Here is a 56614-nt window from a genome sequence, read left to right as displayed (position 1 = left end):
GTCTCGGCCGTCTTGCGCTCGTCCTTGTAGTAACCGAGCGGGATGTTGCCTCCACGGGCGACCTTGCCGATCACGCCGGACCCCGGCTCGACCGGTTTGAGCTGCTCGTCGAGCACGACGGTGTCGAGGCCGGGACTGACCGTGGGGCCGCCACCCTTCATCGCCGTGTTGTCCTTGCCGACCGCCACCAAGCCGTTGAACCCCGACTCGGTGGCCCCGATGCTGTCGGTGATGACCAGGTCGGGGAAGCGGTCGAGGAACCGGTCCTTCACCGCGGGCGAGAACACCGCGGCGCTGGAGCTGAGCGCGAGGAAGCATGACAGGTCGAGCTCTTCGCCCTCGGCCTCCATCTCGTCGAGCGCCTCGATGAGTGGCCGGCCCATGGCGTCGCCGACGATCAGGATGGAGTTGACCCGGTGGCGGTCGATCGTGCGCCACACGTGCTTCGGGTCGAACTTGGGCACCAGGACGTTGACGTTGCCCTGGAAGAACTGCATGAGGGTGGCCACGAACGCCGCGCCGTGCATCAGCGGCGGGGTGTTGAGCATGACGAGCTGGCCCGGGCTGGCCTTGGCGTTGTTGGCGTGGTGCCACTCGTCGGGCACCTTCTCCCGGGTGAACGGGTCGGTGCCGCCGGCCAGGGCGAAGAAGATGTCCTCGCTGCGCCACATCACGCCCTTGGGCATGCCGGTGGTGCCACCGGTGTAGATGATGATCTGGTCGTCACCCGAGCGGGGCCCGAAGTCGCGCTCAGGGGAGCCCGCAGCGATCGCCTGCTCGAACGGCGTGGCCTCGAGGTCACCTTGGTCCGCGCCCGATCCGTCCTCGATCATGACCAGGGTCTTGAGCAGCGGGAGCTGGTCCTTCACCGCCGAGACCCGCGGGCCGAACTCCTCGCTGTAGATCAGACCTTTGAGGTCCGCGTTGTCGAAGAGGTAGCGGAGCTCCTCCTCGACGTAGCGATAGTTGATGTTGACGGGAACGGCTCGAGCCTTGAGCACCGCGAGCAGGCCCTCGACCCACTGGATGCTGTTGAGCCCGTAGATGCCTACGTGATCGCCGGGCGCGATGCCGTTCGCCTGGAGGTGATGGGCGAGGCGGTTCGCCCGCACTTCGAGCTCGGCGTACGTGCGGCGCTCGTCCTCGCAGACGAGCGCCGTGCGATCGGGGACCACGTCGACCGTGTGCTCGAACATGTCTGCGGCGTTGAAGGCCATGAACGCCTAGTAGAACATGTTCCAATCCGGGCTTTCAACCGGGCGGTCAGCGGGGTGCGGTCGCCTCGGCCGGAGTGGGTGCGCCCCGCTCCGAGGCCCGCTGGGCCGCCGCCAGGAGCTGGCCGAACGCATCGGGGACGGCGGCTGCGAGATCCCCGACGTCGGGCACCAGGGCCTTGGCGGCGAGGAAGCCGAAGTCGACCGAGTCCCGGTAGCTGAGGACCGTCACGTTCAACCCGGCGCCCTCGATGACCGGGCCCATGGGGTAGGCCCGTTCCATCTCCGCTCCGGCCAGGTAGACGGGGAACGGCGGGCCGGGGATGTTCGAGAGGATGAAGCTGAGCGGGGGGCGATGGTGTGCGGCCAACCCGGTCGCGCCGTAGATGCTGCTCACGAACCGGCTCGCCGTCGGGTCGATCACCTCCGCCCAGGCCGAGAGGGTGTCGTTGCCGAGAGCCTCGTGCTCCCGCTTGGCGGCCAGCGCCGTCTCGTGGGTGGTGCGGAGGCACTCGACGGGGTCGGCGATGTCGGTGGGCAACGGCGTGAACATGATCGACAGGCGGTTGTTGGCCTGGCCCCGTTCGTCATCGGCGCGCACCGACACGGGGCATGCGGTGACCATCGGTCGGTCGGGCAGCTCGCCGCGCTCGGCGAGGTACCGCCGCACCGCAAGCGCACAGGTCGCGAGCAGCACGTCGTTGACGGTGCCGCCGAGCACCTGCTTCACGTGCTTCACGTCGCCGAGGGGAAGGCGGGTGAAGGCGACGACCCGCTCCCCGGTGATCGGGCCGTTGAACGGGCTGCGGGGAGCGGTGAGCGGGGTCCCTCCGGAGAGACCGCCGGCTTCGCGTCGAGCCCGCCGGATGGTGCCGATCGCCTCGCCGGTCCGGCGGGCGAGCGACGGTAGGCCGGCGAGTCCCCGCAGGCGCTCCATGCCGGCCATGCCGAGCAGCTCCCAACGGTCCGGCGGCGGCTCGGGCTGGAAGGGGGGCGGAGCGGCGCCCGCCGGGGGATCGGGCTCGAGGTCGAAGAACAGTGGCATGAGCTCTGCCCCGCCTGCCCCGTCCATGGTCGAATGGTGGATCTTGGCCACTAGCGCGATGCGGCCGCCTTCGACCCCTTCGATCACCCACATCTCCCACAGGGGTCGGGACCGTTCCAGCGGGATCGACGCCAGGTGGCCCGTGAGCTCGGCCAGCTCGGGCATCCCGCCCGGTGCCGGGAGGGCCACCCGGTGGACATGGTCGTCGATCGAGAAGTCGGGGTCGTCGACCCAGACGGGGTGGTGCAGGCGCAGCGGCACGTCCACCACCCGGCGCCGGAACGGCGGTACCAGGTGCACCCGGGAGGCGATGTGGTCCCGGATCCGCTCGAAGGAGTAGCCGCCGGGCATGGTTCCAGGGTTCAGGACCGCGGTCAGGGCCACATGCGTGTGCATCGCCGGGGTCTCGATGTACAGGAAGAAGGCGTCGAGCCCCGACAGTCGCTGCACCGCCCCAGTGTGCCACCGGCCTCGCCGGTCCGGTCGCTCCCGGGCCGCCCGACCGGGCACACTGGTGGAGATGGTCCCGTGGATCTTCCTCGTGGTCTCCACCCTGGGGGCGATCTTCACCCTGAACGCGTTCCACCCGGTGCGCCGCAACCGGGTGTTCTTCCTGCCCAGCTTCTTCGCGTCATGGCTCACCATCGAGCTGGGCTGGGTGCACATCGTCTGGGAGGCGGTCGCGGTCGTGATCTTCGTCCGGCTGGGCGCCCTGGAGGAATGGCCCGGGTGGCTGGCCCTCGGCGTGACGGGGGTCAACTGGGTCGGGCTGGGGATCATCGTGACCAAGAGCCGCGCCACCGCTCAGCTCGCCGCGACCGCGCTCGCCGGGCTGGGCGAGGACGACCCGGCACCAGGGCACCATCACAAGATCCGCCGTACCCGCAACGTTCCCTACCGGCGGGTCGGGGGCCGCACCATCAAGCTCGACGTGTTCGAGCCGGCCGTGCCGCCCGGTCCGGACGAGCGGCGTCCCGCGATCCTGCAGATCCACGGCGGGGCCTGGGTGATCGGCGACAAGCGTGAGCAGGGTCTCCCCCTGCTCAAGTTCCTGGCGGCACGCGGTTGGGTGGGCTTCAACGCCAACTACCGGCTCAGCCCCGGCGCCACCTGGCCCGACCATCTCGTGGACCTCAAGCACGCGGTGGCCTGGATCCGTGAGCACGCGGACGACTACGGCGTGGATCCCCACTTCCTGGCCGTCACCGGGGGCTCCGCGGGAGGCCACCTGGCCGCCATGCTGGCGCTCACCGCCGGCGACCCTGAGTACCAGGAGGGAATCGAGGACGCGGACACCTCGATCCAGGCCGCCGTCCCCTTCTACGGGGTGTACGACTTCACCAACCGCAACGGCACGATGCCCCCGGAGTTCGTGAGCTGGTTCCTCGAGCCCATGGTGATGAAGCGCTTCCTGGCGGACGAGCCGGAGGCGTTCGCCAAGGCATCACCACTCGACCGGGTGCACCCCGGCGCGCCCCCGTTCTTCATCATCCACGGCGACAACGACACGTTGGCTCCCGTGGAGGACGCGCGGGCGTTCGCGAAGCTCCTGGGTGAGGTCTCGGAGGCCCCGACCTTCTACCTCGAGTTGCACGGCGCGCAGCACGCGTTCGACGTGTTCGGCTCCATCCGCACCCGCCGGGTGCTGCGGGCCGTGTACCGCTTCCTCACCGTCATCCACGAGCGCTACCGCGCCGGCGTGCCACCCGCCCGCATGCGGCCGGCGGAAGCCGAGGTCGCGGCCCCGGGCAGCGACACCGCGGTGGATGCCGTGCGGGTCGACGAGGCGGCCGATGTGGAACGGGCGGCGAGCTGAGGGGACCGGCTCGGTTCAGACCTGCCACTCGAAGAACTGCGTCTCGACCATCATCGGCAACAGGTAGCCCACGTAGAACGAGTGCAGCCGTAGACCGGGGTGCTCCTCGACCTGTGGGTCGATGAGGTCGACCCGCTCGTCCCGAGCGCGATAGGCCCGGGCCCGCTCGTGGATCCGGTGCAGCTCATCGAGCGTCGACACCGCCTGCCCCCAGTGGTCGAGGCGCGGGCAGCGCATCGGCTCGTCCTGCGCGATCAGGAAGACGAACTGGTCGTAGCGGTGTGCCATCAGGACCAACCGGACTCTGTGCTCGGTCATGGTCGGCAGCTCCTGCCACCCGAAGACCTCCCCGTAGAAGTCGCAGATCGCCGCGCAGCCGTCCGCGTCGAGCAGGGTGGGCGGCACGCTCATGGCCACATGGTTGAACCGTGGGGGGTGGGCGGGAACCTCAGCGACCATCGCCGCGCTCCGGCCCGACCTGGTCCTCCGCCGCTTCTCGCTGCCGGGGCAGGAAGAACGGGGCCAGCTCCTCGATGGGGATCACCGGGCCCTGGTAGGAGACCTCGCCGCGGGAGAGCACCACCACCCGGTCGGCGAGGGCCAGCGCGTGCTCCACGTGCTGCTCGACGACGAGCAGGGTGATGCCCTTGCCCTTCAGGCGAGCGAGCTGCTGGTACACCTCGTTCACGATGATCGGGGCGAGTCCCAGTGACAGCTCGTCGACGATGAGCAGCCTGGGCGGGTTCACGAGCACCCGGGCGAGGGCGAGCATCCGTTGCTCGCCCCCCGACAGCGACCCCGCGTGCTGTGCGGCCCGCTCCCCGAGCCGGGGGAACAGCTCGTACGCCTCTTCCACCGCGGCCCGTGCGCCCCGCCGGCCGAACGCTTGGTGGAAGGCCAGCTCCAGGTTCTCCTCGACGGTGAGGGACGCGAACACCGACCGGCCCTCCGGCGCGTGGCTGATGCCGCGCCGAGCGAGCTTGAAGGCCTTCGAGCTCGACACGTCCTCGCCCTCGAAGCGGATCGTGCCCGCCGACGGGTGCAGCAGGCCCGAGCAGACCCGGGCCACCGTGGTCTTGCCGGCCCCGTTGCTGCCGAGCAGCGCCACGGCCTCGCCGGGCTGGACGGTGAACGAGACCCCGAACAGGGCGCGGAACGGACCGTACGCGGCCTCGACCCGGTCGAGCTCGAGGAGGGGCCCGTTCACACCGGGGTCCCCAGGTACGCCTCTCGAACGACGGGGTCGTCGAGCACCTCCCGGGTCGGGCCGGAGGCGATGACGGTGCCGTAGTCAAGGACGTGGAGCCGCTCGGTCACGTCTCGCACCAGGTTGAGATCGTGCTCGACCAGCACGAAGGTCACGCCCCGCTCCCGCCGAGCCCGCACGAGCACGGCCGCCACCTCCGCGGTCTCCAGCCGGTCGAGCCCCGACGACGGTTCGTCCAGGAACAGCAGGCGGGGCTCGGTCATGAGCGCGCGCCCGAGCTCGACCAGCCGGCCCTGGCCGAGGGTGAGGGCCTCGATCGGTCGATCGGCCACGGTCTGCAAGCCGAGCATCGCCAGGATCTCCACCGCCCGGTCGTGCACCTCCGCCGGTGGGCGTCCCCGGGTCATGAGGTCGGTGAGGACGCTCAACCGGCTGGTGGCTGGCTGCGCGGCCACGATCAGGTGATCGAGCACGGACATCCCGGTGAACAGCTCCATCCGCTGGAAGGTGCGGGCGATGCCGAGCCGTGCCCGCCGGTGGGTGGGGAGGCCGGTGACGTCCTGCCCGGCGAAGTACACCCGCCCGGCGTCGGGCCGGAGCAGGCCGTACAGGCAGTTGAACAGAGTGGTCTTGCCGGCGCCGTTCGGCCCGATGAGCCCCACCATCTCGCCCGGCTCCACCACCAGGTCGATCCGGTCGAGGGCTTGGATGCCCGCGAAGCGTTTGGTGATGCCCCGGGCGTCGAGCAAGGGGGGCGCGGCCGCGGTCATCGCCCTGCTCCCACACCCACCGCCGGTACGGCGTCTTCCTGGTGGGGTGGGCGGCCAGCAGCGCTCTCGCCGCGGCGCGCCAGCTTCCGCATCGTCCACTCCAACGAGGCGCGGGTCCGGGCTTCGACGATGCCCTCAGGATGCTTCGCGTAGGTGACCGCACCAAGGCCGAAGAGGATGAAGGCGATGCCCTGGGAGAAGGACTGTGAGACGCCGGCCAGCTCCAGCAGGCGGGGGAAGACCATGAACGCCACCCCCGCGGTGATGGCCGCTTGGATGGATCGCGAACCGAGGGTCACCACCAGCACCACCCACACCAGACCGAAGAAGTACGTGAAGTTCGCGTCGTAGTTGACCCGGCCCTCGAACGAGGCCAGCAGGCCTCCACCGAAGCCCGCGATGCCGGCCGACAGCGAGAAGGCGAGCACCTTGCGGGCGAAGGGATTGATCCCCACGGAGGAGGCGGCGATCTCGCTGCCTCGTACCGCGTCGAGCATCCGGCCGGTCGCGCCGCGCTTCCACGCGAACACGAGGAGGGCGGCGAGGGCGAGCACCGCCAACGCCAGCACGAAGAAGGCCCTGTCGCTCGAGAAGTCCACGGCGCCGATCCGGGGCCGTGGCACCCGGGGTGGGCGGAACCCCCCGCTCACCCAGTCCAGCGGGCGCACCACGTACTCGAACATCAACGCGAAGGCGAGCGTGGCCAGCGCCAGGTAGATCCCACCGAGGCGGAGCGCGGGGAGCGCGATCAACGCCCCGACCAGCGCCGCCACGGCCGCCCCGGCGAACAGCGCGACCAGCACGCTCACCCCGGTCTCCGCCACCAACCGGGCCACGGTGAACGCCCCGACCGCGGCGAAGGTGGCTTGGCAGAGGGAGATCTGGCCGGTGATCCCGGTGAGGATCACGAAGGAGAGGAAGATCGCGCCGAGGATCACCCCCTTTGTGACCACCGAGAGCCAGAAGGCATCGAAGGCCGTCAGGGCGAGGACGCTGGACCCGACGACGAAGACCACCGCGACGCCCCTGGTCGCCAGGGTGAGGGTCCGGTCGCGGATCGCCGCCGGTGGCGCGGGCGGCGGAGGATCGACGCCACCCAGAGGGTCGGTGACCTCCCGGGGTTGGCGCAGGCCCGGCCAGAACAGCAGCAGAAGGAACAGCGCGAGGAACGGCAGCGATGGTCGCAGGCCCTGGGCCAGGACGCTGTCGGAGGGCAGGTAGCCCGCGAGCATCGCCTGCAGCACGCCGAGCAGCAGCCCGCCGAGCAGGGTCAGCGGGATGCTCGACAGCCGCCCGAAGGCGGCCGCGGCCAGCGCGGCGACGAGGAGGGTGAAGAAGTGGACCTCGCTGATCTGTGCGAAGAGGGGAGCGAGCAGCACCCCGGCCAGGCCGGCGAAGAAGCTGGAGAGCATCCACGAGACGCTGCTGACCCGCTCCGCGTTGACGCCGTTGAGCTCGGCCATGCGGGCGCTCTCGACGACGGCCCGCATGCGCAGGCCGAGGTTCGTGGCCCGGAACAGCAGCGTCAGCCCGCCGGCCGCCGCCGCGGTGATGGCGATGGTGGCGAGTTGGTTGGTGTCGAGGCTGTAGTCGCCGAAGCGCAGGACGTAGCTGGAGCGGATGGCACCGGGTGGGTTGAACGCCGATCCCGAGCCGAACCACAGCTTGACGATCTGCGGGATCGCCACCAGCAGGCCGAGCGAGACCACCAGCTTGGGCAGCGTGCCCGCGGAGCGGAGGTGGCGATAGAGGAGGCGATCGAGCAGCAGGCCCAGCCCCGGCCCGATCACCGCCACCGCGACGGCGAGCGCAGCGAGCGAGGGCCAGCCCCGGTTGATCACCAGGTCGTAGTAGACGGCGGCGGAGACGAAGGCCTGGGCGCCGAAGGCCAGGTTGAACACCCCGGAGGTCTTGTAGGTGAGCACGATGCCCGTCGCCATCAGGGCAAACACGCACCCGACCGGGATCCCTCGGATCACGTAGGCCAGGAGCTCGGACATCGGTGCTCCCCGGGCTCGGCGGCGAGGCCGCGCCTAGCCCTTCTCGCCGGCCTTGCGCTCGGGCTGGTCGGGCAGTTGGTCGGCCTCCACGTCGAAGCAGATGAAGGGCCGGCCTGGCTCGCCGTACTGGGGGACGAAGCCGCCGTTGCTGATCTTGGAGATCGCGCCACAGGACACGGGTGAGCGCTGGTCGTGCGCGATCGTCCAGTCCACTCCTGGGATGGCCCCGTCGGCGGTCCAGTGCTCGAAGGAGTTGATGGCGTCGACGACCTTCTTCTGGGTGAACTCGGGACCGGCCGCCACCAGGCCGCGGTAGAAGAGGTCGGCAGCGAGCCAGCCCGACATCGAGAGCTCGCTTCGCGCCCCCCCGGTCTTGTCGATCCACTCGAAGTAGTTCCGCATGCCCTCAGGCTGGTCCTGGACCTCGAAGGGGACGAACCAGGTCAGCACCAGCGAGCCGTCGAGGATGTCGGCGAACTGCCTCGCCAGGTCGGCGTTGTACGCGTTCGGCATGTACTGCACGGCGTCGAGCTGTTGCTTGTCGATCTCCCGGGCGAGGTTCGTCACCCCGTTGAGGTCCATACAGGTGGTGACGAACTGGACCCCGGCCTGCTTCATCTTGCTCACCTGCACGCTGAAGTCGGTGACCCCGTAGCTCAGCGCCAGGTCCTGGAAGGCCACCTCGGCGGTCGGCCACCTCCGGAACGACGCGATGATGCCTTCCGCACACTCCTTGGACTGAGGGACGTTGTAGGCGAGCACCCCGATCTTCGTCGCCCCCGTGTCCTTGGCCAGCCAGGGCACCATCGGTGCCGGGCAGTTGAAGCACAGCTCCCCACCGCGGTCACCGAAGAGGTTGGGAGGGCCGGCCCACTCGGGGTTGATGGTCCACCCGAAGGTCGGGGTGCCCGAAGTGGCGGCGACGTCGGCCCCGGTGAACAGCAGCGTGGCCACCGGGAGGATGGCGAAGACCTTGTCCTGCGAGATGAGAGCCTGCACCTGCTGCTGGTTGTTGGCCACCTGGTCGTCACGCTCGGCGACGAGCTTGAGCTGCCGCCCGTAGATGCCGCCCCGGGAGTTGACCATCTCGAAGTAGGCCCGGACGCCGTCGAACGCGTCCCCGTAGTTGCCACCGAGCGGGTTGCTGACCGACGCCACGCCCCCGACCCGGATCTCGGTGTCGGTGACCCCGGGCTGGTCGACCGGTACCTTCCTGGTCGGGTCGGACGGGCTGGCGGTGCCAGTGGGTGCGTCGCCGCCTCCGTTCCTGGACGAATCGGTCTCGGCGTTGCCGCACGCCGCCGCGACGAGCGCGAGAAGCGCAACCAGCGTGGCGATCCGCTTGGACATCGGCGACCTCCCCCAGCCGAGCGATGCTTCCCCGTGCCTGCCACAGCGTAGCCGGCGAATCTGACGCCCGTGTCAGCAATCCTCCCCGGTGCTGGCCTGCCCGGCTCGATCGTCGAGGAGGTCAGCGGGCGAAGAGTGCTCGATGGACGACGCCGGCGAGGGTAGTCACCATCTGGTCGCGGGTGGCCGCGACCTGCCCCGAGAGCACGAAGTAGTTCAACCGCTCGACCATGGCCACCAGGCCCATGGCGGCGATGGCGGGATCGACGTCGGTGGGTCCGCCGGAGGCATCGATCAGCGCGCTGGCCAGCTCCCCCACCACGTCGGTTCCCAGGCGGCCGACGTCGCTGCCACCGACCTCCGCCTCGGTCCAGGTCCGGATGATGGGGCCGTAGTGCTCGTAGAGCGAGGCGAAGCGATCGAGCCAGGCTTCCAGCTCCGCCAGCCCCTTCTCGTCGGGCGTCACTGGGCCGAGCGATCTCCGCAGGGTGGCGAGCTCGTCCGCCACGTCGGCCACCAACGCCTGGAACAGGTCCTCCTTGTTCGAGAAGTAGAGATAGAAGGTGCCGTGGCTGGTGTGGGCGGCTTTCACGATGTCGTCGACGCGTGCCGCGTGGTAGCCCCGCTTGGCGAAGACCTGGATGCCGGCGTCGAGGAGCTTTCGCATGGTGCGCTGGCCACGGGCGCGCAGCTCGCGTCGGCGGGCGGGCGCGCCGGCGCGCCCGGGTGCGGGCGGGCGCTCGCCGTTGCCGGCCGGGTCGGTGTCCGATGGACGGGTGGTGGCCTTCTTGCGGGTCGGCACGGTGCACGAGGCTAAAGGAACGTGACAAGGGTGTCAGGAACCGCCCCGGAGGACCTGACAACGGTGTCATACAATGGGTGTTCGTGCCGGCCTCCGCCTCCCGATCGGTCCCCGAGCCCGGCCAGGCCGTGCCACCCGCGGGCAACGCGGCCGCGTTGCTCCGCCGCAACCAGGATGATCCGGCGATCGCGTCCCGCCCCGCGGTCCTCTTCGGTGAGCAGGTCTGGACCCACCGGCAGTACGTGGAGGAGTCGCTGCGCTGGGCGGCCCTGTTCCGCCAGCGGTTGCCCGACGGGCGGCCACCCCACGTCGGGGTGCTGCTCGACAACACCCCTGACTACCTGTTCGCTTTCGGTGGCGCCGCCTTCACGGGCGCGGCGGTGGTCGGGCTCAACCACACCCGCCAGGGCGAGCACCTGCGGCGCGACATCGTCCACACCGACATCGGCCTGCTGATCACGGAGCCCACGCACCTGCACCGGCTGGAACCGATCGTGGAGGAGCTGCCGTTCGGGCCTGAGCAGATCCTCGTCTCGTCCCGCTGGCGCCGCCGGGACGACCCCCACCCGGCGCTGGGCAGCGACCTGGAGCGCGTGCTCGACGGTGCGGTGGGCGACGACGACGGGTTCGAACCGGATCCCTCCACGACCTGGGCGCTGATCTTCACCTCCGGCACCTCGGCCGCTCCCAAGGCGGTGATCTGCAGCCAGCGGCGGCTGCTGGTCACCGGGACCCGCCTCGGCCTGCTGCTCGGGCTGGGGCCGGATGACGTGGGCTACGTGAGCATGCCCCTGTTCCACTCCAACGCGGTCATGGTGGGCTGGATGCCTTCGCTCGTGTACGGGTGCGCGGTCGGGCTGGCCCGGAGGTTCACGGCCTCGGGGTGGCTCGCCGACGTGCGCCGCTACCGGGCCACCTACTTCAACTACACCGGCAAACCGCTCGCCTACCTCGTCGCCACTCCCGAGAAGCCCGACGATGCCGACAACCCCTTGCGCATCGCCTTCGGCAACGAAGGATCACCGGAGGTCGTCGAGGCGTTCCGCCGCCGGTTCGGGGTGGCCGAGGTCATCGACGCGTTCGGGGCCACCGAAGGGGGTATCTCCCTCGACCGGGACGGCCCCGTGAAGCCCGGCGCGATGGGGATCGCGCCACCGCACATCAAGATCGTCGACGAGGACGGCAACGAGCTGGCTCCTGCTCGCTTCGACCAGCACGGCCGGCTGGTCAACGCAAGCGACTGCGTGGGTGAGATCGTGAACACCGCGGGCGCAGGACCGTTCGAGGGCTACTACAACAACGACGAGGCCACCGCCGCCACCACCCGCCGGGGCTGGTACTGGAGCGGGGATCTCGGCTACATGGACGAGGACCGCAACGTCTACTTCGCCGGTCGCAACGCGGACTGGATCCGGGTCGACGGGGAGAACTTCCCGGCCGGGCCCATCGAGGCCGCGCTCGGCCGCCATCCCGATGTCGTGCTCGCCAGCGTCTACGGCGTGCCGGACGAGCAGGCGGGCGACCAGGTCATGGCTGCGGTGGTCCTGCGAGAAGGCCGGTCCTTCGACGGCGCGGCCTTCGCCCGGTGGCTGGACTCGCTCGACGACATCGGCCCCAAATGGCGCCCCCGCTACCTGCGCGTGGCGGCGGAGCTGCCCACCACCGGCACCAACAAGGTCGTCAAGCGCACCCTGGTGCACGAGAAGTTCCGACTCGATCGGGTCGGCACCGACCAGCTCTACCGGCGGGAGCGGGGCGAGGAGCGCTACCGGCCCTTCACCGAGAGCGACGAGCGCGACCTGCACCAGCGCTTCGTCCGTGCCGGCCGCGAGCGCTTCTGGGACCTGTAGATGGATCTGGCGTTCACCTCCCAGGAAGCCGCGTTCGCGGCCGAGGTGCGAGCGTGGCTGGCGGCGAACCTGGAGCTGCCCGCGCCGTTCGCCTCGCCGGAGAAGGAGCTCGACTGGGGGCGCGCCTGGCAGGCCAGGATGGCCGCCGACCGGTGGGTGGGCATCTGGTGGCCGGCCGAGTACGGCGGCCGGGACGCCACGCCCGTCGAGGTGGCGCTGTTCAACATGGAGTACGCCCGGGCCGGCGCGCCGCAGCCGGTCAACCGGGTCGGGATCAACCTGGCCGGCCCCACCTTGCTGGCCCACGGCACGGAGGCCCAGAAGCGCCGCTGGCTGCCGGCGATCCTCGACGCCAGCGAGATCTGGTGCCAGCTGTTCTCCGAGCCGGACGCCGGATCGGACCTGGCCGCGCTGTCCACCCGCGCCGAGCCGGTCGACGGAGGGTGGCTGCTCACTGGCCAGAAGGTGTGGACCTCCTACGCGCAGTTCGCCCGCTGGGGCATCTGCCTGGCCCGCACCGACCCCGGCGCTCCCAGGCACCGGGGCATCTCGTACCTGGTGGTGGACATGACCGCCGAGGGGATCGACATCCGCCCTCTGCGGCAGATCACCGGCGAGACCGAGTTCAACGAGGTGTTCCTCGACCGGGTGTTCGTCCCCCAGGAGCAGCTCGTGGGCACGCTGAACGCCGGCTGGGCGGTCGCCAACACCACGCTGGCCCACGAGCGGGGCACCAACTTCCCGTTCAAGGAGCAGGTCGTGCACGAGGTGTACCTCGACCGGCTCTACCGGCAGGCCGCGGCCGACGGCCGGCTCGACTCGGTGGAGGTCGCCGACGCGCTCGCCCAGGTCTTCGTCGAGCTGCGGGTGCTTCGCCTGCACAACTGGCGGACGCTGTCCCGGCTGGGTCGGGGGATCGAGCCCGGAGCCGAGTCGAGCTGGATCAAGCTGGCCTGGAGCGACATGACCCAGCACCTCTCGCAGACCGCGCTCGACGTGGTGGGCGACGCGTCGCCCCTCGAGGGGGAGTGGTCTCGCCAGTGGCTGTGGAGCAAGGCCGCGTCGATCGCGGGGGGAACCTCCGAGATCCAGCGCACGATCATCGCCGAGCGCCTGCTCGGGTTGCCGCGCTCGTAGCCGTGCGATCTTCGACCCTGTGTCGGTCGTCAGTCTGCGGTGAACCCGATGGTTCGGTGGGAGCGGTCGCAGAAGGGCTTGGTGCCTGACCCGCCGCACCGGCACAGGGCGACGTCGTCACCTTCGAGCGGTATCTCGGTGCCGTCACGATCGACCAGACGGATCGGCCCGGTGACCTTGTAGGGGCCGTTCTCGCGGACTTTGATGGTCACTTCGCGGGGGACATCGCTGGCCATGGCCGCCAGACTACGGGGGTGCTCACCGATGCTGCGGGGCCGGGCCCCGTCCGGGGCGAAGCGGCAGCGCCGTGACCTTCGATCCCGCGCCGATCGGGGTGCTCGCACCCATGCCACCCGAGCTGCGGCCACTGGTACGCCGGCTCCGCCTACGGCGCCGGCGCGGGTCGCCCGTCCACACCGGGCAGCTCGGTGGTCTCGATCAGCTCGTCAAGGGCGCGGCCGCGCTGGCGGGGCTGCGTCGGCGGGGGTCACCGCCTGGACATGGACACCACGGGCGTGGCCGAGGTGTGCTCGGCCCGCGGGGTGGGATGGTCGGCATGCCGGGGGATCAGCGACCAGGCACTCGACCCCAGCGTGGACGAGGCGATCCTGGGATTGCTCCGCCCCGACGGTTCCGCGGACCTCGGCCGGGTCGCCGGGCTGATCGGGCGCGAGCCGCGCCGCCTGGTAAGCCTCGTGCGCCTGGGCCGCCAGCTCGCCACGGCCACCGGCGCGGCTGCTCGCACCGCGGCCGCCGCGCTCGGCGCCGCGGCCGCAGCGTCGAGCTGAGGCTGCCGGGATCGAGCGGTGCCGTGCTCGCGGTGGCACTCGGCGTCCTGCGTCGACCCGAGCGCGACGCTCAACCCGCCGGGCGGTTCGTCCGCGGCAGCGGGTTGCCGGTCAGCAGGCACGCGGCCCGCAAGGCCAGCGCAGCCAGGGTGAGGGTGGGGCCGTAGCCTGTCGAGGTGACGAACACCGCCGAGTCGGCGCACAGCAAGTTCTCGATGTCGTGGAACCGGCTCTGCGCGTCCACCACGCTCGTCGTGGGGTCGTCCCCCATGCGGCAGGTGCCCATCACGTGCTTGGAGGCCGGGGCCAGCCCGAGCGGGTTCTGGCGGTCGAGTGCGGTGATCGGTCCGAGAGGCGGCGACGTGGTGCTGAACGACCATTCGGCGCCCGCCCCGAGCAGCACCCGCTCGAGGATCGGGGCGATGTGTGCCGAGGCCACCACCTCGTGGCGGTGGGGACGGTAGGTGGCCCGGCCGGCCGGGCGTCCCCACACGTCGCGGATCGCGGGATCGAGGTCCACCCGGTTGGTCGGTTGGGGGAGGTCCTCACCTTGCATCGTGAACACCCACAGACGGTCCCGCAGGTCGGAGTGGTACATCGACGGGTTGTGGCCCGGGCCGGGCTGGTAGGTCTTGGCCTCGAGCACGGGCCCGGCTGCGGCACCGTGCTCCACGATTCCGCCCCGGATCCACGGCAGGCCGGCTTCCCTCGCCGCCCGACGGGCCTCGCGATCGGGCACCAGATGGTCGTCGTGCAGGTGGGTCACCGAGCGCCCCCGATGCCCGTGAAGACGGAACGGGAAGCCGCCCACGCTGAGGGTCTGCACGTGGTACATCAGGTGACGCCCGACCAGCCCAGAGGAGTTGGCGAGCCCGTTGTGGAGCAGCAGGCGCGGGGTTTCGAACGCGCCGCCGGCCAGCACCACGAACTCGGCGGTGATCGTGTGGCTGTCGCCTGCCGCGTCGAGGTACCGCAGACCGGTGGCTCGCCGCCGCCGGCGATCCACGAGGATGTCGGTCACCACGCACTCCGGGCGGAGCTGACACCGTCCGGTCTGCAACGCCCGGCGAAGCATGGCGATCGGGTCACCCTTGGCGTGGATGGGACAGCCGTAGAGCCCGCAGAACCCGCAGTTGTTGCAGGCCGGCCGCCCGTCGTACGGGACGCTGTTGGCGCCGGTGGGGGCGGGGTAGGGGTGCAGGCCGAGGCGCTCGGCGGCGGCAGTCGAGAGAGTGGCGCCGTACATGTCGGGGCCCGGGGGCATCGGGTACGGGCCAGAGCGCCAGGAGGCGAAGGGGTTCGCGGTGTGGTCGCCCGCGACCCCGATCGAGCGCTCCACCTCGGCGTAGTAGGGCTCGAGGTCGTCGTAGCTGATGGGCCAGTCCTCCACCGCGGCCCCCTCCACGGGGCCGTAGGTGGTGCGCAGCCGAAAGTCCTCCTCCCGGAACCTCGGCAGCTTGCTGTCGGCGTGGACCCCACCTCCTCCGACCGTGCTCGGCAGGTTGTTGACGTCCCCGACCAGCAGGCGCTCACCGTCGTCCTCGTCTCGCCGGTAGGTACGTGGCTCGAGGAGTGGGTCCGGTCCCAGGACGTGGCGGTGGACGAACTTGATCTCGTCGTTGGAGAACACGGTCTTGGGCGCGTACGGCGGCTCCCGCTCGAGGAGGTGGTTGCGGCCCTTCTCGAGCATGATGCAGTCCCAGCCGAACCGGGTGATGGCCTCGGCGAAGGTGGCCCCACCGGGCCCGGAACCGACGATCACCACCCGCGCATCGACGGTCATCGGTCGCCAGCCCCTCCGCCCCGGCCCCCACCCCCGGAACTGTTCATCGTGGCGCGGTCCTGGTCGGCGGATCGGTGAACAGTTCGGGGGAGAGGGAGAGGTCGGGTCACGGTCGGTAGACCTCGGCGTCGGTGTAGCCGCGGGGCTGGGCGTCGCCGGGGAAGCCGATGAACCGCCATCCCACCTGGTCGCGGTTGCCGCCGTAGACCGGATCGCCGTACAGGCCCTCGCACGCGTGCTCGTACAGCAGCGCCTTGAACTCGGGCACCGCGTCGAGCCGGGCATCCTGCTCGGGCCCATCACAGGCGGCGAAGTCGGCGCCGAGTGCTCGCAGGCCGGCCCGGTAGCGCTCCTGCAGGCCGACGACCGGGCCGTTGATCTCCCGCTCGGGGAGGCCCCGGGAGCCTTCGATGCGGGTGCGCCAGGCCAGCTCCTCCAGGGGGGACAGCTCCAGGAACGCCCCGAACCGGGCCTCGCCACCCCAGCGCCCGGAGAACGGCCCGCCGGCCCAGATCCGGGGCGGGTCGAAGGCGAACGCACCCAGCAACTGGTCGATGTAGTCGGCCACACCGGCCCGGGTGGCCCCGGGCGCCCCCAGCTCGGGGTCGGCCGGGAGCAGCCGCTCGCAGGCGGCTGCGACGGCCGCGTACTCGGCGTCGGTGAAGAACACGGGCATGCCGGCCGAGCTCAGGTGACGGTCAGCTCGTAGCCGAGATGCGGCGCGAGCCGGCAGGTGGAGCCGGGTGGGACCACCACCACCGTGAAGGGCTCCTGCACCAGGGCCGGCCCGGCGATCTCCGCACCCACCCCGAGCGCGCCGCCGTCGAAGACCGGCGTGTCGACGAAGCCGTCGCCGAAGAAGGCGGCGCGGCTACCCAGCACCGCCCGGGAGGGGTCGGTCACGGTGCCCGCCTCACCCAGGTGGTCGGGCTTGGGGGTGTAGCCCCGGGCGGTCAACCGCACGCCGCGCACCAGCGGCTGCTGGTTCCGGAAGGCGAAGCCCCGGTCGGCCTCGTGCAGGTCGTGGAAGCGCTCCGCGAGATCGAGCAGGCCCGCCTCGCCGAGCTCGGTGCCCTCGGGCACCGGCACGCTCATGTCGAAGTTCTGGCCCGCATAGGCCATCTGCACGTAGAGGTCGGCGTGGATCGCCGCGGGCGCCAGGCCGGCAGGTTCGAGCTCCTTGGTGACCTCCTCGTCGACGTCACGCATGAGCGCCCGCAAGCGTTCGAGGTCGACCTGCGACAGGGGCACGACGTAGGAGCGCATCACGTCGACCACGTAGTCGGCGACCAGGACCCCCAGGGCCGAGAAGGCGGGCGCGGTCTTGGGCACGATCACTCGGCCGATGCCGAGCTCGGCGGCGATGGCCCAGGCGTGCACCGGACCGTTCCCACCGTAGGCGATCATCGCCAGCTGGCGCGGATCGGCCCCGTAGCCGGCGAGCACCTTGCGAGTGGCGTTGGCCATGTTGGCGTTGACGATCCGCTCGATGCCCCATGCCGCGGCGGTGACGTCGAGCCGCAGCGGCTCACCGACGTCCCGGGCGATGGCCGAGCGGGCCGCGTCCACGTCGAGCGTCATGCGCCCGGCAGCGAATCCCTCGACGGGGAGGTAGCCGAGCACCGCGTCCGCGTCGGTAACGGTCGGCCGTTCGCCGCCGCGGCCGTAGCACACCGGGCCGGGGTTCGATCCCGCCGACTCCGGCCCCACCAGGAGCGCCCCCTGCCTGACTCGGGCGATGGAGCCTCCGCCGGCACCGACCGACTGGACGTCGACCATCGGCATGCCGATGTAGTAGCGGTACCGCCAGTTCCAGTCGGTCTTGATCTGTGGCCTGCAGTCGCGCACCAGGCACAGGTCGAAGCTGGTGCCACCCATGTCCACGGCCACGAAGTCCGGCGCGTCGGCGGCGCGGGCGGCGACGGTGGCGCCCATCACGCCGCCCGTGGGGCCGGAGCCGAGCAGGCTCACCGCTCGCCGGGCCACGTACTCCGGGGGCATCACCCCGCCGGTGGATTGCATGATCAGGAGCTGGCCGCGATAGCCCGCCCGGCGCAGCTTCTCGGAGAGGTTGGTGACGTAGCGGGCGATGCGCGGCGCCACGTACGCGTTGACCAACGTCGTCGACACCCGCTCGAACTCCGGGCCACGGGCCATCACCTCGTGCGAGAGCGAGATGTGCTCGGCACCGGGGAACTCCTCCCGGATGATCTCCCGAGTGCGCAGCTCGTGTTCGGGGTTCACGAACGAGAACAGGTACATGACCGCGATCGAGCTGCACCCGAGCTTCGCCAGACGCCGCACGCCGACCCGGACCGCGTCCTCGTCGAGGGGGAGCAGCTCCTCGCCGTCGTAGGCGTGGCGCTGGGGAACGGGGATGCGGGCCCGGCGGCGGGCGATGGGTGGGGGCGGGGGATACGAGGGGTCCCAGATCTGCTCCTTGTGGACCCGGCGCATCTCGATCTCGTCACGGTGCCCCTCCGTCACCAGCAGGCCCACCGGCGCGCCGTTCATCTCGATCATGCTGTTGTCCGCGGTGGTTGTGCCGTGCACGAGGATGTCGAGCTGCTCGCACAGCTCCTCCAGTCCCACCCCGAACCGCCCCGCGAGCTGGCCGAGCCCGTCCATCACCCCGATCGACTGGTCGTCGAGCGTGGTCGGTGTCTTGTCGAGCACGACCTGCCCGTCGGGGGTGACGCAGATCAGGTCGGTGAACGTGCCGCCGACGTCGATGCCGACCCGGTAGCCCATCACCCCTCCCACTCGGTGCCACCGAAGATGCCGTCACCGGGCTCGCCGGACACCTCGACCCGCCGGGCGGCCCGCAGCTCGGCGGTGGCGGTCTCGTCGACCTCGAGGGTGAGCTCCGCCAGTGAGCCCCGCAGCACCACGCCGTAGTCCCGGGCGGCTCCCTCCACCGAGACGTACTCGTCCAGCACGTCGTCGAGCACCGCCTGCGGGTCGCGCTCGAGCGGATCCCCCCAGCCGCCACCCCCGCCGTAGTCGTAGTTGATCTTCTGCCCCGCGCTCATCGGCACCCACTCGGCGGTGTGCTCGACCACGAAGGGGTCGTCGCTGCCCCAGCGGATCGTGAGCTTGTTGGGCGCTCCGGGCTTGCCGCCCGCGATCCCCGGCATCGGGTACTTCATGCCCACCACGTACGTGTAGACCTTGGCGTCGACCCGCACCTCCTTCACGTAGTGGCTGCCGCACAGCCCCCGCCACTGGCCCGGTCCTCCCGAGTCGGTGCGGTAGTCGCGACCCCACTGGATGTGCGGGTAGAGGCTCTCGTTGATCTCCGCCGTCGCCTTCCAGAGGTTGCCGAAGGCGGCGGCCTGGCAGCCCCAGGCGTCCATGCCCTTGGCGGCGTTGCACCAGCCCGCGTACACCTCGGCCGAGTGGTCGGTGAAGGGCTGGCCGGTGCGCGGATCGATGCCGGTGATGACCGTGGGGATGCCGGTCTTGTAGACCTGGGGCACGGCCTTGTCCGGCAGGACGTGCTGCATCGCCAGTGCAATGACCTCACCGACCTCGGCACCCGGGTGGTGCGTGCCCGCGCTCACCGGCTTCCCCGGGTGCGGGTTGAGCACGCAGCCCTGGGGCACGACGAGCTCGATCGAGTCGAAGAACCCTTCGTTCTTCGGGATCTCCGGGTCCATCATGGCGGCGATCTGGCCGACCGTGTATCCCCGGGTGTTGCCGAAGGTCGACCAGGCCTGCAGCTGCTGGCGATCGTCGGAGCCGGTGAAGTCGATCGTGAGCCGCTCGCCCGACACCGTGACCTTGACGTGCAGGTGCACGTCGGGATGGCCGAGCGGGTCGTGGTCGACGTAGGTGTCGGCCTCGTAGATGCCGTCCGGCCAGGCCCGCACCTCCTCCCGGAAGCGCTTCGCTGCGTAGTCGATCATGTAGTCGACCGACTGCTCCACCGTCGGCGCCCCCCACCGGTCGAGCAGCTCGCCGAGGCGGGCGGTGGCGAGCTGGGCCGCGCCGATCTGGGCCCGGATGTCGCCGAGGTAGTCGGGCAGGCGGTTGTTGGCCGCCAGCGCGTAGAGCACGTCGCGCCGCTCCCGACCCTGGTCGACCACCTTGAGCACCGGCCAGCGGACGCCCTCGCCCCACAGGTCGTTGGCCGTCACGTTGTAGCCGCCGGGGACCGCACCGCCGGTGTCGCCGTGGTGGCACTGGATGCTGGCGATGAGCACCATCCGCCGGCCCCCGGGCGCGGACGGGTCGGCTGTGAACACGGGCGCGAAGACGTTGTAGTCGGGTAGGTGGCCTCCGCCGTGGTAGGGGTCGTTGGCGACGAAGACGTCGCCTTCGCGGAACTCCTCGGGGCCCAGGAACTCCAGCGCGAAGCGCACCGGCAGCGTCGAGGTCAGCATGAACTGGGGAATGCCGACCGACAGGGCGGCGAGCCGACCCTGGGCGTCGAGGATGGTCGCGTTGCGCTCGTTGCTCTGGTTGAGGATCGGCGTGGTGGCGGTGCGCGAGACGTAGGTGGCCATCTCGAAGCACACCGTCTCCATGTAGTCCCGGATGACCTCGGCGGTGACCGGGTCGACGGTGACCGTCTCGACCAGGCGACCCCTGCTCCCTGCCAGCTTGACCAGGTCGACGTGCATCTGAGGCTCCCCCCAGGGTCGGGACGCCGGGCCCTCGAGCCCGCTCGACCCCTCGGCCAGCGAAGCTTGCCACGAACCTGACGTTCGTGTCATAAAAGTCTAACACTGCGCCGGGGACGCTCCTCGGGCGCTCCAGGAGGTCCCTTCCCATGACCGAGACCCGCGAGTTCAAGGACATCCGCAAGGGCACCACGGCTGAGGCGCTTCCCGTGGACGAGTTCATGAACGAGCTCGAGAAGATCCAGGCCGAGATCTGCACCGAGCGCAACCGGGTGTGGGAGCACGTGGCGGACGGCACCCTGTCGCTGCCGTACCTCCGCCGCCTCTGCAAGGAGTACTACTACCTCGGGGTCTGGTACACGTCCGAGTTCGGCTCCCTGGTCGCCAACGCACCGGACTTCGACGCCCTCGACATGGAGTCCAGCGAGCACTTCCACCACTGGCTGCAGAACCTGTCGGACGAGACCGGCTTCACCGGCGACCGCAACCACGTCGACATGAAGGTGGAGTGGGCCAGGATGCTGGGGATCCCTGACGAGGAGCTGGTCAGCTTCGTGCCCATGCCTGAGACGATCGGCCTGGTGCTCGGCAGCCTCTACTACATGCGCCGCTCGTACGAGGAGGGGCTGGCCGCCTTCGGCTGGGCGGGTGAGCGCTTCGCGGCGTCCACCGGCTACGCGAAGTTGATGTACGAGGGCATGCGCGACCACTACGGCCTCGAGGTGGAGAACTTCCGGGTGCATGCCTACGCCGAGGAGGACCACGGCGACGCGGCCGACTACCTGCTCCGCAAGGTGGTCACCTCCGCCCACGTCCAGCACCGGGTGCGCACCGCGGTGGTGCAGTGCTTCACGTTGCGCAACGCTCGCACCCGGGCGCTCAACCGCTGGCTGGACGAGCCGGGCGCCCTGCGCTGACCGGGGCGCCCTGCGCCGACCGGCGAACCGGGCGCACTCGGCGGGCCCGGCGGGCCCGGCGGCGGTGCCGTAGCCTGGCTGTCATGGCACGGATCTCCTTCCCCGAGCGGGGCTTCGGCGAGCACGTGGACTGGGCGCTGCTGCGCACCGACATGGCGGTCGGGATGGGCGCCTTCTCGGAAGCGGTGTACGGGAACAGCACGCTGCCGGTCCGCGAGCGCGAGGCCGCGCGGTGGACCATCGCGCTGATCAACGATTGCGCGGTCTGCCAGGGTACGCGGGCCCGCGACGGCGAGGCCGCCGGCGTCGACGAGGGGTTCTACGCCGAGGTGGCCAACTGGCGGCAGAGCACGGCGCTCACCGAGCGGGAGCGGCTGGCGGCCGAGTTCGCCCAGCGCTTCGCCCTCGACCACCAGGCGATGGACGACGGGTTCTGGGCCCGGCTGCGGGCCGCGTTCGCGGACGACGAGCTGGCCGATCTCACGATCTGCTGCGGGCTGTTCCTCGGGCTCGGCCGGACGCTGGCGGTCATCGGGGTACGAGCCCCCGACGAGCGCATCCTGGTGTGATCCCACCCGGAGGGGCCCCTCCGAGCGCCGTCGCTGGGAGACGCCGTCAGCGGGTGAGGAAGCTCACCAGGCTGAGCACCGCCGGCACCAGCATGCCGGCCACCACGAGCACGACCACGGCGCGCATCCACGGCGGCCGGCGCCACAGCGACGACGCGGGCAGCGGCGCGTCCCAGGGATCGTCGGCGCCGTCAACGGTCGGCGGAGCTGGCGGGCCTGCTGCCGGCGCGGCCGGTGGTAGGCCGAGCAGCACCCGGGCTCGGCTCAGATCGGGCGCCGGGACCACGAGCTGGGCCGTGAAGCCGTCGTCGACCACCGTGGCGGTGATCGCATCGTCGGCCAGGAAGGCGGCGGCGGCTTCCGCCTCCTCGATCGAGTCGTAGCTCGTGACCTCGACCAGCCGATCGCGAGAGATGGCCATCGCTGCCGAGGCTACGACGGCCAGAGGCTGCTGCGCACGAACTGGTAGACGTTCGCGAAGTCGGCGGTCGACTTCTCGGGGATCGGGACCACCGTGCCCAGCGCACGGGCCCCCCAGACGATCTGCGCCGTGCGCTCCACCACCAGGGAGGCGTGCAATGCGTCACTCGGCGACTTGCCGATGCACACCAACCCGTGGTTGGCCATCAACGCGGCCGAGCGGTCGGCCAGGTGCGAGGCCACCTCGGCCCCCAGCTCGTCGGTGCCGGTCATCCGGTAGTCGCAGATCGGCACGTCGCCACCGATGTAGGTGACCACCTCTTCGATGGCGGCGGGGATCGGTTCGCGCACCAGTGCGAACATCGACGCGTACGGCGCGTGGGAGTGGATGACCCCGCCCACCTCCGGATAGCGCTTGTAGCACTCGAGGTGGAGGGACTTCTCGCTCGTGGGGCTGCCACCCCCTTCGAGCTTGTTGCCGTCGAGATCCACGACGACCAGGTCGTCGAGGGTCATGGTGTCGTAGGACATCGACGACGGGGTCATGCACACCGTCGCACCGCCGGGCATCCGGCCCGAGACGTTGCCCGCGGTGCCGACAACCAGCCCCTTCTCGTGGAACGCCTTGGCCACGGCGAGAACCTCGGCCCGTACCGCGTCTGCTGTGGGGTCACGGTTCAGCTCGGCGTTCACGGGAGCACCTCCGGGTTGGCGCAGTGCAGCGGGCGCTGGCCGGCGACCAGGCGGGCCAGGTCGTCCGCGATCATCCTGGTGTGGTTGGCCTCGGTGTCGTAGGTGGCGCCGCCGATGTGGGGGGTGAGCACCACGTTGGCCATGTCCACCAGGGGGTGGTCGGTGGGGAGCACCTCGCCTTCGAAGTGGTCGAGGCCCGCTCCCGCGAGGTGGCCGCTCTCGAGGGCCGAGGTCAGCGCCGCGAGGTCGTGCAGGCCCGCCCGGGCGGTGTTGAGGTACACGGCTCCTGGCTTCATGCGGGCGAACCGCTCGGCGCTCATCATGCCGAGCGTCTCGGGGGTCGGCGCGGCGTGGATGGAGACCACGTCGGCCTCTGCCAGCAGCTCCTCGAGGGAGCGGTGCGTGGCCTCCTCGCGGTACGGGTCGAACGAGATCACCCGCATCCCGAGGCCTTCGAACCGCCAGCGGGCGGCGCGCCCCACTGCACCCAGGCCCACGATGCCGGCGGTCCGCCCGGCGAGCTGCCAGGCCCGGAAGCGCTGGTAGGGGATGGTGCCGTCGCGGAAGACCTGACCCTCGCGCACGTCGCGGTCAGCGGGCAGCAGGTGGCGGGTGACGGCCAGGAGCAGCGCGACGGTGAGCTCGGCCACGGCGTCGGCGTTGCGGCCCGGGGCATGCAGCACGGGGATCCCCTTGGCGGTGGCGCCGGCGACGTCGACGTTGGTGGGGTCGCCCCGGGTGGAGCAGATGGCCCGGAGCGGCAGGTCGAGCACGGGACCCCGGCAGGTGTCGGCCTCGCAGATGATCACATCGGCGCCGGTCTCGATGATGCGGGCCGCGAGCTGCTCTTCGCCGTAGATGCGCAGCGGTGCGTCGGGCCCGGTGATCCAGGGGTCGGCGATCAGGGTGCCGAGGTGCTCGAGGGTGTCGATGCCCTCGCCCCGGAGAGGCGCGGTGGCCAAGATGCGGAGGCGCCCATGATCGCTCACGGGGCACAGCCTCGCAGAACCTGACGTTGCTGTCATGTTCCTGTCGATCTGCGATACTCCCCGGATGCGCGTGGCCGCGCTCGTGAAGCAGATCCCCGAGTTCGAGTCCATGGAGCTCGGCCCGGACGGGCGGCTCCGGCGCGAGGGGCTGCCCCTGGAGATGAGCGCCTACTGCCGCCGAGCCGTCGCCGAGGGCGTGCTGGTGGCGGCCCAGACCGGCGGGACCTGCACGGTGATCACCCTGGGCCCGCCGTCGGCGGAGGACGTGCTGCGGGAGGCCATCGCCTACGGCGCCGACGAGGGCATCCTGGTCTCGGATCCGGCCTTCGCGGGCTCCGACACCCTGGCCACCGCCCGGGCCTTGGCCGCGACCCTGGAGCTGACCGGTCCCTACGACCTGGTGCTCGTGGGGCGCAGCTCCGTGGACGCCGACACCGGCCAGGTCGGCCCGCAGGTCGCGGAGCTGCTCGACCTCCCGTTCGCCACGGGCGTGAAGCGCCTGGCGATCGCCGCCGACCGGCGGTCGGCCGAGGTGGGCCTCGAGCTCGACGACGAATGGGTGGAAGCCACCGTGGCGCTCCCCGCGGTGCTCAGCGCCGCGGAGCGGCTCATCGACCCGTGCAAGATCAAGGACCCGGCGGTGTGGGCCACCGTCGACCCCGCCCGGATCCGCCGGCTCCGGGCCCGCGAGCTGGGAGCGGGGCCCTGGGGGCAGGCGGGTAGCCCGACACGGGTCGGTGAGACCCGGGTCGAGCAGGTGGACCGGGCCGGCATCGTGCTGGAGGGGGAGGTCGCCGAGCAGGTCGCGACCCTGCTCGCGCACCTGCGCGACCGGGGGGCGCTCGAGCCCGGCACCTTCTCCGCCGAGCGCGACGAGGTGGTGCCGGAGCCGGGGGGTGACGGTCCGATCGTCGCCGTGGTGCTGGAGCCACGCCGCGAGCGCCTGGTGCGGGAGCTGCTGGGTGGGGCGGCCCGCCTGGGCGCGCCGATCGGGGGCCGGGTGGTGGCGGTGGCGCTCGAACCGGTGGATCGGCGGCTGGTGGCGAGTTGGGGCGCCGACGAGGTGGTGACCATCCGGGGCGCGGCAGCGGAGGAGGACGTGGCCCCGGCCACGGTGGCCTGGGCACGAGAGACCGAGCCCTGGGCCATCCTCACCGGCTCCACCGCCTGGGGCCGGGAGGTGGCGTCGCGGGTCGCGGCCCGGCTCGGTGCCGGCCTCACCGGCGACGCGGTGGGCCTGGCCGTCGAGGGCGGACGGCTCGTGGCGTGGAAGCCGGCGTTTGGTGGGAGCCTGGTGGCGGCCATCACCGCCTCCTCCCCGGTGCAGATGGCCACCGTGAGGCCCGGGGTGCTCGGGTTGTCGGTACCCCGGGCCGGGCGTGACGTGCCGGCGCGGACCATCGAGGTCCAGCCCCGCGGCCGGGTCACCGTCACCAGCCGTCGCCGGGAGGACGACATCGACGCGCTCGCCGTCGCCGAGATGGTGATCGGCGTCGGCCAGGGGGTCGATCCCTCCGAGTACGGCAGGCTCGACGGTCTGATGAAGCTTCTCGGCGCCGAGCTGGCCGCGACCCGCAAGGTCACCGACCAGGGGTGGCTGCCGCATGCCCGCCAGATCGGGATCACCGGGCACGCCATCTCGCCGCGCCTGTACCTCGCGCTCGGCACCAGCGGGAAGTACAACCACACCGTCGGGGTGCGCAGCGCCGGGACCATCGTGGCCGTGAATCTCGACCGCCAGGCGCCGATCTTCGGGTTCGCCGACATCGGGCTGGTGGCCGACTGGCGGGAGGTGGTCACCGAGATGGAGCGCCAGCTCTCGGCCGAGCTGGTGTAGCGACCGTGTCCTACCGCGACGACCCGGAGCTCATGGCGCGGCTGTACGAGTCGTTCCGCGCCACCCCGCTGCACGCGCTGCTCGGCATCGACTACGTGGAAGGGGATCAGCCTGACGGCACGGTGGTGGTCTCGATGCCCGTGCGGCCCGAAGCCTACGGAGCCAGCGGCAACCTCCACGGGGGGGCCATCGCCACCCTGATCGACGTCGCTGCGGCCACTGCCGCAGCCCGTGAGAGCGCTTTCGTTCCCGGTGTGAACACCCTCGTCACCGCCGACCTGCACGTGCGGTACCTGGGGCGCCCCACGGGGGACATGGTCTACGCCCGGGCTCACGTGGTGCGGGCCGGGCGGCAGCTCATCGTCGTGGAGTGCCGGGTGGTCGACGGGGAGGACCGGGTGATCGCGGTGGCGGACTTCTCGAGCATGGTCGTGCCCCTGCGGGAGCCGTTGCCCGGTGCCGCCCACGACCCGGCATCGCCCGAGCTCTGAACGTGCCGGGCCGGTGAGGGTGCGGTGAGCACGGCGCGAGCCGCGACTCGGCGGCGGGTCGCGGTCCTGGGGGTGGGCGCCTACGTGGCCCTGGGACTGCCGGGCGGGGCCCTCGGGGTGGTCTGGCCGTCGATGCGGGAATCGTTCGCCCAGCCGCTGGCCGCCCTCGGCCCCGTGCTGGCGCTGTTCACCGCCGGCTACCTGCTCGCCGCGATGGCCCACGGCCGGGTCGCCGAACGGATTCCCACCGGCGTGCTTCTGGCCACCAGCGCCTCGCTCGGCGCGGCCGCGCTGCTCCTCTTCGCCGCCACCCCGGTGTGGGCCCTGGCACTCGTCGCCAGCGCGGTGCAGGGCGTGGCCGCCGCCGGCATCGATGCGGAGCTCAACGCCTACGTCGCCGTCCACCACTCCCCCCGGTTGCTGCAGATGATGCACGGCGGCTTCGGCCTCGGCGCCACCGCCGGGCCGGTGCTGGTCACCGGGGTGCTCGAGCTGGGCTGGTCCTGGCGGGTGGTCTACGTCGCCATGGGCGCCTGGTGGCTGGGCGGGGCGCTGGGGTTCGCCGTCACCCGCGGCACCTGGGTCGAGGTCCCGGTCAGCGCGGTGGTGCCGGTGATCGCGGGCGGCACCGAAGCTGGCCCGCACACCGGCCCGAGCGAGCTGGACCCGCCGATGACCCGACGCCTCGCCCTGACCGTCGTCGCCGGGCTCGTCACCTTCTTCGCCTACAACGGGCTCGAGATCGCGGCGGGCACCTGGGCGTTCACCGCGCTGGCGGCGGGCGGCATGGCCGACGGCCCGGCGGCGTTGAGCGTGACCGGGTTCTGGGCCGCGCTCACCGCCGGCCGGCTCGGCGCGGGCCTGGCCGGGCACCGGGCCCCTCCCGGGCGAGTGCTCGTGGTGTCGATGGTGGCCGTCCCGCTGGCGGCCGCGCTGCTGCTCGCCGGCGGCGCGGTGGCCTCCGCTGGGCTGGTGCTGCTCGGCGGTTCCCTGGCCGGCGTGTTTCCCGCTCTGGTGGCGCTGACCCCGAGCCGGCTCGGGCCCGCCCGGGCCCGGCGCCTCATGGGCCTGCAGTTCGGCTCGGCGGTGGTGGGGGCGGCGGTGGTGTCCGCCGCCGTCGGGGTGATCGCGGCGCGGGCGGGCGAGCGGGCCATCGCCCCCTCCCTCCTGGCCGTGGCCCTGGTGCTCGTCGGCAGCGACCGCTGCCTGGCGGTGCTCGCCCAGCGGCGTGCTCTTGTCCCGTCCCCGCCACCGTCCTAGCCTTCGGCATCCACGTCCGGACCGAGGGGGGAACCGACCCGGTGAGCTCGACCACGACGCGTGCGCGTCGCTCCGCCATCGCAGCAGTCCTGGCCGTCACGGTGCTCGCCGCCGCCTGTGGCGGTGGTGGATCGGAGGGCTCCACCTCCGACCGCACGATCCCCGAGACGGCGTTGACCAAGACGCCGCCCACCCCGCCGCAGACGGGTGGGACGTTGAAGTTCGGCCTCGATGCGGAGACCTCCACCGGCTGGGACCCGGCCAACAGCCAGTGGGCAGGGGCCGGCACCATCGTGAGCCGGGCGATCTTCGACCGCCTGGCGGAGCTCGACGCCGACGGCAACCCGAGGCCCAACCTCGCGGAGTCGATCGAGCCCAACGCCGACTTCACGGTGTGGACCATCACCCTGCGGCCCGGCATCGTGTTCCACAACGGCGAGAAGTTCGACGCCGACGCGGTACGCCTGAACCTCGAGCGGGCGGCGTCGTCGGTCCTGCTCGGCGCGGCGATCAGCGGGTTCCTCTCGACGGTGGAGGTGGTCGACGACCTGACCGTGCGGGTGAACACCAAGCGGCCCTGGTCCACCTTCCCCAACTCGCTCACCACCCAGGCCGGGGTGATGGCCGCACCGGCACAGATCAACTCCGCCGCACCCGCCCAGCAGCCGATCGGCACCGGCCCATTCGTGTTCCAGAACTGGTTGCAGGACAGCAAGCTGACCGTGACCCGCAACCCCAACTACTGGCAGAAGGACGAGGCAGGCACCCAGCTCCCGTACCTCGACGGCATCGAGTTCAGCATCCTGGCCGATCCGACGGCCCGGGGGGCGGCGCTCGAGTCGGGATCGGTGGACGCGTTCAACACCTTCGAGCCGGACCCGATCCAGGAGTTCCTGGAGAAGGCGGAGGCCGGACGGGTCCAGCTGCTGTCGAACGCCAACGCCGAGGACCAGACCCAGTTCGTGGGCCTCAACACCGCGAAGCCGCCCTTCGACGATCCGCTCGCCCGCCAGATCGTGGTGACCGGCCTCGACACCAGGAACATCTCGCAGACCCAGTACCACGGTCTCTTCCCACCATCGGACAGCCTCTTCAGCCCCAGCTCGCCCTACTACGCCCAGACCTCGTATCCCACCTACGACCCGGCCAAGGCGCAGGAGTTGCACGACCAGTACAAGCAGAAGACCGGGCGGCCGCTGTCGTTCAAGCTCACCCTCCCCGGCACGGCCCAGTTCAAGACGATCGGTGAAGCGGCGCAGGCTCAGGCCGCGGCGTTCGGGGTGCAGATCGAGCTGAACCTGGTCGACCAGGCGACGCTGATCGTCAACGCGCTGACGGGCAACTTCGAAGCGACCGGCTTCATCACCTTCGGCGAGCCGCCGATCGACTCGGTGTTCATCTCCACCGAGACCGTCAAGCCCCTCGGGCAGCTGGCGCTGAACTTCACCCGGATGGCCGATCCGCAGATCCAGGCCGCGCTCGACGCGATCCAGCGGACCAGCTCCCAGGAGGAGCGGATCGCTCAGTGGAAGGTCATCCAGCAGCGCATGGCCGAGAACCTCAACTTCGTGTTCGTGGTGCGCAACCGCTCGGCGGTGGTGTTCGCCAACAACGTTTACGGGATGGCGGGCGCGACGATCCCCGGTGGCATCCCGGTCAAGGCGACGACGAGCCCGTTCCTGGGCTGGGCCTGGAAGGCGAGCTAGCGCTCATCGTCCGCGCCGCCCTCCAGCCGGGCGACGAGATCGGCGAGTGCCCGCCGGTCGACCTTCTCCGCGGGGGTGAGTGGCAGCGCGTCGAGCAGCACAAGCCGCTCGGGCAGCTTGTGGTGGGCCAGCCGGTTGCGGGCGAAGACCCGCAGCTCGTCGAGCGTCGGCGGGGGTGACCCGCCCCGGGTTACGACGGCCGCAACCCCGATCTCGCCCATGACCCGGTCGGGGCGGGCCACGATGGCCACCTCGGCCACCGCCGGGTGCTCGGCCAGTACGGCCTCCACTTCGACGGGATAGACGTTGTAGCCCCCGCGCACGTACATCTCCTTGCGCCGGCCGGCCAGGCGGAGGCGGCCCTGGTCGTCGACCCAGCCGAGGTCGCCGGTGCGGACGAACCCGTCCGGGGTGAACGCCGCCGCGGTGGCCTCCGGATCGTGCCAGTAGCTGCTCATCGAGGCCGGCGATCGCAGGCAGACCTCGCCGATCTCGCCCGGGCCCACGGGTCGCAGGTCGTCACCCAGGATCGCCAGCTCGACGCCGGGATGCGGCCGGCCGACGCTGAGCTCGGCATCCTCGGCGGGGGCGTCGAAGGCGGTGCCGAGTCCGATGCCGGCCTCGGTGCAGGAGTAGCGGATGGCCACCGGGGCCCTGAAGCGGGCCCGCGCTTCGCGCACCAGCGCCGGCGGGGCCGGGCCGCCGCCCATCACGATGGCCCGCACCGACGACAGGTCGAAGCCCTCGAAGTCCGGATCGGCGAGCATGAGGGCGACCTGAGTGGGGATGCCGGCCACGGTCGTGAGGCGGTGGTGCTCGGTGAGCTCGAGGGCCAGGCGGGCCCGCCAGCGGTCGATCAGGTAGGTGGTGCCGCCTCGCATGAGGTTGCCCGGCAGCTTGGTCATCGGGCCGAGCGAAGCGAACGACGTGCCGGCCAGCTGAGCACCACCCCCGCCCCACCGGCCACCGGTGTCGATGGCGGTGATTGCTTCGAGCTGGCGGGTACCGAACACCGCGGCTTTGGGTCGGCCGGTGGTGCCGGAGGTGAAGACGATGGCCACGGGGCCCCCATCGGCTGGCACAGCGGGTGAGGACCGCGGTGGGGAGCCGGCGCTCAGGTCGGGCACGTCGCCGGGGCGTACGGTGAGGGCCGGCTCGACGAGCTCGAGCAGCACCGCGTGCTCGTGAGGGGTCAGCCGCCAGTTCACCCCGGCGGTCACGGCCCCGAGGCGGGCCGCGCCCACGTAGAGCGCCAGGTACTCGACCGTCGCCGGCAGCACGAGCGCCACCACGTCGCCGGCACGCACCCCCTGCTCCCGCAGCCACCACGCGGCTTGAAGGGTGCGCTGGCGGAACCCGGTGTAGCTGACGGGCTCACCGCCTGCGGTGACGTAGGCGGTACGATCGCCGAATCGTTCGGCCGCCTCGTCTACGACGGGCCCGAGCATCCCACCGGGCGTCGTTGCAGGAGGTGGCCGTGGCGGGAAGCCGCAGATCGGGTACCACGAGCGCACGTGGCCGGCGTGGCGATCCCCCCGCCTCGCCCCTCGCGGGCCGGGAGCTGCGCAGCCAGGGTCGGCGCACGATGGCCGCCCTGCTCGCCGCGGGCATGGAGGTGCTGGCCGAGAAGGGCTACCACGCCGCCCGGGTGGACGACGTGGTGCGGGTGGCTGACGTCTCCCACGGCACGTTCTACCTGTACTTCTCCAACAAGGAAGACCTCTTCCGCGCTCTGGCCGTGCAGTGCGCGGACGAGATGACCGAGTTGGCCTCGTCGCTCGGTCCCGTGCCACCCGGCGAGGAAGGGGTCGATGTCCTGCGGGAATGGGTGTCGGCGTTCATCGCCACCTACCGCCGGTACGGTGTGGTGATCCGGGCCTGGATGGAGGACCAGGTCTCGAGTCGTGACCTCGCCCGGCTCGGCGCGAAGACCTTCAGCCGGATCACCGGGTCGCTGGTGGCCCGGTTGCGCGACGAGCGCGGTGACGATGCGGACGTCGAGCTGGCCGGCGCGGCCTTGCTGGCGATGATCGAGCGGTCGACGTACTTCCTGACCTCCCGCGACCTGCCCTTCGGCGACGACGAGCTGGCCGCCACGCTGGCCCGGATCGCGCACCGGGGGTTCTTCCACCCCTCGGCCTGAGGGGCAGGTCAGCGCAGCCGCCACTCGATCCGCTTCCCCGACGCGAACAGCTCCTGGCCCTGGCGGAGCGACTCCGCGTTGGTGCCGAGACCGACGTAGGCGTATCCGAGACCGAGCGCCTGGCTGCGGGAGTGCTCCAGCCCGGACCAGATGGCCCGCACCGTACCCTCGATGGCCAGCGGTGGCGCGGAGGCGATGGCGTTCGCACACCAGGCGGCGGCGTCGCGCAGCTCGGACCCGGGCACGACCTCGGAGACCAGACCGATCTGGTGGGCCCGCTGGGCGGACATCCGTTCGTGATTCCCTAGCAGGGAGACCCGCATGATCTCGTGGAACGGCATCTTCTGCAGCATGTGGATCGGCTCGAACGCCGCGGTCATGCCGTAGGTGACGTGGGGGTCGAAGAACGTGGCGTGCTCCGCGGCGATGATGAACTCCACCTCGCCGAGCATGTAGAACGCGCCGCCGCAGGCCATGCCGTTCACCGCGGCGATCACCGGCTTCCACAGGTCGTTGCTCTTGGGGCCGACGTAGTCGCCGGGATCGTCGAAGTGGAACGGGGTGGATCCCGATCCGACGGTCTTGGCCTCGCCGTCGGGCTGTGCGCCCTGGCGTTCGGGGGTGCCCATGGTCTCGGTGCGGTCGATCCCGGTGCAGAACGCCTTGTCGCCCGCACCGGTCAGCACCGCGACCCGCACGTCGTCGTCGTGGCGCATCGATCGCCAGAGGTCGCGCAGCTCCTTCTGCATCTGCACGTTGAAGGCGTTGTGGACCTCCGGCCGGTTGAGCGTCACCCAACCGACACCGTCTCGCACCTCGTAGATCAGCGTCTCGTAGTCGGCCATGCGCACCGTCCTACCGGAGCCCGTGCTGGCGCGCCAGCGTGGAGGTCGGGCTCAGCCTCCGCCCATGGCGAGGCCGCCGGGCCGGTAGCCGAAGATGCCGGAGGCCACGGCGTCGCCGATCTTGGCTGGGTCCCACTTCTGAGGCTCCTTGCCCGCCTTCACGGAGCGGCCGAGGGTCCAGCCCACGTAGTGGGTGATCTCGTCGCCCACGGCGCGAAAGACCTGTCCCGAGATGTGCTGGGACTCGTCAGCGGCCAGCCACACCACCATCGGCGCGGAGTTCCCGGGGTTCAGCCGCTGGAACTCGTCGTCGGGGCCGACCTGGTCGGCCTCCACGATGGGGATCTGGGGCATGGCCTCGTGCACCATGCGGGTGGCGCCGCCGGGGGCGATGGCGTTGGCCCGCACGCCGTAGCGCTTGCCCTCCAGGGCGGTGATGGTCGTGAGCGCGGCGATGCCGGCCTTGGCCGCGCCGTAGTTGGCCTGACCGGGGTTGCCCTGCAGCCCGGCGGACGAGACGGTGTTGATGATCGACGCCCGGCGCGGGCGACCGGCCTTCGACTCGTTCTGCCAGTAGAGGCAGGCGAAGTGGGTCATGGCGAACGTGCCCTTCAGGTGGACCCGGATCACCGCGTCCCAGTCCTGCTCGGTCATCTTGGTGATCGAGACGTCGCGCAGGATGCCCGCGTTGTTGACCAGGATGTCGAGGCCCCCGAAGGTGTCCACGGCTTGCTGCACGAGGGCTTCGGCGTCGGACCAGTCGCTCACGTCGCCGTAGTTGGCGACCGCTTCGCCCCCTCGCTGGCGGATGATGTCGACCACCTCGTCGGCGGGGCCCTGGTCGCCGCCCTCGCCCTTGGAGGAGCCGCCGAAGTCGTTGACGACCACCTTGGCCCCTTGGGCGGCGAGCTCCAGAGCCTCCCCGCGGCCGACCCCCCGACCGGCGCCGGTCACGATCGCCACCTTCCCGTCGACCAGTCCCATTCGCGTCCCCCATCGTGGTGTGGTTGAATGCCGAGAAAACCTGACGTCGGCGTCACGTTCGGCGAGACCTTAGCGTCACCCCGCGGGCGCCGCACCACCACGGAGGACCCCACGCGATGAGTGAGCTGTCAGAGGTGATCGGCCGGCCGACCGGGGCCGCGAAGGTCGTGGTCGAGCGGGGACCGGTCGCCAAGTTCGCCGACGCGGTGAAGAACGACAGCCCCGTCTACCAGAGCCTGGAGGCGGCGCGAGCGGCGGGCTTCGAGCATGTCCCCGCACCCCCGACCTACGCCTTCTCCGCCCTGCAGTACTGGGGCCGGTTCCCGGAGGACCAGCCGCCGGACCCCACGGGCGGGATCAATCCGATGATGGAGGTCATCGGCACGCTGATGGCCGAGGGGGGCATGGTGCTCCACGGCGAGCAGGAGTTCGAATACCACAAGCCCATCCAGGTGGGCGACGTGCTGACCAGCGAGGGCAGGGTGGTCGACTGCTACTCGAAGGAGAGCAAGGGGCGCACCATGACGTTCCTGGTCGTCGAGGACGTGTACCGCGACGAGGCCGGTGAGCCGGTGCTGACCTCTCGCATGAACCTCATCCACCGAGCCTGAGGAGCGCACCGACATGGCCGGACGTCTCGACGGGCGAGTCGCCATCATCACCGGGGCCGGGCAGGGGATCGGCCTGGCGTACGCGCACCGGTTCCTCGCCGAGGGCGCCAAGGTGGTGGTGGCCGAGATCAACGAGGAGCGCGGTCGCTCGGCGATGGCATCGCTGGCAGGCGAGGGCGACGCGGTCTTCGTCCCCACCGACATCGCCGACGAAGCCTCGGCCCGCGCGTGCGTCGACGCCACCTTCGACGCGTTCGGCACGGTCGACATCCTGGTGAACAACGCCGCGCTCTACTACGACATCGACAACGCCGACAACAGCTACGAGTACCTCCAGCGGGTGTTCCGGGTGAACCTCCACGGCGCATGGCTGATGGCCCGAGCCGCGGCGCCGGTGATGGTGGAGAAGGGCAAGGGCCGCATCATCAACCAGTCCTCGTCAGCGGCCTACCTCTACCTGATGCCCGAGATGGGTGAGTTCCAGGAGGTGGGGGCGTTCACCTACAGCCAGACGAAATGGGGGGTCATCGGGCTGACGAAGTTCCTCGCCGCCCAGCTCGGCCCCTACGGGGTGACCGTCAACTGCATCGCCCCGGGGGTCACCATGACCGAGGCCACCCGCCGCATCGTGCCCGAGGAGTTCCTGCCGTTCGTCACGATGATGACGGCCATGAAGCGGGAGCTGCAGCCCGAGGACCTCACCGGCACGGCGGTGTTCTTCGCCTCTGACGATGCGGAGCTGGTCACCGGTCAGGTGCTCTGCGTGGATGGTGGCTTGGCGATGCCGGGCTGACGCAAGAGTGACGCCCAGAGTTGACGCTCGTGTCAGGCTTTGCTGACATGGGCGTCAGCAACCGGGGAGGTTCCGCGCATGGGCCAGCACTCGATCGTCTCCGCCGACGCCCACATCCTGGAGCCGCCGGACATCTGGAAGAACTGGTTGGCCGACGCCTACCAGGACAAGGCGCCCAAGCTCGTGAAGGATGCGGACGGCGGTGACGCCTGGCTCTTTGCCGGGGCCACGACCCCGGACCCGATCGGACTCACCGCCACTCCCGGCATGCCCCTCGACCAGTTCCGCTGGACCGGGGTCACCTACGACGAGGCCCGCCTTGGCTGCTACGACGGCGCAGCGCGACTCGAGGACATGACCCGCGACGGGGTCGACGTCGAGATCCTCTTCCCCCCGCAGCGCACCATCGGTCACTTCCTCGGTGACGAGGACGACGCGTTCGTGCTGGCCGGCGTGGACGCGTACAACAACTTCCTCTTCGACGAGTTCTGCGCGCCCGATCCGGCCCGGCTGGTCGGCGCGTACCAGATCCCCTCGCTGGGGATCGACACCGCGGTGGAGTACCTGCACAAGGCCAAGGCGCGGGGCGCGAAGACGGTGGTGATCTCCTGCTGGCCGGCCGGTGGCGAGAGCATCTCGGAGGCCGACGACCGGTTCTGGGCAGCGGCCGTGGAGGCGGAGATGCCGGTGTGCATCCACATCCTCATGATCAGCCGGGCGGCGCGCCTGCGGGCTCGGCAGGCGGCGGCCAGGTCAGGGGGGCGCCAGCTCTACGGCGAGGGCACGGGCCGAGCAGGCGCGAAGGCGGCCGCGAGCCTCTCGGGGGTCTTCTCGAGCGTGCCGTCCACCATCGGCCAGCTCATCTTCACCGGGGTGTTCGAGCGGTTCCCCGGCCTGCACGTGGCGATGATCGAGATCGGGGTGGGATGGCTGCCGCACTTCCTCGAGGCCATGGACGACAGGTACTGGCGCAACCGCTCCTGGGCGGACCTCCCGATCGCCCGGCCCCCGTCGAGCTACTGGTTCGAGAACATGAGCGCGAGCTTCGTTCGCGACGACTACGGCATCCGGAACCGCCACGAGGTCGGAGTGGCGAACATGATGTGGAGCACCGACTACCCGCACCACGGCAACGACTGGCCGTACTCCCGCAAGGTGATCAACGAGACGATGGCCGGCGTGCCACCGGAGGAGAAGCACCAGATCATCTGCGGCAACGCGGTGCGGATCTTCGGTCTCGACGGCTGACGAGCGAGGAGGACCCACGATGCATGTGGAGGACCTGATCCTGGTGAGCGTGGACGACCACGTGGTTGAGCCGCCAGACCTGTTCGCAGGCCGCCTACCGAAGCGCTACGAGGCACTCGCTCCCCGGGTCATCACCAAGGAGGACGGCTCCGACGTCTGGCTCTACGAGGGTCAGGAGCTGCCCAACATCGGCTTGAACGCGGTGTCGGGCCGGCCACCGGAAGAGTACGGGATCGAGCCCACCGCGTTCTCCGAGATGCGCGAAGGGTGCTACGACGTCCGCAAGCGGGTCGACGACATGAACGCCAACGGCGTACTCGGCTCGATGTGCTTCCCCTCCTTCCCCCAGTTCTGCGGCCAGCTGTTCGCCCGCTCCGAGGACAAGGACGTGGGCCTGGCCATGCTGCGGGCCTACAACGACTGGCACATCGAGGACTGGTGCGGCGCGTTCCCCGGCCGGTTCATCCCCCTCGCCCTGCCGGTGCTGTGGGACCCTGCGCTCGCCGCCGAGGAGGTGCGGCGGGTGGCCGCCAAGGGCTGCCACGCGGTGACCTTCTCCGAGAACCCGGAGAAGCTCGGGTACCCGTCGTTCCACAACCCCCACTGGGACCCGTTCTGGGCTGCCTGTGAGGAGACCGAGACCGTGGTGTGCCTGCACATCGGGTCCTCCTCGCAGCTCGTGATCACCTCCATCGAGGCTCCCATCAACGTGATGATCACCCTGCAGCCGATGAACATCGTGCAGGCCGCGGCGGACCTCGTCTGGTCCCGGGTGCTCCAGGAGTTCCCGCGTCTGCGCTTCGCCCTGTCGGAAGGAGGCATCGGGTGGATCCCCTACTTCCTCGAGCGGCTCGACTACGTGTACCAGCACCACCGGCTCTGGACCGGCCACGACCTCGGGATGCTGCCTAGTGAGCTGTTCAAGCAACGCATCGTCACCTGCTTCATCGACGACGCGTTCGGGGTCGAAAACCGTCATCACCTCAACCTCGACATGATCACCTGGGAGTGCGACTACCCCCACTCGGACTCCACCTGGCCGCACTCGCCCGAGGCGCTGGCGAAGAGCCTCACCGGGGTACCGGACGACGAGGTGGACCAGATCACGCACCTCAACGCCATGCGGATCTTCCAGTACGACCCGTTCTCGGTGCGGGTCCGTGAGCGCTGCACGGTGGGCGCCCTGCGGGCGGAAGCAGCCGGGGTGGACGTGAGCGTGAAGAGCGTCGGTGACCGCCACGAGCGCCCGAGCGAGCCGATCCGGATCATCGACCTGGCCAACCGGACGAAGGTGACCCCCGCCAGCGACGACAGCTGACGCCCTTTCGTGCTGCCAATCCTGTTCTGTTCATCGCTGCGCGGTCCCGCTCCGCGCTGCGATGAACAGTTCGGTGTGATGAGGGGCCGGCAGCGGCGTTGGGGCGCTAGACAGGGCGGATGGCAGATGCCCGGGAAGAACCCGTCCGCTACCCGGCGGAATGGGAGTTCGACGCGGTGCTCGCGGACGGTGGCACGGTCCACGTCCGTCCGATCCGCCCGGATGACGCCGCCGCGCACCTGGCCTTCTTCGAGCGGCTGTCGCCAGAGACCCGCTACTACCGCTTCTTCTCCCCCAAAGCCACCCTCACCCCGGAGGAGTCGCGGCGGTTCACCGAGGTCGACTACCGCGACCGCTTCGCCTTGGTCGCGCTCCACGGTGACGACATCATCGCCGTGGCCCGCTACGAACGGCAGGGTGCGGGCCCGGACGCGGAGGTGGCCTTCGTCATCGACGACGCCAACCAGGGTCGGGGGATCGGCACCCTGCTCCTCGAGTACCTGGCCGCCGCGGCCCACGACAACGGCATCACCCGGTTCACCGCCGAGGTTCTACCGGACAACCGGCGGATGCTCGGCGTCTTTCACGACGCGGGCTACCGGACGGTCGCTCAGCTCGACGCCGGGGTCGTGCGGGTCGAGCTGCTCCTCGAGCAGACGGAGCGTTCGAGGGCCGCGGTCGAACACCGCGAGCACGTGGCGGAGGCCGCGTCGATCCGCCGGATGCTCTGCCCCCGCTCGGTGGCGGTGATCGGCGCCAGCCACGAACCCGGCACCATCGGTCACCACCTGTTCCTCAACGTGCTCGCCGGCGGCTTCGCCGGGCCGGCGTACCCGGTGAACCCCTCCGTCCCGCACGTGGCCAGCGTGCCGAGCTACCCGTCGGTGCTCGACATCCCCGGTGAGGTTGACCTAGCGGTGATCGCGGTGCCGGCGGCCAAGGTGCCGGCCGTGGTCGACCAGTGCGTCGCCAAGGCGGTGAAAGGGCTGGTGGTGATCAGCGCCGGGTTCAGCGAGACGGGCGCCGAGGGAGCGGCGCTCGAGCTCGACGTGGTGACCCGGGCCCGACGGGGCGGGCTGCGCCTGATCGGTCCCAACTGCTTGGGTATCGCCAACACCGCGGTGGGTCTCAACGCCACGTTCGCGCCCCGGGTGCCTTCCCGGGGACGGGTTGCGTTCCAGTCGCAGTCGGGGGCGCTCGGCATCGCCCTGCTGGAATGGACCGATCGGCTCGGGATCGGGTTGTCGTCGTTCGTGTCGGTGGGGAACAAGGCGGACGTGAGTGGCAACGACCTGCTGCAGTACTGGGAGGACGATCCCGAGACCGACGTGATCCTGCTCTACCTCGAGTCGTTCGGGAACCCGCGCAAGTTCAGCCGCATCGCCCGGCGGGTCTCGCCGCGCAAGCCCATCGTGGCCGTGAAGTCCGGCCGGAGCGCGTCGGGAGTCCGGGCTGCCTCCTCCCACACCGCGGCTGCGGCCAGCCTCGAGGTGGCGGTCAGCGCGCTGTTCCACCAGACGGGCGTGATCCGGGTCGACACCATCGACGAGCTGTTCGACATGGCCCAGGTGCTGGTCTCCCAGCCGCTGCCGGACGGTCCCCGGGTGGCGATCGTGGGCAACTCGGGTGGGCCTGGCATCCTCGCGGCAGATGCGTGCGACGGTGCCGGGCTCGACGTGGTCACCCTCGCGCCGTCGACACAGGCGTCGCTGCGCGCGCTGCTGGGGCCGAACGCGGCGGTCACGAACCCGGTGGACATGGTGGCCTCCGCCACCCCCGCGCACTACGAGCAGGCGTTGCGGCTGGTGCTGGCCGACGAGAACGTCGACGCGGTGATCGTGATCTTCACCCCACCGCTGGTCACCCGGGCCGACGAGGTGGCCGAGGCCATCGCGTCGGCTGTCGAGGGAGCCACCAAGCCGGTGCTGGCCAACTTCCTGGCCTCCCGGGACGTGCCGGCCGCCCTCCAGGGTGGCCGGGAGGGCCGCCGGCGCATCCCGTCGTTCCCCACCCCCGAGCCGGCGGCGCACGCGCTCGGTCGCCTGGTCCGCTACGCGGCCTGGAAACGGCGGGACCCGGGGCGGGTCCCGGTCTTCGCCGACATCGACCGGGGGCGGGCCCGGCAGGTCGTCGACGCGGTGCTGGCCCGAACCGGCAGTACCGCCACCGACACCGGCGTCTGGCTCGACGCCGGCGATGCGGTCGCGCTGCTGCGCGCCTACGGCGTCGCGGTGCTGGAGGTCCACCCGGTGTCCAGTGCGGACGACGCGGCGGGGGTGGCGGAGCGGGTCGGCTTCCCGGTGGCGGTGAAGGCCGCCGCCGGCGGCCTGGTGCACAAGACCGACGTGGGGGCGGTTAGGTTGGGGCTCGCCTCACCCGAGCAGGTCCGGGAGGCCTTCGAGCAGGTCACCGCCGCGGCCGCCGACCACGGTGGCGGTGTGGTCGTGCAGGCGATGGCCGAGTCGGGCGTCGAGACCATCGTGGGCGTCGTGCAGGACCCGGCGTTCGGGCCGCTGGTCATGTTCGGCATGGGTGGTGTGGCGACGGAGCTGTTGGCCGATCGGGCGTTCCGGATCGTGCCGGTCACCGACACCGACGCGGCGGAGGTGGTGCGGAGCCTGCGCGCCAGCCCGTTGCTGTTCGGTTATCGAGGGGCGGCGCCAGTGGCGACCGATGCGTTGGAGGAGCTGCTGGTGCGGGTGGGCGTGCTCGCCGACGAGCTCCCGGAGGTGATCGAGCTGGATCTGAATCCGGTGATCGCCACCCCGGCCGGTGTCGTCGCCGTGGACGCGAAGGTAAGGGTCCGCCCCGTCGAGCCCCACCGCCACGACGAGCTGCGCCGGGTGCGCTGAGGCCCGACTCAGTCCCCGGCCCGCACCCAGCGGGGGAGTGCTACGTCGTCGGCCACCCGGTCGAAGATCACTCGTACCGGCTCGCCGATGCGGATCGTGGCCGGGTCGATCTCCCCGAGCGGGCGTCCGGGACCGGTCACCAGGTTGCCGACCAAGCGGATGCCCGGGTCGTCGTCGAGGGTCACCACTACCACGTTGTACGGGGCCTGCTGCGCGTACGCGGGCAGCAGCGGCGGATGAGCGATGACGAACGACCAGATCGTGCCGGTTCCCGAGGTGGTTTCCCAGCGATCCTCGAAGCTGCGGCACGACGGGCACATCGGTCTCGGCGGCACGCGGCGCCGACCGCAGGCCGCGCAGGCCTGCACCCGCAGCTCACCGAGCAGGCACCCCTCCCAGAAGGGGGCGGAGTCCTCGTCGATGGTGGGCAGCAGCAGGCCCTCGCTCGCGAGGCCTCTCATCGGAGTCTGGTGCTCAGCGGTCACCGGCTTCGCCCCTCCGCAGGAGCAGCGCGCTGGTGGGCACACCCTCGCCGCTGGTGATCAGGCACGTCTCGGCCCCCGCCACCTGGCAGTACGACTCACCCCGGAGTTGTCGCACACCCTCGACGATGAGGTTGAAGCCGTGCACGTACGCCTCGCTCATCCCGCCACCGGAGGTGTTGGTGGGCAGCGATCCCCGGTCCCACTCGAGGTTGCCGTCCTCGGTGAACGCGGCGCCCTCCCCCCGCTCGCAGAAGCCGTAGCCCTCGAGCGACAGCGGCACGAGCGGCGAGAACGCGTCGTAGATCTGGGCCACGTCGACCTCCGCCGGACCGAAGTCGGCCTGCCGCCACAGCAGCTCCGCGCAAGCCCACGACGGCCCGAGCAGGGGGTCGTCGCAGAAGAAGTTGGTCATGGTCTGGTGCTGCTTGGGGATCGATTGGGCGAAGCCGTGCACCAGCGCCGGCACGTGCTTGGTGTCCCGGGCACGCTCGGTGCTGGTGATGACCACCGCACCTGCGCCGTCGGACTCGAGGCAGTTGTCGAACAGGCACAGCGGCTCCGAGATCCAGCGGGCCGCGAGGTACTCCTCGCGCGACAGGGGTTTGTCGTGCATCATCGCCCCGGGGTTGCGGTTGGCGTGCTTGCGGAACGCGAGGGCCACGTTCGCCAGCTGGTCGCGGGTGGCGCCGTAGGTGTGCAGGTAGCGGCGGGTGAGCATGGCGATCTCGTCCACCGGGCGCAGCAGCCCCCACGGGCGGGACCACTGCTGGTTGCCCCGCACCCGGCTCGACACCCCCGCCCAGGGCCGAGCCGAGGCGGCCCCCCGCTTGCGCGATCGCCAGGCGACCGCCACCGTGCACTGCCCCGTGGCCACGGCCATCGCCGCGTGGCCGACCACCGCGCAGCCCGCACCCCCGCCGTAGCCGACCTGGCCGAAGAAGGTGATGTCGTCCGTGCCGAGGTTGCGGGCGATCTCGATCTCCTCCGTGGTCTCGAGGGTGTACGACGCCAGGCCGTCGACCTCTGAGGGGTCGATGCCGGCGTCGTCGAGCGCGGCCAGGATGGCTTCGAGCGCGAGGCGCTTCTCGCTCTGGGGCAAGGCCTTGGCGAACGCCGTCTGGCCGACGCCCACGATGGCGGTGGCGTCCTTGATCCCCGAGGTGGGCACCGGCGCGCTCCTGGCCTCAGGGGGTCGGCTGGGGGGTGGATCGGGGGATGGCCAGCGCGTCGAGGGCAACCACGCCCTGGCCCTTCGGTCGCACCATCAGCGGGTTGATGTCGAGCTCGGCGAGCGTGCCCGCGTGGTCGAGGGCCAGGCGCTGGACCTTCATGATCGCCTCGACCAGGGCCCGCACGTCGGCCGGCGCCCGTCCCCGGGTGCCCTGCAGGAGCTTGTAGCCCCGGACCTCCTGCACCATCCGCAGCGCCTCGTCCTTGCCGAACGGGGGCACCCGGAAGGTCACGTCCTCGAACACCTCCACGAAGACCCCGCCGAGCCCGAACATGATCACGGGCCCGAACAGCTCGTCCTGGGACACCCCCACCACGGTCTCCACCCCGCCGCTGACCAGCTCGGAGACCAGCACCCCGTCGATGGTGGCTCTGCGGTTCGCCTTCCGGGCGGTGGCCTCCAGCTCGGCGAACGCCCGCTGGACCTCCGCGGCCGTGTGCAGGCCGACGCGCACCAGACCGAGGTCGGACTTGTGGGGCAGGTCGGGCGAGCTCACCTTGAGCACCACGGGGAAGCCGATCTCGCGCGCCGCCCGCACCGCCTGCGCGGCCGAGGTTGCGAGCACGTCGCGGGTCACGGGGATGCCGTACGCCGCGAGCAGCGCCTTGGACTCGTGCTCGCTGAGCGGGTGCCCGGCGCTGAGCAGGCGGTCGGTCCTGGCCCCGGCCGGCGAGCGCCGGGTGACGGGCTTGGCGAACGGCGAGCGGTAGCGCGCGAGGAAGTCGTGGTGGTCGAAGTAGGCACGCGCCGCCAGTACGCAGTTGTGGAAGGTGCGGAACACGGGCAGCCGGGATCCCAGCAGCACCTCCGTGTAGACGGGGTCGGTGCTGTCGGGGGACCCCCACACCACCAGGATCGGCTTGTCGGTGCGGGCGGCCGCGTCGACCAGGCTCTGGGCCATGGGTCGGCTCATCGAGGCCAGCGCGCCGGTGATGGGGCAGATGAGCATGTCGATGTTCGGGTCCTCGAGGATCGTCTGCACGATCTTGGGGCCTCGCTCGTCGGCGGAGGGCGCGCCACCCGAGTCGACCGGGTTGGAGACCCGCAGGTAGCCCGGGATCCACTCCCGCAGTGCCTGCCGGCTGGCGGGGGTGAGCTCGGCCAGCTCGAGGCCGGCGGCGGCGACCAGATCGGCCATGTGCGCGCCGGTGCCCCCCGAGATGGCGTAGATGCACACGTTGCGCCGGCCGGGCTGTGCCGGGGGCTTGGTGCGGGCGAGCGTGGCGGCCACGTCGGTGAGCTCGTCGAGCCCGTCCACCCGAGTGATGCCGTACTGGCGGAACACGGCGGAAACCACAGCGTCGGAGCCGGTTAGGTGACCGGTGTGGGACTTGGCCATGGAGCGGCCCTCGTCGGTGCGGCCCACCTTGACCGCGACGATCGGCTTGCCGGCGGTGGCCGCGTGGTCGGCGGCGAGCATGAGGGTGCGCCCGTCCTTGAACCCTTCTACGTAGGCGGCGATGACGCCGACCTCGGGCTGGTCGGCGAAGTAGGCGGCGAAGTCGGCGAACTCGAGATCGGCCTCGTTGCCCGTCGGCGCCCAGTGCGACAGGGCGATGCCCTGCTCCTGCGCCTGGAACACCGGTCGGCCCTGGTGTCCGCTCTGGGTGATGAGCGCGATCTTCGGGGGTGGCAGGTCGCGGAAGGTCTCGAAGGCGTTGAGGTTGGTGTTCGGTCCCAGCACGTGCGTGCTGCCGGTGGCGATGAGCTGCTCGAGTCGCCGCTGGAGCGCCTCGCCCTCCGGGCCGACCTCGTTGAAGCCGGCGGCGAAGATCACCGCGAAGCGGGGCTTCTTCTCCAGCACGGTCTCGAACATCTCCACCGCGTTGCCCACCAGGATCGCGGCGAGGTCGAGATCGCCGGGGATGTCGAGCACGGAGCGGTAACAGCGCACCCCGTCGACCTGGTCGCGGTTGGGGTTGACCGGGTAGCACTCGGCGCCCGCCTGCTCCGCCCACTGGCGGATCTTGCGCCACATGGCGCTGTTGGGCCGCCCGGCGGAGTCGCTGGCACCGATGACGGCGACGGTCCTGGGCCGGAAGAAGGTGTCGAGGTCGATCTGGCGGAGGGCGGTCGGCCGGCCCGTCACGTCGGTCCGTGGAGCGGTCATGCCCCGACCTTATCTGACGCTCATGTCAGCTAGCAGTGGACTCCACTACGCTGCCCGCATGAGCCGAGAGGCCGTGATCGTCGACACCGTGCGCACCCCGATCGGCAAGCGGAAGGGCGCGCTGTCGGGCTGGCACCCCACCGACCTGCTGGCCCACACGCTGCGGGCCTTGCTCGACCGCATCGGCGTGGACCCCGAGCGCATCGACGACGTGGTCGGCGGGTGTGTGACCCAGGCCGGTGAACAGGGCTGCAACGTGACCCGCAATGCTTGGGTGGCGGCCGGTCTCCCACAGTCGGTGCCGGCCACGTCGGTCGATCGCCAGTGCGGTTCGTCGCAGCAGGCGGTGCACTTCGCTGCCCAGGCGGTGATCGCCGGCTCCTACGACCTGGCGATCGCCTGCGGTGTCGAGTCGATGAGCCGAGCCCCCATGGCCTCGAACGCAGCTGGCGGTACGGGCCCGTTCTCGGCCGACTTCCTCGAGGCCTGCGATGGGCAGTTGATGACCCAGTTCGAGGTGGCACAGATCCTGGCTGGCCGGTTCGGCATCACCCGCCGGGAGATGGACGAGTACGCGGTGCGCAGCCACCAGCGGGCCCACGAGAGCACGGTCGACGGGCACTTCGGGCGGGAGATGGTGCCCGTGCCCATCAAGGACGAGGAGGGCCGCGAGACCGGCGAGCTGCTCACCGCGGACGAAGGCATCCGCCCCGAGACCACCGTCGAGGTGCTCGCCGCGCTCGACAGCGCCGCCAAGTGGGACCCCTCGATCGCGCCCGACATCACCGCGGGCAACTCCTCGCAGATGAGCGACGGCGCCTCCGCGATGCTCATCGCCGACCGGGCGGTGGCCGAGCAGCTCGGCTTGCCGGTGCGGGCGCGGATCAAGCACATGGTGGTGGGGGCGGACGACGCAGTGCTGGTGCTCTCTGCCCCCAACCCGGTCACCCGCAAGCTGCTGGCTCGTACCGGCCTGTCGATCGGCGACTTCGACGCCATCGAGTGCAACGAGGCCTTCGCGGCCATCGCCCTCATGTGGGCCAAGGAGTTCCAGCCAGACCCAGAGCGGTACAACCCCCGGGGCGGAGCCATCGCGCTCGGTCACCCGCTCGGCGCCAGCGGCATCCGCATCATGACCACGCTGCTGAACCACCTCGAGGCCACGGGGGGGCGCCTGGGCTTCCAGACCATGTGCGAGGGGGGCGGCCAGGCGAACGCCACCGTGATCGAACGCCTCGGCTGACCCGCCGGCTCGCGGTTGCGTGGGCTCGGGGCTGCTGGAGGGTGTGCAGGCGCTGGAGGAGCTGCTCCGAGCGCTGGACGCCGCAGCGGGTCACCTACTGGCCGAGCTCGACGACCGATGCGCAGACCAGCCGCCCCCGCGGCTGGAGGTGACCCTGGTGGTCAACGCGCTCGATCCCACCAGCGGGGCCTGCAGCACCGACGGGGTGGTACTGGCTGACGGCAGCGTGGGCACGCTGCTCTGCGACCCCGAGCTGTACCCGGTGGTCGTCGACAGCCTCGGGGTGCCACTCGATTTCGGGCGTGCGGTGCGGTATGCCACCGTGGCCCAGCGCCGCGCGCTGGCGCTGCGAGACGAGGGTTGTGTGTTCCCCGGCTGTGACGCCCCGATCAGCTGGTGCGACGCGTACCACCTCGACGAGCACCCCCACGGCCGCCAGCGAGCTGGTCCGGCACCACCCCCATTTGAGCCATCGGAGTCCGTGGGCGAGCCGCGGGCGAACTCACCGGAGCGCGGCCATTGCCTCCATCTGCTCGAGATGGTGCGCGAGGCTCCGGCTGCGGAACCGGAGGTTCACGACGGTGGCGCCCGCCTCGACCGCCGCGGCGATCGCCTGCTCGGCACCGGCGGGATCGCCGAGGGGGTCGATGGGCGGCTCCGGCCACAGCACGACTTCCAGCGCCTGTGCCCGCCGGGCCCAGGCCTCGCTGCCGCGCGCCCGATCGAGCATCTCGCGCACCTGAGCCGTCGCCAGCCCGAAGGGCACCCACCCGTCACCGAGCTCGACCGCCCGCCGCAGTGAACGGGCGCTGCGCCCCCCGACCCAGATCGGCGGCGGTCGCTGCACGCCGCTCGGATCGACGACGAACCCGTCCACCTCCCGCCGTCCGAACGAGGCCCGCAGCACCCCGAGGGTCTCGTCGGCGCGCCGTCCCCGATCCTCGAAGCTCGCGCCCAGCAGTTCGAACTCCTCCCGCAGCGAGCCGACGCCCACCCCGAGGATCAGCCGGCCGCCGCTCAGCAGGTCGAGGGTGCCGTAGCGCTTCACGATGGCCAGCGGATGGTGGTAGGCGAGCACCAGCACGTGGGTGGCCAGCCGGATCCGCTGGGTGCGCGCAGCCAGGAACGACAGCGTCGCCGACGGATCCCAGTAGCGGGTTCCCCGTGTGTCGTCGTACGCAGATGACACGGCGACGTGTTCGCTGCAGGTCAGGTGGTGGAAGCCCAGGCGGTCCGCGGCCTGCGCCACGGCCACCACCTCGTCGACCCCGGCGCGTTCCTCCCAGGGGTTGTGGGCGCGAGGGTTGAGCGTGACGACCGGGGTGATGATCCCGAGCCGGGTCACTTGCGGGGGAGCTTGATCGCCTTGTCGGCGATGATGTTCTTCTGCACCTCGGTGGTGCCCGCGCCGATCGACGTGTAGCGCTGGAACACGTACAGCCGGTTCCACGCGCCGCCGTCGACCGCGTCGGGGGCGCCCTTCGCCATCATCCCGTACGGGCCGAGCAGGTCGACGGCGAGCTCGGCGAGGGTCTGCGCGAGGTGGCTCCACTGCAGCTTCGCCAGCGGCACCTCCGGCCAGTTCTTCTCGTTGCGCAGGATCTTCGACAGCGCCCGGTAGTTGAGCAGCTTCGTGTACTCGATGTCGGTGTGAGCCCGGGCGATGCGCTGCCGGATCTCGGGGTCGTCGAGCGCCGCCGGGTTCACCGCCTTGGCCAGGTTGATCATCGCGTCGAGGTCGGCGCGCATGCCGATGGCGAGCCCGGCGGTGCCCACCCGTTCGGAGCCCAGGGTGCCCATGGCGACCAGCCAGCCCTCACCTTCGCCACCGAGCCGGTAGTCGACCGGCACCCGGGCGTTGTCGAAGAACACCTCGCAGAACATCTCCTCACCGGCGATGTCGCGGATGGGTCGCACGTCGATGCCCGGTGCCTCCATGTCGATGATCAGCGCGGTGATGCCCTCGTGCTTGCGTCCCTCGGCGATGGCGGCTGGGTCGGTGCGCACCAGGAACAGGCCCCACTTGGCGATGTGCGCGCTGGAGATCCAGATCTTCTGCCCGTTGAGCACGTAGTCGTCGCCGTCGCGGATCGCGAGGGTCCGGAGGTTGGCCAGGTCGCTGCCGGCTTGCGGCTCGGAGAAGCCCTGACACCAGTGGTCGTCCGCGTTGAGGATGTTGGGGATCCACCGCTGCTTCTGCTCGTCGGTGCCCCACCGGATGATCATCGGCCCGATCTGCCACAGGCCGTTGGCGTTGTAGATGCCCGGTGTGCGGTACCTCGCCATCGTCTCGGAGTACACGACGTTCTGGGTGACCGTCGCCGCCCGGCCGCCCCACTCCTCCGGCCAGCTGATCGCGGCCCAGCGCCCTTCGTTCAGCTTGCGTTGCCACGCCCGCCGGCGCTCCATGGCGGCGATGATCCCGCCCGAGCCGGGACCGGCTGCGTCGTCACCGCCATCGCCTTCGTGGGGGTGCTCGGCGAGGAACTTCTCGAGGTTCTCGTCCAGCCACTCGGTGAGCTCGGCCCGGAATGCCTCGTCCTCGGCGGTGTAGGCGAAGTCCATGGTGAGAAAACTAACATCCGTGTCAGGTTTCTCCCTTCCCCCGTCGCCTACGCCCGAGGTTCGCCGCTCATGGAGTTCACGTTCAGCGCCGAGCAGGACCAGCTCCGTGACGCCGTGCGGTCGTTTCTCGCCGCGCAGAGCCCGCCGAGCTACGTCCGCTCGATGATGGAGCAGGAGCGCGGCTTCACCGACCAGGTGTGGGGCCAGCTCGTCGATCTCGGTTGGACGGGGGTGCTGGTCCCCGAGGCCCAGGGTGGTCTCGGCCTCGGGATGGTCGACCTGGTGGTGCTGATGGAGGAGATGGGGCGCGTCGTGTTCCCCGGGCCGTTCTTCTCGTCCGCAGTGCTCGCCACCCTGGCGGCCCGGCACCTCGGCCTCGAGGACCGCCTGGCGTCGCTGGCCTCCGGCGCCACCCGTGGCACCGTGGCCCTCGAGGAGGAGGGTCATGGCGACGTGGTCGACCGGGTGCGGACTCGGGCCAGCCGCAAGACCGGCCGCTGGCTGTTGCACGGCACCAAGCCGGTGGTGCTCGACGGGCACACCGCGGACTGGGTGCTGGTGGTGGCCCGCACCCAGCAGGGGATCGGCACCTTCCTGGTAGAAGCCCCGCGCGCGGAGCTGGTGCCCACCTGGGACCTCACCCGCAAGGTGGCCCGGCTCGAGCTGCGCGACATGCCCGCGGAGCGGGTGGGCCCCGACGGCGATCACACCCCCATCTGGCGGCGGGTGGTCGACGACGCGTGCGTGGCCCTGTGCGCGGAGCTCGTCGGGTCCATGGAGGCCGCGCAGGACCTCGCGGTCGAGTACGCGAAGACTCGGGTCCAGTTCGATCGGCCGATCGCCACCTTCCAGGTGATCAAGCACAAGATGGTCGACATGCTGCACCGCATCGAGCTGTCACGGGTCGGCACGCACTACGCCGCGTGGGCCTCCGACGTGGAGGACCCGGTGCGGGCCGAGGCGGCGGCGATGGCCAAGGCCTACGTGCCGGAGTCCGCGAACGCGGTCGCCGGCGAGTGCATCCAGATCCACGGGGGGGTGGGCTTCACCTGGGACTGCGACGCGCACCTGCACTACCGCCGAGCGAAGCAGAACGACCTGCTGCTCGGCTACCACGGCATCCACCGGGAGCGGGTGGCCGACCTGGTGCTGAACCCCGCCTGAGCGACCACGCCCCCGAGCGGGCCACGGGCCGGCCGGGGTCGTCGCCGCTCAGCCCTGCACCTCGACGGTGCCTACGAAGGCCTCGAGGGCGTCGGTGGTCCACGCGAACTGGCCGCTCGGCAGCTCGACCGCCACGCTCGCCCCGGGCTCGACACGCTCGCGCTGCAGGTCGGGGCTGCTCGGCAGAGGACCGTCCTTGATGGTGACCGTGTAGGTGGTCTGGCCGGTGTTCCGCCACGTGACCGGGGTGCCGAGCGCGACCGTCACGTATCCGGGGCAGACCTGCTGGTCGGAGAAGCGCACCACCGCTTCTTCGGCGGTCATGACCTCACCGGGCATCTTGCTGTCGCAGGCATTCGGCGCGCTGTTGCGAGGCCCGGTGGTCGGCGCCGGCGCGCCGGGCGCTCCCACCGTGGTCGTCGGCGGAGCGGCCCGGTCAGTGTCGGTCCCGCCGCCGCTCCCACCGCGGTTCGAGCAGCCGGCGAGGGAGGCGGTGAGGACCACGGCGAGGGCGGCGGTGGCGGCGGCGATCATGGCACGGCGGGGAGTGGACATGGTCAGATGATGCCCGCTTCCACCGCGGAGGCGAACTCCTCCTCGCTCAGCCCGACCAGCCCGCGCCATACCTCGCGGTTGTGCTCGCCGAGGCGGGGCGCGCTCGAGGGCGCCGGGAGCTCCTCGCCCACGAAGCGGGGGAATGGGGCTTGCTGGCGTACCGGGCCGATCACCGAGTCGACCACGGTGACCAGGTCGTGGCGGGCCTGCATGTGCGGGTCGGCGGCGATGTCCGCCGCGGTGTACGCGGTGGCGACGGGCACGTCGTGGTCGATGCAGCGCTGCTCGATCTGCGCGGCGGTGAGCGAGCGGGTCCACGCCTCGACGATCCCGTTGATCTCCTCGGCGTTCGCCGCCCGCTCCGCCAGGCGGGCGAACCGGGCGTCGGTCGCCAGCTCGGGGCGGTCCATGGCCGCGCACAACCGGCGGAAATTGGCGTCCGAGCCAGCCACGATGCACACGTACTTGCCGTCCGCGGTGGGGTAGTTGTCCAGCGGGGCGGAGTTGGCCAGCCGGTTGCCCTCGCGCTCGCGCACGATGCCGAGCCGGTCGTAGCCGGCGATCGTCCACTCCAGGATCCGCAGCACCGACCCGTACAGGCAGGCGTCGACCACCGCGCCCGCGCCGATGCGGCGCGCGTCGCGCCGGTAGAGCGCGGCCAGCGCGGCGTGGGCCGCGAACACCCCGGTGAGGTAGTCGCTCACGGTCACCCCCGGTCGCACTGGAGGGCGATCCGGGTAGCCGGTGAGGTGCAGCAGGCCTCCGTAGCCGATGCCCAGGCGGTCGAGCCCCGGCCGCAGCGACGAGGGCCCGTCCTGCCCGAAGACCGAGATGCGCACCATCACCAGCCGGGGATCGAGGTCGGCCGGGCCGACGTTCCAGCGCTCCATCGTCCCCGGCCGGAAGTTCTCGCACACCACGTCCGCGTGGCGGCAGAGGCGGCGGAAGAGCTCCTGCCCCTCGGGCTTGCGAAGGTCCAGGGTCACGCCCTTGCGGCCCCGCCCCTCCACCGACCAGAACAAGGAGTGCCCGGGCCCGTCGTCGCCCTCGACGGGCACGAAGGGGCCGATCTCGCGCATGAAGTCGCCGACGCCGGGCTGCTCGACCTTGATCACCTCGGCGCCCATCTCGCCGAGCAGTCCGGCGCAGAACGGGGCCGAGATGCGGGTCCCGACGTCGATGACCCGCAGCCCTTCGAGCGGGCCGCCCATCTAGGCGTCGCCCCGATCGCGAGCCTCGAAGACCTCCTTCATCGATCCCATCTGCTCGCGTTCGGCCAGTTTGCCGAGCGCAGTCGCGGTGTTGTGGGTGAAGTGGTGGGCCATGAAGTGGAAGTTCCACGAGTGGCGCTTGCCCATGAGCTCGAAGGTGTGGTTGATGGAGTCCTTGATGCGCTCCGCGGTCACGGGGGGCACGAGTGCGATCTTGGCGGCCATGGCTCGGGCCGCCGCGGCCAGCTCGGATCGGGGCACGACCTGGTTCACCATCCCCAGCCGCCAGGCTTCGCGTGCGTCGATCTCGTCGCCGGTGAGCAGGAACTCCTTTGCTTTGCGGATGCCCAGCTCCCACGGCTCCACCAGCAGCTCCACCCCCGCGCCGCTCATGCGGGCGACGGGGTTCTGGAACACCGCGTCGTCGGCGGCGACGATCAGGTCACACATCGCGGCCAGCATCAAGCCCGCGGCGATGCAGCGTCCCTGCACCGCGGCGATGGTGGGCTTGCGGAACTCGTAGAGCCGAACGCAGCGGTCGAAGTACATCTGGCGCTCGTGGCGGAACTTGCCTTCGGCGGTGGCCCGGCGGCGCTGCAGCTCGGGATCCGCGCTCGGCCCCACCAGTTCCTTCAGGTCGTGGCCGGAGGAGAAGTGCTTACCGGCAGCAGCGAGGATCACCACCCGCACGCCGTCGTCCGCGTCGGCGACGTCGAGGGCGCGGTCGAGCTCGTTGATCAGCTGTGTGGACTGCGCATTGGCCTGGTCGGGGCGGTTCAGGGTGATCGTGGCCACCGGGCCGTCGACGTCGTACAGCAGGGTCTCGAACTCGCTCATCGGGTCGCGGTCTCCTGCCTCGGCTCCCGGGGCAGGCCGAGCACCCGCTCGCCGATGATGGTGCGCTGGATCTCGTTCGTGCCCGCGAACACCGAGGCCGCGTGGTAGTAGAGCCAGCTCCGCTGCCATCGGCCACCACCGGGGTTGCCCGACGCCCCCCACCACAGCGGCGCCGCGTCGGCGAGCACCGCCATCGCCGTGTCGTGCAGCCGCTTGCTCATCTCGCTCCAGTACAGCTTCAGCGCACTGCCTTCCGGCCCGAGCTCGCGCCCGTGCTCGAGACGGGACAGGGACCGCCAGTTGTGCAGCTGGAACAGCCTGACCTCCACGTAGGCCTCGGCCAGGCGTTGCTGGAGGCGAGGGTCGTCGAAGCGGCCCTGCTCGAGGGCCAGGCGTAGCAGCTCCTCCAGCAGTTGGGCGTGGATGACGAGCTGGCGCGGGTTGGTGCCTCGCTCGTGGGTGAGCGTCGAGGAGGAGACCCGCCAGCCCTCGTTCTCGGCGCCGATCAGGTTCTCCTCCGGGACGAACGCATCGGTGAAGAAGACCTCGTTGAAGTCGTACTCGTCGGTGATCTGGCGCAGCGGGCGGACCTCCACCCCGGGCTGGTGCATGTCGATGACGAACGCCGAGATGCCCTGGTGCTTCGGTGCGGTGGGGTCGGTGCGGGCGAGCAGCAGCCCCCAGTCGGCGAACTGGGCATAGGAGGTCCATACCTTCTGCCCGTTGATCCGCCAGCCGCCCTCGACCCGCTCGGCCCGGGTGGCCAGCGCGGCGAGATCGCTGCCGGCGCCGGGCTCGCTGAAGAGCTGACAGAACAGCTCGGAGGCGTCGAGGATCTTCGGCAGCCAGCGTTCTCGCTGTGCGGCGGTGCCGTGGGCCAGCAGGGTGGGCCCGACGAGGTTGACGCCGATGCGCCCCACCAGCTCGGGGGCGCGGGCCCGTGCCAGTTCCTCCTGGACGATGTAGTGGTGCAGCGGCCCGGCGCCGCGCCCGCCGTATCGCTCGGGCCAGGTCACGCCGACCCATCGGCCCTCGGCGAGTCGGCGTTGCCAGCCGCGCAGGAAGGTGACCTCCTCGGCCAGGTCGTCGAAGTGCGGGGGGAGCCCCTTGCCGTACTCCCAAGGGAGGTTGGCTTGCAGCCATGTCCGGCACTCGGCCCGGAACGCCTGCTGCTCTGGCGTGGGAGCGAGGTCCATAGGCGGGCCAATCCTAGACGGCGGCACCGCGGGGACTGACACGGACGTCAGGTATGGTCTGGCCGTGGACTTCGACCTCTCTGCCGACCAGCTCGCCCTGCGCGACGCGGCTCGTGAGCTGCTGGCCGGCTACGCGTCGCCGGCGCAGGTCCGGGCGGTGGTCGATGCCGGTGGCGGGTTCGACCCGAGACTGTGGGCCGCGATGGTCGAGCAGGGCTGGACCGCGATCGCGCTCCCGGAATCCTGCGGGGGTCTCGGGCTCGGCTTCGTCGAGGTGGCGGTGCTGCTCGAGCAGGTCGGTGCGCACGTGGCGCCCGCGCCGGTACTCCAACAGATCGTCGCTCTGGCGATGCTGGCGGAAGCCACACCGGAGTGGGTCGAGCCGCTGGTGAGTGGGCGGTCCATCGCCACCATCGCCTGGGGGCCCTTGTCGGCACAGGAGGCCGGTGATGGCTGGGTGCTCACCGGTCGCTCTGAGCCCGCGGTGTTCGCGCCGTCGGCGGACGTGGCGGTGGTGCGCTCGGACGAGGCGGTGTTCGCGGTCGATCTGCGTGCCGGTGGACGGCCCGCAGTGGAACCGGCGATGGATCGCACCCGCGAGGTGGGCTGGTTGGCCTTCGAGGCCACGCCCGCGGTGCGCCTCGGGGGAGTCGAGGCGCTGGAGCGGTTCTGCGACCTGGGGGCCACGGCCTACTCGGCCGAGCTGCTCGGGATCGCGTCGCGCTCGCTGGAGCTGGCGGTCGCCCACGCCAAGGACCGGGAGCAGTTCGGGCGCCCGATCGGATCGTTCCAGGCGGTCAAGCACCGGTGTGCGGACATGCTCGTCGATGTGGAGGGGATGCGCTCCAGCGCGTACTGGGCGGCATGGTGCGTGGCCGCGGACGACCCCGAGCGATCGATCGCGGCGTCGACGGCCAAGATTTGGTGCTCGGACGCGGCGCGCCGGGTGACCGCGTCGGCGTTGCAGGTGCACGGGGGGATCGGCTTCACGTGGGAGTCCGACGTGCACCTGTTCCTGAAGCGGTCGCAGCTCGACGAGCGAGCCTTCGGTGACACGGTGTTCCACCGGAACCGGCTGGCGTCGATGCTACGGGCGCGGGTCGAGGCGGGTGAGAGCGTGATCTGAAACGCCGTTCGGGTTGTCGTTGCGGATCGTGGTTCGGGGGCTACGGAGGGTCCGCGATGTGACGGATGCCGCTTGAGGGGTGGTGCTGGTCGTTCGTAGCGTCCGGAGCCGCAACGGCGAGGGCGGATCTGGGAGGGCTTCGATGCGCCGTGTGCTCGGTGTGTTGGTGCTCGTCTCGGTGCTCGGTGTCGTGTTCGCCGGGTGTGGTGGCGGGAGTGAGGGGGAGGGGTCGGCGCCGGGCTCGTCGCCGGCTCCTCCGCCGTCTTCGATGGTGGAGTCGACGAGCACCACGACCCAGTCCAGCTCTGATGAGGAGGCCATCCTCGCCTCGGTTCAGGGCTACTGGCAGGCGTTTCTCCTAGCGAACGACCCACCAGATCCTGCGCTGAGCCCCCGGTAGTGGTCCACCTGTTGTGCGAGTCCGATGCCCCACGATGGGGCGAAGGAGGACCACGACATGGCCAAGCGACGGCGGCATACGCCTGACCAGATCATCCGCAAGCTCGCCGAGGGCAACAAGCTGCTCGCGGGCGGGACCGAGCTTGATGAGGTGTGCCGGCACCTGCAGATCACGGCGTCGACCTGGCATCGCTGGGTGGCGCAGTACGGCGGCATGAAGGCGTCCGACGCCAAGCGGCTCAAGGAGCTCGAAGGTGAGAACGCCCGGCTGAAGAAGCTGCTCGCCGAGGCCGAGCTGGACAAGGCGATGCTGCGGGAGATCGCGGAGGGAAACTTCTGACCCCGAACCGGCGGCGCAGCGCGGTGGTGATGCTGCGCGACCGGTTCGGGGTGTCGGAGCGACGAGCGTGCACGGTGGTCGGCCAGCACCGCTCCACCCAACGGCTCGAGCCGCCCGCCCCAGCAGCGGACGAGGCGTGGCTGCGGGCCTGGCTGCGGGACTTCGCCCAGCGGCGACCCCGGTGGGGGTGGCGGCGCGCCGCCAGCGAGCTGCGCCGGGGCGGTCATCGGATCAACAACAAGCGGGTGCAGCGCCTGTGGCGCGAGGAAGGACTGCGGGTGCCGTACAAGAAGCGCAAGAAGCCCCACCGCGGGATCGGCGTCGCCGTCGGTGCTATGTGCCCGATCCGGCCGAACGTGCTGTGGGCGCTCGACTTCCAGTTCGACACCACCGTCGACGGCCGCACCCTCAAGCTGCTCAACGTCGTCGACGAGTACACCCGGGAGTGCCCCGCCATCGTCGTGGACCGGCGCATCGACGCCGACCGCGTCGTCGCCACCCTCGACGCCATCGCCGCCGTGCGCGGCTTCCCGGTCTACCTGCGCTTCGACAACGGCAGAGAGTTCATCGCCCAAGCCGTCGCCGACTGGTGCCGGTTCAACGGGGTGAACACCATCTTCATCGACCCCGGCTCACCGTGGCAGAACGCCTGGATCGAGTCGTTCAACAGTCGTCTGCGCGACGAGCTGCTCAACCTCTGGCACTTCGACAGCCTCCTCGAAGCCCAGGTGCTCATCGAGGACTGGCGGATCGACTACAACACCAACCGACCCCACAGCGCCCACGGCGACCTCACCCCCAGCGAGTTCGCCCAAGCCTGGACCACCCGACACCAACCAGCACTCGCATAGCAGCTGGACCACTCATCGGGGCCCGCTCAATCCCAACCACCCAGCATTGCGGTCGGTGATGGCTGGACCGGCCTTCACGACCACCGTGAATCGAATCGAGGAGCGTCAGCGTCTTCAACAGGTTGTTCGTCTGCCGAGTGCTTCTCAGTTTCTGAGCACACCCCAGCTCGAATCAGTGGACCACGGGGCTGCAACGGTCCTCGACTGTCTCGTCGACGACACGATGGTGATCGATCAGCCATCAGGCCTCGTGTTGAACTCCAAGGTGAGCACCTTCCTGTTCCGACTCAAGATGGCGCGCCTCGGAGAGGGTTGGTTCGTGACCGACGTCGAGCAGATCACCCGCTGGGATGGTGTGACGCAGTGCGAGTAGCTGCGGCGCTTCTTCTTGTCGCCGCCGTCGGCGTGTTCGGCACACGGCCAGCTATTGCGGACTCGGCCGATGGTCAGGTGACGGTAGGCGCGTCGATCGCGTCTGGTTCTCCGACGGCGGTGGTGGTGGTGGGGCCGTCGGGGGAGTTGGGGCGTTTCCGGTCTGGTCGTGGTGGCGGTGGCGGGTGGGTGTGTTCGTATTTCGGTTTCGAGTTGTCGGGGTCGAGTGGGTCGAGCATGGCGGTGGATTATTCGGGTGGGCCGGTCCAGCCGGAGCGGGGGATGCCGTATCTGTTGGCGTGCCGTGATGAGACCGGCAACGTGGTGTACAGCCGGTTGGTGGTGTTCGATCCGGCCGATCCGCTGGGGGGTGTCGCGGCGGCGGAGCGGGCGGCGCAGTTGGCGTTGGAGCAGCTCCCGCTCCCGGTGCCGGAGATCGGGTTGAATCCGCCGGGTTTCCAGTTGGTGGGGGTGCCGACGTGGTTGTGGGTGAACGGCCCGTGGGTGGGGTTGTCGGCGTCTGCGTCGATCGGGGCGGTGAGCTCGACGGTGACGGCGGTGCCGACGCGGGTGAGCTGGGATCTGGGTGATGGCACCAGGGTGGTCTGTGATGGTCCGGGTGCCGTGTACGACCCGAGCCGTCCGGTGGCGGGTCAGGTGAGTGGGTGCACGCACACGTTCGTGTGGTCGTCGGTGGGTGAGCCGTCGGGGGTGTTCGTGGTGACGGCGACGGTCACCTATGCGGTGGGTTGGGTGGCGAGCACGGGTGAGGCGGGGGATCTGGGGGTGTTGGAGCGTTCGTCGAGCGTGCCGGTGCGGGTGGTGGAGGTGCAGGCCGTCATCCGCTGAGCAAGCTGCGCAGCGCC

The 56614-nt window shown here is 70.8% G+C and carries 50 protein-coding genes (1 of these 50 cut by a window edge); 22 read left to right on the top strand and 28 right to left on the bottom strand.

The window, feature by feature from the left end; all coding sequences use genetic code 11:
* Together HZF19_RS01800 and HZF19_RS01795 are read right to left on the bottom strand one after the other, a co-directional pair.
* Positions 1-1217, bottom strand: partial view of an acyl-CoA synthetase gene (locus tag HZF19_RS01800; protein WP_208027026.1) — the 5' portion only. It extends 418 nt beyond the left edge of the window; 1217 of the gene's 1635 nt are visible here — the first part of the coding sequence; the start codon lies at positions 1215-1217; the stop codon falls past the left edge of the window.
* Positions 1218-1263: 46 nt separating this feature from the next.
* Positions 1264-2709: a WS/DGAT/MGAT family O-acyltransferase gene (locus HZF19_RS01795; protein ID WP_208027025.1), complete on the bottom strand. Its 1446-nt coding sequence runs from the start codon at positions 2707-2709 to the stop codon at positions 1264-1266.
* Positions 2710-2779: 70 nt separating this feature from the next.
* Between HZF19_RS01795 and HZF19_RS01790 the strand changes: the two genes are divergently transcribed.
* Positions 2780-4075: an alpha/beta hydrolase gene (locus HZF19_RS01790; RefSeq protein ID WP_208027024.1), complete on the top strand. Its 1296-nt coding sequence runs from the start codon at positions 2780-2782 to the stop codon at positions 4073-4075.
* A gap of 15 nt (positions 4076-4090) precedes the next feature.
* Here the strand turns inward: HZF19_RS01790 and HZF19_RS01785 are convergent, their stop codons facing one another.
* The 6 genes from HZF19_RS01785 to HZF19_RS01760 form a co-directional block, all read right to left on the bottom strand.
* The gene (locus HZF19_RS01785; RefSeq protein ID WP_208027023.1) at positions 4091-4486 is read right to left on the bottom strand and encodes a hypothetical protein; all 396 of its coding nucleotides are present in this window, start codon (positions 4484-4486) and stop codon (positions 4091-4093) included.
* Positions 4487-4523: 37 nt separating this feature from the next.
* Positions 4524-5282, bottom strand: coding sequence for an ABC transporter ATP-binding protein (locus HZF19_RS01780; RefSeq protein ID WP_208027022.1), 759 nt, complete (start codon positions 5280-5282; stop codon positions 4524-4526).
* Positions 5279-6052 (bottom strand): ABC transporter ATP-binding protein, encoded by a 774-nt coding sequence (locus HZF19_RS01775; RefSeq protein WP_208027227.1) that lies wholly within the window; start codon positions 6050-6052, stop codon positions 5279-5281. The genes HZF19_RS01780 and HZF19_RS01775 overlap by 4 nt, the downstream gene beginning before the upstream one ends.
* Complete coding sequence (locus HZF19_RS01770) at positions 6049-8052, bottom strand: ABC transporter permease (RefSeq protein WP_208027021.1); 2004 nt, start codon at positions 8050-8052, stop codon at positions 6049-6051. The genes HZF19_RS01775 and HZF19_RS01770 overlap by 4 nt, the downstream gene beginning before the upstream one ends.
* A 33-nt stretch (positions 8053-8085) precedes the next feature.
* Complete coding sequence (locus HZF19_RS01765) at positions 8086-9402, bottom strand: ABC transporter substrate-binding protein (protein WP_208027020.1); 1317 nt, start codon at positions 9400-9402, stop codon at positions 8086-8088.
* A 121-nt stretch (positions 9403-9523) separates the two neighbouring features.
* Complete coding sequence (locus HZF19_RS01760; RefSeq protein WP_208027019.1) at positions 9524-10204, bottom strand: TetR/AcrR family transcriptional regulator; 681 nt, start codon at positions 10202-10204, stop codon at positions 9524-9526.
* An 83-nt stretch (positions 10205-10287) separates the two neighbouring features.
* Between HZF19_RS01760 and HZF19_RS01755 the strand changes: the two genes are divergently transcribed.
* Positions 10288-12054 carry an AMP-binding protein gene (locus HZF19_RS01755; RefSeq protein ID WP_208027018.1) on the top strand — a complete coding sequence of 589 codons (1767 nt, stop codon included), beginning with the start codon at positions 10288-10290 and terminating at the stop codon, positions 12052-12054.
* The gene (locus HZF19_RS01750; protein WP_208027017.1) at positions 12055-13191 is read left to right on the top strand and encodes an acyl-CoA dehydrogenase family protein; all 1137 of its coding nucleotides are present in this window, start codon (positions 12055-12057) and stop codon (positions 13189-13191) included.
* A 29-nt stretch (positions 13192-13220) separates the two neighbouring features.
* Here HZF19_RS01750 and HZF19_RS01745 read toward each other — a convergent pair whose 3' ends face one another.
* Positions 13221-13427 (bottom strand): CDGSH iron-sulfur domain-containing protein, encoded by a 207-nt coding sequence (locus HZF19_RS01745; RefSeq protein ID WP_208027016.1) that lies wholly within the window; start codon positions 13425-13427, stop codon positions 13221-13223.
* A gap of 264 nt (positions 13428-13691) precedes the next feature.
* On the opposite strand from HZF19_RS01745, the gene HZF19_RS01740 reads away from it, so the two are divergent.
* A complete protein-coding gene (locus HZF19_RS01740; protein ID WP_208027015.1) occupies positions 13692-13979 on the top strand; it encodes a nucleoside phosphorylase-I family protein in 288 nt (95 codons plus the stop codon).
* A gap of 70 nt (positions 13980-14049) precedes the next feature.
* Here HZF19_RS01740 and HZF19_RS01735 read toward each other — a convergent pair whose 3' ends face one another.
* The 4 genes from HZF19_RS01735 to HZF19_RS01720 form a co-directional block, all read right to left on the bottom strand.
* Positions 14050-15762, bottom strand: a complete 1713-nt coding sequence (locus HZF19_RS01735) for a GMC oxidoreductase (protein ID WP_208027014.1) — start codon at positions 15760-15762, stop codon at positions 14050-14052.
* A 106-nt stretch (positions 15763-15868) separates the two neighbouring features.
* Positions 15869-16438 carry a gluconate 2-dehydrogenase subunit 3 family protein gene (locus HZF19_RS01730; protein WP_208027013.1) on the bottom strand — a complete coding sequence of 190 codons (570 nt, stop codon included), beginning with the start codon at positions 16436-16438 and terminating at the stop codon, positions 15869-15871.
* An 11-nt stretch (positions 16439-16449) separates the two neighbouring features.
* Complete coding sequence (locus tag HZF19_RS01725; RefSeq protein ID WP_208027012.1) at positions 16450-18513, bottom strand: hydantoinase/oxoprolinase family protein; 2064 nt, start codon at positions 18511-18513, stop codon at positions 16450-16452.
* Positions 18513-20387, bottom strand: coding sequence for a hydantoinase B/oxoprolinase family protein (locus HZF19_RS01720; protein ID WP_208027011.1), 1875 nt, complete (start codon positions 20385-20387; stop codon positions 18513-18515). Before HZF19_RS01720 ends, HZF19_RS01725 begins: the two co-directional genes overlap by 1 nt.
* Positions 20388-20536: 149 nt before the next feature.
* Here HZF19_RS01720 and HZF19_RS01715 point away from each other — a divergent pair, with 149 nt between their 5' ends.
* Complete coding sequence (locus HZF19_RS01715; protein WP_208027010.1) at positions 20537-21304, top strand: iron-containing redox enzyme family protein; 768 nt, start codon at positions 20537-20539, stop codon at positions 21302-21304.
* A gap of 83 nt (positions 21305-21387) precedes the next feature.
* Positions 21388-21873, top strand: coding sequence for a carboxymuconolactone decarboxylase family protein (locus HZF19_RS01710; RefSeq protein ID WP_208027009.1), 486 nt, complete (start codon positions 21388-21390; stop codon positions 21871-21873).
* A 46-nt stretch (positions 21874-21919) separates the two neighbouring features.
* Here the strand turns inward: HZF19_RS01710 and HZF19_RS01705 are convergent, their stop codons facing one another.
* The 3 genes from HZF19_RS01705 to HZF19_RS01695 are packed head-to-tail and all read right to left on the bottom strand — an operon-like array spanning position 21920 to position 23975.
* Complete coding sequence (locus HZF19_RS01705; RefSeq protein ID WP_208027008.1) at positions 21920-22294, bottom strand: hypothetical protein; 375 nt, start codon at positions 22292-22294, stop codon at positions 21920-21922.
* 11 nt (positions 22295-22305) lie between these two features.
* Positions 22306-22986: a class II aldolase/adducin family protein gene (locus HZF19_RS01700; protein ID WP_208027007.1), complete on the bottom strand. Its 681-nt coding sequence runs from the start codon at positions 22984-22986 to the stop codon at positions 22306-22308.
* Positions 22983-23975 carry an NAD(P)-dependent oxidoreductase gene (locus tag HZF19_RS01695; protein ID WP_307781116.1) on the bottom strand — a complete coding sequence of 331 codons (993 nt, stop codon included), beginning with the start codon at positions 23973-23975 and terminating at the stop codon, positions 22983-22985. Before HZF19_RS01695 ends, HZF19_RS01700 begins: the two co-directional genes overlap by 4 nt.
* 64 nt (positions 23976-24039) lie before the next feature.
* Between HZF19_RS01695 and HZF19_RS01690 the strand changes: the two genes are divergently transcribed.
* Genes HZF19_RS01690 through HZF19_RS01675 form a run of 4 tightly spaced genes read left to right on the top strand, consistent with a single transcriptional unit; the run spans position 24040 to position 29269 of the window.
* Complete coding sequence (locus tag HZF19_RS01690) at positions 24040-25812, top strand: FAD-binding protein (protein ID WP_208027005.1); 1773 nt, start codon at positions 24040-24042, stop codon at positions 25810-25812.
* 5 nt (positions 25813-25817) lie between these two features.
* Complete coding sequence (locus HZF19_RS01685) at positions 25818-26303, top strand: PaaI family thioesterase (RefSeq protein WP_208027004.1); 486 nt, start codon at positions 25818-25820, stop codon at positions 26301-26303.
* Positions 26304-26327: 24 nt separating this feature from the next.
* Complete coding sequence (locus HZF19_RS01680; protein WP_208027003.1) at positions 26328-27563, top strand: MFS transporter; 1236 nt, start codon at positions 26328-26330, stop codon at positions 27561-27563.
* Positions 27564-27604: 41 nt separating this feature from the next.
* Positions 27605-29269 (top strand): ABC transporter substrate-binding protein, encoded by a 1665-nt coding sequence (locus HZF19_RS01675; protein WP_208027002.1) that lies wholly within the window; start codon positions 27605-27607, stop codon positions 29267-29269.
* Here HZF19_RS01675 and HZF19_RS01670 read toward each other — a convergent pair.
* Entirely contained in the window at positions 29266-30717 is a 1452-nt protein-coding gene (locus tag HZF19_RS01670; protein ID WP_208027001.1) for a class I adenylate-forming enzyme family protein, read from the bottom strand. The genes HZF19_RS01675 and HZF19_RS01670 overlap by 4 nt on opposite strands.
* Before the next feature lie 137 nt (positions 30718-30854).
* Between HZF19_RS01670 and HZF19_RS01665 the strand changes: the two genes are divergently transcribed.
* Positions 30855-31412: a TetR/AcrR family transcriptional regulator gene (locus HZF19_RS01665; RefSeq protein WP_208027000.1), complete on the top strand. Its 558-nt coding sequence runs from the start codon at positions 30855-30857 to the stop codon at positions 31410-31412.
* Between the two features lie 8 nt (positions 31413-31420).
* Here HZF19_RS01665 and HZF19_RS01660 read toward each other — a convergent pair whose 3' ends face one another.
* The gene (locus tag HZF19_RS01660) at positions 31421-32257 is read right to left on the bottom strand and encodes an enoyl-CoA hydratase/isomerase family protein (RefSeq protein WP_208026999.1); all 837 of its coding nucleotides are present in this window, start codon (positions 32255-32257) and stop codon (positions 31421-31423) included.
* Positions 32258-32308: 51 nt separating this feature from the next.
* Positions 32309-33241: an SDR family NAD(P)-dependent oxidoreductase gene (locus tag HZF19_RS01655; protein WP_208026998.1), complete on the bottom strand. Its 933-nt coding sequence runs from the start codon at positions 33239-33241 to the stop codon at positions 32309-32311.
* Between the two features lie 116 nt (positions 33242-33357).
* Between HZF19_RS01655 and HZF19_RS01650 the strand changes: the two genes are divergently transcribed.
* The 5 genes from HZF19_RS01650 to HZF19_RS01630 all read left to right on the top strand — a co-directional run bounded on the left by HZF19_RS01650 (position 33358) and on the right by HZF19_RS01630 (position 40063).
* Positions 33358-33852 carry an FAS1-like dehydratase domain-containing protein gene (locus HZF19_RS01650; protein ID WP_208026997.1) on the top strand — a complete coding sequence of 165 codons (495 nt, stop codon included), beginning with the start codon at positions 33358-33360 and terminating at the stop codon, positions 33850-33852.
* A gap of 13 nt (positions 33853-33865) precedes the next feature.
* A complete protein-coding gene (locus tag HZF19_RS01645) occupies positions 33866-34645 on the top strand; it encodes an SDR family NAD(P)-dependent oxidoreductase (protein ID WP_208026996.1) in 780 nt (259 codons plus the stop codon).
* Between the two features lie 78 nt (positions 34646-34723).
* Entirely contained in the window at positions 34724-35893 is a 1170-nt protein-coding gene (locus HZF19_RS01640) for an amidohydrolase family protein (RefSeq protein ID WP_208026995.1), read from the top strand.
* Between the two features lie 19 nt (positions 35894-35912).
* Positions 35913-37211, top strand: a complete 1299-nt coding sequence (locus HZF19_RS01635; RefSeq protein WP_208026994.1) for an amidohydrolase family protein — start codon at positions 35913-35915, stop codon at positions 37209-37211.
* A gap of 119 nt (positions 37212-37330) precedes the next feature.
* Positions 37331-40063, top strand: coding sequence for a bifunctional acetate--CoA ligase family protein/GNAT family N-acetyltransferase (locus tag HZF19_RS01630; protein WP_208026993.1), 2733 nt, complete (start codon positions 37331-37333; stop codon positions 40061-40063).
* 8 nt (positions 40064-40071) lie between these two features.
* On the opposite strand, the gene HZF19_RS01625 is transcribed toward HZF19_RS01630, so the two are convergent.
* The 3 genes from HZF19_RS01625 to HZF19_RS01615 are packed head-to-tail and all read right to left on the bottom strand — an operon-like array spanning position 40072 to position 43889.
* Complete coding sequence (locus HZF19_RS01625; RefSeq protein WP_208026992.1) at positions 40072-40524, bottom strand: Zn-ribbon domain-containing OB-fold protein; 453 nt, start codon at positions 40522-40524, stop codon at positions 40072-40074.
* A 13-nt stretch (positions 40525-40537) separates the two neighbouring features.
* Positions 40538-41716 carry a thiolase C-terminal domain-containing protein gene (locus HZF19_RS01620; protein ID WP_208026991.1) on the bottom strand — a complete coding sequence of 393 codons (1179 nt, stop codon included), beginning with the start codon at positions 41714-41716 and terminating at the stop codon, positions 40538-40540.
* A gap of 16 nt (positions 41717-41732) precedes the next feature.
* Positions 41733-43889: an acetate--CoA ligase family protein gene (locus HZF19_RS01615; protein WP_208026990.1), complete on the bottom strand. Its 2157-nt coding sequence runs from the start codon at positions 43887-43889 to the stop codon at positions 41733-41735.
* Between the two features lie 58 nt (positions 43890-43947).
* Here HZF19_RS01615 and HZF19_RS01610 point away from each other — a divergent pair, with 58 nt between their 5' ends.
* Complete coding sequence (locus tag HZF19_RS01610) at positions 43948-45132, top strand: thiolase family protein (protein WP_208026989.1); 1185 nt, start codon at positions 43948-43950, stop codon at positions 45130-45132.
* A gap of 502 nt (positions 45133-45634) precedes the next feature.
* Here the strand turns inward: HZF19_RS01610 and HZF19_RS01605 are convergent.
* Together HZF19_RS01605 and HZF19_RS01600 are read right to left on the bottom strand one after the other, a co-directional pair.
* Positions 45635-46477, bottom strand: a complete 843-nt coding sequence (locus HZF19_RS01605) for an LLM class F420-dependent oxidoreductase (protein ID WP_208026988.1) — start codon at positions 46475-46477, stop codon at positions 45635-45637.
* The gene (locus tag HZF19_RS01600) at positions 46474-47697 is read right to left on the bottom strand and encodes an acyl-CoA dehydrogenase family protein (protein WP_208026987.1); all 1224 of its coding nucleotides are present in this window, start codon (positions 47695-47697) and stop codon (positions 46474-46476) included. The genes HZF19_RS01605 and HZF19_RS01600 overlap by 4 nt, the downstream gene beginning before the upstream one ends.
* A 69-nt stretch (positions 47698-47766) precedes the next feature.
* Between HZF19_RS01600 and HZF19_RS01595 the strand changes: the two genes are divergently transcribed.
* Complete coding sequence (locus tag HZF19_RS01595; protein ID WP_208026986.1) at positions 47767-48861, top strand: acyl-CoA dehydrogenase family protein; 1095 nt, start codon at positions 47767-47769, stop codon at positions 48859-48861.
* 48 nt (positions 48862-48909) lie between these two features.
* Here the strand turns inward: HZF19_RS01595 and HZF19_RS01590 are convergent, their stop codons facing one another.
* Genes HZF19_RS01590 through HZF19_RS01575 form a run of 4 tightly spaced genes read right to left on the bottom strand, consistent with a single transcriptional unit; the run spans position 48910 to position 52660 of the window.
* A complete protein-coding gene (locus HZF19_RS01590) occupies positions 48910-49416 on the bottom strand; it encodes a cupredoxin domain-containing protein (RefSeq protein ID WP_208026985.1) in 507 nt (168 codons plus the stop codon).
* Positions 49417-49418: 2 nt separating this feature from the next.
* Entirely contained in the window at positions 49419-50627 is a 1209-nt protein-coding gene (locus HZF19_RS01585; protein ID WP_208026984.1) for a CaiB/BaiF CoA transferase family protein, read from the bottom strand.
* Positions 50628-51464: an enoyl-CoA hydratase gene (locus HZF19_RS01580; RefSeq protein ID WP_208026983.1), complete on the bottom strand. Its 837-nt coding sequence runs from the start codon at positions 51462-51464 to the stop codon at positions 50628-50630.
* On the bottom strand, positions 51461-52660 hold the full coding sequence (locus HZF19_RS01575; RefSeq protein ID WP_208026982.1) for an acyl-CoA dehydrogenase family protein: 1200 nt from the start codon (positions 52658-52660) through the stop codon (positions 51461-51463). Before HZF19_RS01575 ends, HZF19_RS01580 begins: the two co-directional genes overlap by 4 nt.
* A 64-nt stretch (positions 52661-52724) precedes the next feature.
* On the opposite strand from HZF19_RS01575, the gene HZF19_RS01570 reads away from it, so the two are divergent.
* From HZF19_RS01570 to HZF19_RS01555, 4 genes are all read left to right on the top strand, one after another.
* Positions 52725-53786 carry an acyl-CoA dehydrogenase family protein gene (locus tag HZF19_RS01570; protein WP_208026981.1) on the top strand — a complete coding sequence of 354 codons (1062 nt, stop codon included), beginning with the start codon at positions 52725-52727 and terminating at the stop codon, positions 53784-53786.
* A 457-nt stretch (positions 53787-54243) separates the two neighbouring features.
* A protein-coding gene (locus HZF19_RS01565; protein WP_208026980.1) for an IS3 family transposase occupies positions 54244-55376 on the top strand; the annotation gives its coding sequence in 2 pieces (ribosomal slippage) (positions 54244-54508 and positions 54508-55376; 1134 coding nt in all).
* A gap of 55 nt (positions 55377-55431) precedes the next feature.
* Entirely contained in the window at positions 55432-55749 is a 318-nt protein-coding gene (locus tag HZF19_RS01560; protein WP_208026979.1) for a hypothetical protein, read from the top strand.
* Positions 55750-55985: 236 nt separating this feature from the next.
* Positions 55986-56597 carry a hypothetical protein gene (locus tag HZF19_RS01555; RefSeq protein WP_208026978.1) on the top strand — a complete coding sequence of 204 codons (612 nt, stop codon included), beginning with the start codon at positions 55986-55988 and terminating at the stop codon, positions 56595-56597.
* The last annotated feature ends 17 nt before the right edge of the window (positions 56598-56614 follow it).

Origin of the sequence: Rhabdothermincola sediminis, assembly GCF_014805525.1 — a bacterium.
GTDB classification, from domain to species: Bacteria; Actinomycetota; Acidimicrobiia; order Acidimicrobiales; family Acidimicrobilacustridaceae; genus Rhabdothermincola; species Rhabdothermincola sediminis.
This window is presented reverse-complemented; position numbering and strand designations above follow the sequence as displayed.

Excerpts from the sequence above, each read along its gene's own strand:
- HZF19_RS01655 (WP_208026998.1), bottom strand. The coding sequence starts at position 33,241 with ATGGGACTGGTCGACGGGAAGGTGGCGATCGTGACCGGCGCCGGTCGG.
- HZF19_RS01775 (WP_208027227.1), bottom strand. The coding sequence starts at position 6,052 with ATGACCGCGGCCGCGCCCCCCTTGCTCGACGCCCGGGGCATCACCAAA.
- HZF19_RS01765 (WP_208027020.1), bottom strand. The coding sequence starts at position 9,402 with ATGTCCAAGCGGATCGCCACGCTGGTTGCGCTTCTCGCGCTCGTCGCG.
- HZF19_RS01715 (WP_208027010.1), top strand. The coding sequence starts at position 20,537 with ATGACCGAGACCCGCGAGTTCAAGGACATCCGCAAGGGCACCACGGCT.
- HZF19_RS01645 (WP_208026996.1), top strand. The coding sequence starts at position 33,866 with ATGGCCGGACGTCTCGACGGGCGAGTCGCCATCATCACCGGGGCCGGG.
- HZF19_RS01635 (WP_208026994.1), top strand. The coding sequence starts at position 35,913 with ATGCATGTGGAGGACCTGATCCTGGTGAGCGTGGACGACCACGTGGTT.
- HZF19_RS01730 (WP_208027013.1), bottom strand. The coding sequence starts at position 16,438 with ATGCCCGTGTTCTTCACCGACGCCGAGTACGCGGCCGTCGCAGCCGCC.
- HZF19_RS01585 (WP_208026984.1), bottom strand. The coding sequence starts at position 50,627 with ATGGGCGGCCCGCTCGAAGGGCTGCGGGTCATCGACGTCGGGACCCGC.
- HZF19_RS01670 (WP_208027001.1), bottom strand. The coding sequence starts at position 30,717 with ATGCTCGGGCCCGTCGTAGACGAGGCGGCCGAACGATTCGGCGATCGT.
- HZF19_RS01640 (WP_208026995.1), top strand. The coding sequence starts at position 34,724 with ATGGGCCAGCACTCGATCGTCTCCGCCGACGCCCACATCCTGGAGCCG.
- HZF19_RS01665 (WP_208027000.1), top strand. The coding sequence starts at position 30,855 with ATGGCCGCCCTGCTCGCCGCGGGCATGGAGGTGCTGGCCGAGAAGGGC.
- HZF19_RS01615 (WP_208026990.1), bottom strand. The coding sequence starts at position 43,889 with ATGACCGCTCCACGGACCGACGTGACGGGCCGGCCGACCGCCCTCCGC.
- HZF19_RS01785 (WP_208027023.1), bottom strand. The coding sequence starts at position 4,486 with ATGAGCGTGCCGCCCACCCTGCTCGACGCGGACGGCTGCGCGGCGATC.
- HZF19_RS01630 (WP_208026993.1), top strand. The coding sequence starts at position 37,331 with ATGGCAGATGCCCGGGAAGAACCCGTCCGCTACCCGGCGGAATGGGAG.
- HZF19_RS01660 (WP_208026999.1), bottom strand. The coding sequence starts at position 32,257 with ATGGCCGACTACGAGACGCTGATCTACGAGGTGCGAGACGGTGTCGGT.
- HZF19_RS01710 (WP_208027009.1), top strand. The coding sequence starts at position 21,388 with ATGGCACGGATCTCCTTCCCCGAGCGGGGCTTCGGCGAGCACGTGGAC.
- HZF19_RS01790 (WP_208027024.1), top strand. The coding sequence starts at position 2,780 with ATGGTCCCGTGGATCTTCCTCGTGGTCTCCACCCTGGGGGCGATCTTC.
- HZF19_RS01575 (WP_208026982.1), bottom strand. The coding sequence starts at position 52,660 with ATGGACCTCGCTCCCACGCCAGAGCAGCAGGCGTTCCGGGCCGAGTGC.
- HZF19_RS01720 (WP_208027011.1), bottom strand. The coding sequence starts at position 20,387 with ATGCACGTCGACCTGGTCAAGCTGGCAGGGAGCAGGGGTCGCCTGGTC.
- HZF19_RS01735 (WP_208027014.1), bottom strand. The coding sequence starts at position 15,762 with ATGACCGTCGATGCGCGGGTGGTGATCGTCGGTTCCGGGCCCGGTGGG.
- HZF19_RS01580 (WP_208026983.1), bottom strand. The coding sequence starts at position 51,464 with ATGAGCGAGTTCGAGACCCTGCTGTACGACGTCGACGGCCCGGTGGCC.
- HZF19_RS01610 (WP_208026989.1), top strand. The coding sequence starts at position 43,948 with ATGAGCCGAGAGGCCGTGATCGTCGACACCGTGCGCACCCCGATCGGC.
- HZF19_RS01725 (WP_208027012.1), bottom strand. The coding sequence starts at position 18,513 with ATGGGCTACCGGGTCGGCATCGACGTCGGCGGCACGTTCACCGACCTG.
- HZF19_RS01595 (WP_208026986.1), top strand. The coding sequence starts at position 47,767 with ATGGAGTTCACGTTCAGCGCCGAGCAGGACCAGCTCCGTGACGCCGTG.
- HZF19_RS01650 (WP_208026997.1), top strand. The coding sequence starts at position 33,358 with ATGAGTGAGCTGTCAGAGGTGATCGGCCGGCCGACCGGGGCCGCGAAG.
- HZF19_RS01625 (WP_208026992.1), bottom strand. The coding sequence starts at position 40,524 with ATGAGAGGCCTCGCGAGCGAGGGCCTGCTGCTGCCCACCATCGACGAG.
- HZF19_RS01740 (WP_208027015.1), top strand. The coding sequence starts at position 13,692 with ATGGACACCACGGGCGTGGCCGAGGTGTGCTCGGCCCGCGGGGTGGGA.
- HZF19_RS01690 (WP_208027005.1), top strand. The coding sequence starts at position 24,040 with ATGCGCGTGGCCGCGCTCGTGAAGCAGATCCCCGAGTTCGAGTCCATG.
- HZF19_RS01555 (WP_208026978.1), top strand. The coding sequence starts at position 55,986 with ATGGCGGTGGATTATTCGGGTGGGCCGGTCCAGCCGGAGCGGGGGATG.
- HZF19_RS01750 (WP_208027017.1), top strand. The coding sequence starts at position 12,055 with ATGGATCTGGCGTTCACCTCCCAGGAAGCCGCGTTCGCGGCCGAGGTG.
- HZF19_RS01590 (WP_208026985.1), bottom strand. The coding sequence starts at position 49,416 with ATGTCCACTCCCCGCCGTGCCATGATCGCCGCCGCCACCGCCGCCCTC.
- HZF19_RS01705 (WP_208027008.1), bottom strand. The coding sequence starts at position 22,294 with ATGGCCATCTCTCGCGATCGGCTGGTCGAGGTCACGAGCTACGACTCG.
- HZF19_RS01745 (WP_208027016.1), bottom strand. The coding sequence starts at position 13,427 with ATGGCCAGCGATGTCCCCCGCGAAGTGACCATCAAAGTCCGCGAGAAC.
- HZF19_RS01770 (WP_208027021.1), bottom strand. The coding sequence starts at position 8,052 with ATGTCCGAGCTCCTGGCCTACGTGATCCGAGGGATCCCGGTCGGGTGC.
- HZF19_RS01600 (WP_208026987.1), bottom strand. The coding sequence starts at position 47,697 with ATGGACTTCGCCTACACCGCCGAGGACGAGGCATTCCGGGCCGAGCTC.